General features: G+C 64.5%; 55 protein-coding genes and 1 pseudogene (1 of these 56 cut by a window edge). 29 read left to right on the forward strand and 27 right to left on the reverse strand.

What is annotated here, in order from left to right; genetic code table 11:
- Positions 1-233: 233 nt before the first annotated feature.
- The 6 genes from ACN0SE_RS11585 to tig all read left to right on the forward strand — a co-directional run bounded on the left by ACN0SE_RS11585 (position 234) and on the right by tig (position 5,320).
- Positions 234-566 carry a cupin domain-containing protein gene (locus ACN0SE_RS11585; protein WP_417524684.1) on the forward strand — a complete coding sequence of 111 codons (333 nt, stop codon included), beginning with the start codon at positions 234-236 and terminating at the stop codon, positions 564-566.
- A 39-nt stretch (positions 567-605) separates the two neighbouring features.
- Entirely contained in the window at positions 606-1,487 is an 882-nt protein-coding gene (locus ACN0SE_RS11590; RefSeq protein WP_417524685.1) for an NAD(P)-dependent oxidoreductase, read from the forward strand.
- A 489-nt stretch (positions 1,488-1,976) separates the two neighbouring features.
- Positions 1,977-2,657: a GntR family transcriptional regulator gene (locus ACN0SE_RS11595; RefSeq protein ID WP_417524686.1), complete on the forward strand. Its 681-nt coding sequence runs from the start codon at positions 1,977-1,979 to the stop codon at positions 2,655-2,657.
- 189 nt (positions 2,658-2,846) lie between these two features.
- Positions 2,847-3,296 carry a twin-arginine translocation pathway signal gene (locus ACN0SE_RS11600; RefSeq protein ID WP_417524687.1) on the forward strand — a complete coding sequence of 150 codons (450 nt, stop codon included), beginning with the start codon at positions 2,847-2,849 and terminating at the stop codon, positions 3,294-3,296.
- Positions 3,293-3,889 (forward strand): ferric reductase-like transmembrane domain-containing protein, encoded by a 597-nt coding sequence (locus ACN0SE_RS11605; RefSeq protein WP_417524688.1) that lies wholly within the window; start codon positions 3,293-3,295, stop codon positions 3,887-3,889. The genes ACN0SE_RS11600 and ACN0SE_RS11605 overlap by 4 nt, the downstream gene beginning before the upstream one ends.
- A 99-nt stretch (positions 3,890-3,988) precedes the next feature.
- Positions 3,989-5,320 (forward strand): trigger factor, encoded by a 1,332-nt coding sequence (tig, locus tag ACN0SE_RS11610; protein WP_417524806.1) that lies wholly within the window; start codon positions 3,989-3,991, stop codon positions 5,318-5,320.
- Between the two features lie 246 nt (positions 5,321-5,566).
- Here tig and ACN0SE_RS11615 read toward each other — a convergent pair whose 3' ends face one another.
- From ACN0SE_RS11615 to rpsF, 5 genes are all read right to left on the reverse strand, one after another.
- On the reverse strand, positions 5,567-5,959 hold the full coding sequence (locus ACN0SE_RS11615; protein WP_417524689.1) for a DUF1801 domain-containing protein: 393 nt from the start codon (positions 5,957-5,959) through the stop codon (positions 5,567-5,569).
- A gap of 104 nt (positions 5,960-6,063) precedes the next feature.
- Complete coding sequence (locus tag ACN0SE_RS11620; RefSeq protein WP_417524690.1) at positions 6,064-6,297, reverse strand: hypothetical protein; 234 nt, start codon at positions 6,295-6,297, stop codon at positions 6,064-6,066.
- A gap of 252 nt (positions 6,298-6,549) precedes the next feature.
- Positions 6,550-7,185, reverse strand: a complete 636-nt coding sequence (rplI, locus tag ACN0SE_RS11625; protein WP_417524691.1) for a 50S ribosomal protein L9 — start codon at positions 7,183-7,185, stop codon at positions 6,550-6,552.
- A 12-nt stretch (positions 7,186-7,197) separates the two neighbouring features.
- A complete protein-coding gene (rpsR, locus tag ACN0SE_RS11630) occupies positions 7,198-7,425 on the reverse strand; it encodes a 30S ribosomal protein S18 (protein WP_005982441.1) in 228 nt (75 codons plus the stop codon).
- 19 nt (positions 7,426-7,444) lie between these two features.
- Positions 7,445-7,801, reverse strand: coding sequence for a 30S ribosomal protein S6 (rpsF, locus tag ACN0SE_RS11635; protein WP_417524692.1), 357 nt, complete (start codon positions 7,799-7,801; stop codon positions 7,445-7,447).
- Positions 7,802-8,108: 307 nt separating this feature from the next.
- On the opposite strand from rpsF, the gene ACN0SE_RS11640 reads away from it, so the two are divergent.
- The 10 genes and pseudogenes from ACN0SE_RS11640 to cysE all read left to right on the forward strand — a co-directional run bounded on the left by ACN0SE_RS11640 (position 8,109) and on the right by cysE (position 17,273).
- Complete coding sequence (locus tag ACN0SE_RS11640) at positions 8,109-8,366, forward strand: hypothetical protein (protein WP_417524693.1); 258 nt, start codon at positions 8,109-8,111, stop codon at positions 8,364-8,366.
- Between the two features lie 166 nt (positions 8,367-8,532).
- Positions 8,533-9,471 (forward strand): ACP S-malonyltransferase, encoded by a 939-nt coding sequence (gene fabD / locus ACN0SE_RS11645; protein ID WP_417524694.1) that lies wholly within the window; start codon positions 8,533-8,535, stop codon positions 9,469-9,471.
- Positions 9,472-9,509: 38 nt separating this feature from the next.
- Positions 9,510-10,247, forward strand: coding sequence for a 3-oxoacyl-[acyl-carrier-protein] reductase (gene fabG, locus ACN0SE_RS11650; protein WP_417524695.1), 738 nt, complete (start codon positions 9,510-9,512; stop codon positions 10,245-10,247).
- A 217-nt stretch (positions 10,248-10,464) separates the two neighbouring features.
- Entirely contained in the window at positions 10,465-10,704 is a 240-nt protein-coding gene (locus ACN0SE_RS11655; protein WP_417524696.1) for an acyl carrier protein, read from the forward strand.
- Positions 10,705-10,951: 247 nt separating this feature from the next.
- Positions 10,952-12,208: a beta-ketoacyl-ACP synthase II gene (gene fabF, locus ACN0SE_RS11660; protein ID WP_417524697.1), complete on the forward strand. Its 1,257-nt coding sequence runs from the start codon at positions 10,952-10,954 to the stop codon at positions 12,206-12,208.
- A gap of 5 nt (positions 12,209-12,213) precedes the next feature.
- The gene (mltG, locus tag ACN0SE_RS11665; RefSeq protein WP_417524698.1) at positions 12,214-13,368 is read left to right on the forward strand and encodes an endolytic transglycosylase MltG; all 1,155 of its coding nucleotides are present in this window, start codon (positions 12,214-12,216) and stop codon (positions 13,366-13,368) included.
- Between the two features lie 452 nt (positions 13,369-13,820).
- Positions 13,821-14,162: a hypothetical protein gene (locus ACN0SE_RS11670; protein WP_417524699.1), complete on the forward strand. Its 342-nt coding sequence runs from the start codon at positions 13,821-13,823 to the stop codon at positions 14,160-14,162.
- Positions 14,062-15,360: pseudogene (locus ACN0SE_RS11675) on the forward strand (DNA-packaging protein); the annotation flags it as partial. The gene ACN0SE_RS11670 and the pseudogene ACN0SE_RS11675, both read left to right, overlap by 101 nt.
- 643 nt (positions 15,361-16,003) lie before the next feature.
- Positions 16,004-16,306 carry a hypothetical protein gene (locus tag ACN0SE_RS11680; RefSeq protein ID WP_417524700.1) on the forward strand — a complete coding sequence of 101 codons (303 nt, stop codon included), beginning with the start codon at positions 16,004-16,006 and terminating at the stop codon, positions 16,304-16,306.
- Positions 16,307-16,463: 157 nt separating this feature from the next.
- Positions 16,464-17,273, forward strand: a complete 810-nt coding sequence (gene cysE / locus ACN0SE_RS11685; RefSeq protein ID WP_417524701.1) for a serine O-acetyltransferase — start codon at positions 16,464-16,466, stop codon at positions 17,271-17,273.
- 125 nt (positions 17,274-17,398) lie between these two features.
- On the opposite strand, the gene ACN0SE_RS11690 is transcribed toward cysE, so the two are convergent.
- The 9 genes from ACN0SE_RS11690 to ACN0SE_RS11730 form a co-directional block, all read right to left on the reverse strand.
- Positions 17,399-19,309, reverse strand: a complete 1,911-nt coding sequence (locus tag ACN0SE_RS11690) for a beta-galactosidase (RefSeq protein WP_417524702.1) — start codon at positions 19,307-19,309, stop codon at positions 17,399-17,401.
- The gene (locus ACN0SE_RS11695) at positions 19,306-19,914 is read right to left on the reverse strand and encodes a 2-dehydro-3-deoxy-6-phosphogalactonate aldolase (RefSeq protein WP_417524703.1); all 609 of its coding nucleotides are present in this window, start codon (positions 19,912-19,914) and stop codon (positions 19,306-19,308) included. The genes ACN0SE_RS11690 and ACN0SE_RS11695 overlap by 4 nt, the downstream gene beginning before the upstream one ends.
- Positions 19,911-20,813: a 2-dehydro-3-deoxygalactonokinase gene (locus tag ACN0SE_RS11700; RefSeq protein WP_417524704.1), complete on the reverse strand. Its 903-nt coding sequence runs from the start codon at positions 20,811-20,813 to the stop codon at positions 19,911-19,913. Before ACN0SE_RS11700 ends, ACN0SE_RS11695 begins: the two co-directional genes overlap by 4 nt.
- A 4-nt stretch (positions 20,814-20,817) precedes the next feature.
- A complete protein-coding gene (locus ACN0SE_RS11705) occupies positions 20,818-21,588 on the reverse strand; it encodes an SDR family NAD(P)-dependent oxidoreductase (RefSeq protein ID WP_417524705.1) in 771 nt (256 codons plus the stop codon).
- The gene (locus ACN0SE_RS11710) at positions 21,588-23,297 is read right to left on the reverse strand and encodes an IlvD/Edd family dehydratase (RefSeq protein WP_417524706.1); all 1,710 of its coding nucleotides are present in this window, start codon (positions 23,295-23,297) and stop codon (positions 21,588-21,590) included. The genes ACN0SE_RS11705 and ACN0SE_RS11710 overlap by 1 nt, the downstream gene beginning before the upstream one ends.
- Positions 23,294-25,378, reverse strand: coding sequence for an alpha-galactosidase (locus ACN0SE_RS11715; RefSeq protein ID WP_417524707.1), 2,085 nt, complete (start codon positions 25,376-25,378; stop codon positions 23,294-23,296). The genes ACN0SE_RS11710 and ACN0SE_RS11715 overlap by 4 nt, the downstream gene beginning before the upstream one ends.
- Positions 25,375-26,223, reverse strand: a complete 849-nt coding sequence (locus ACN0SE_RS11720; RefSeq protein ID WP_417524708.1) for a carbohydrate ABC transporter permease — start codon at positions 26,221-26,223, stop codon at positions 25,375-25,377. Before ACN0SE_RS11720 ends, ACN0SE_RS11715 begins: the two co-directional genes overlap by 4 nt.
- Before the next feature lies 1 nt (position 26,224).
- On the reverse strand, positions 26,225-27,151 hold the full coding sequence (locus ACN0SE_RS11725) for a carbohydrate ABC transporter permease (protein ID WP_417524709.1): 927 nt from the start codon (positions 27,149-27,151) through the stop codon (positions 26,225-26,227).
- Between the two features lie 163 nt (positions 27,152-27,314).
- Positions 27,315-28,553: an ABC transporter substrate-binding protein gene (locus ACN0SE_RS11730; protein WP_417524710.1), complete on the reverse strand. Its 1,239-nt coding sequence runs from the start codon at positions 28,551-28,553 to the stop codon at positions 27,315-27,317.
- A gap of 143 nt (positions 28,554-28,696) precedes the next feature.
- On the opposite strand from ACN0SE_RS11730, the gene ACN0SE_RS11735 reads away from it, so the two are divergent.
- The 3 genes from ACN0SE_RS11735 to glpK all read left to right on the forward strand — a co-directional run bounded on the left by ACN0SE_RS11735 (position 28,697) and on the right by glpK (position 32,254).
- Complete coding sequence (locus ACN0SE_RS11735) at positions 28,697-29,482, forward strand: IclR family transcriptional regulator (RefSeq protein WP_417524711.1); 786 nt, start codon at positions 28,697-28,699, stop codon at positions 29,480-29,482.
- A gap of 33 nt (positions 29,483-29,515) precedes the next feature.
- Entirely contained in the window at positions 29,516-30,577 is a 1,062-nt protein-coding gene (locus ACN0SE_RS11740; RefSeq protein ID WP_417524712.1) for an ABC transporter ATP-binding protein, read from the forward strand.
- A 204-nt stretch (positions 30,578-30,781) separates the two neighbouring features.
- Complete coding sequence (gene glpK / locus ACN0SE_RS11745) at positions 30,782-32,254, forward strand: glycerol kinase GlpK (RefSeq protein ID WP_417524713.1); 1,473 nt, start codon at positions 30,782-30,784, stop codon at positions 32,252-32,254.
- On the opposite strand, the gene ACN0SE_RS11750 is transcribed toward glpK, so the two are convergent.
- The 7 genes from ACN0SE_RS11750 to ACN0SE_RS11780 all read right to left on the reverse strand — a co-directional run bounded on the left by ACN0SE_RS11750 (position 32,203) and on the right by ACN0SE_RS11780 (position 37,514).
- The gene (locus tag ACN0SE_RS11750; protein WP_417524714.1) at positions 32,203-32,571 is read right to left on the reverse strand and encodes a CBU_0592 family membrane protein; all 369 of its coding nucleotides are present in this window, start codon (positions 32,569-32,571) and stop codon (positions 32,203-32,205) included. The genes glpK and ACN0SE_RS11750 overlap by 52 nt on opposite strands.
- Positions 32,572-32,752: 181 nt before the next feature.
- Entirely contained in the window at positions 32,753-34,039 is a 1,287-nt protein-coding gene (locus tag ACN0SE_RS11755) for a pyruvate dehydrogenase complex dihydrolipoamide acetyltransferase (RefSeq protein ID WP_417524715.1), read from the reverse strand.
- 83 nt (positions 34,040-34,122) lie between these two features.
- On the reverse strand, positions 34,123-34,380 hold the full coding sequence (locus ACN0SE_RS11760) for a hypothetical protein (protein ID WP_417524716.1): 258 nt from the start codon (positions 34,378-34,380) through the stop codon (positions 34,123-34,125).
- Positions 34,380-35,762 carry a pyruvate dehydrogenase complex E1 component subunit beta gene (locus ACN0SE_RS11765; protein ID WP_417524717.1) on the reverse strand — a complete coding sequence of 461 codons (1,383 nt, stop codon included), beginning with the start codon at positions 35,760-35,762 and terminating at the stop codon, positions 34,380-34,382. The genes ACN0SE_RS11760 and ACN0SE_RS11765 overlap by 1 nt, the downstream gene beginning before the upstream one ends.
- On the reverse strand, positions 35,762-36,148 hold the full coding sequence (locus ACN0SE_RS11770) for a VOC family protein (protein ID WP_417524718.1): 387 nt from the start codon (positions 36,146-36,148) through the stop codon (positions 35,762-35,764). The genes ACN0SE_RS11765 and ACN0SE_RS11770 overlap by 1 nt, the downstream gene beginning before the upstream one ends.
- Complete coding sequence (gene pdhA, locus ACN0SE_RS11775; RefSeq protein ID WP_417524719.1) at positions 36,148-37,146, reverse strand: pyruvate dehydrogenase (acetyl-transferring) E1 component subunit alpha; 999 nt, start codon at positions 37,144-37,146, stop codon at positions 36,148-36,150. Before pdhA ends, ACN0SE_RS11770 begins: the two co-directional genes overlap by 1 nt.
- A 116-nt stretch (positions 37,147-37,262) precedes the next feature.
- Positions 37,263-37,514: an FtsB family cell division protein gene (locus ACN0SE_RS11780; protein WP_417524720.1), complete on the reverse strand. Its 252-nt coding sequence runs from the start codon at positions 37,512-37,514 to the stop codon at positions 37,263-37,265.
- 213 nt (positions 37,515-37,727) lie between these two features.
- Between ACN0SE_RS11780 and ACN0SE_RS11785 the strand changes: the two genes are divergently transcribed.
- Positions 37,728-38,714, forward strand: a complete 987-nt coding sequence (locus ACN0SE_RS11785; protein WP_417524721.1) for an alpha/beta hydrolase — start codon at positions 37,728-37,730, stop codon at positions 38,712-38,714.
- A gap of 229 nt (positions 38,715-38,943) precedes the next feature.
- Here the strand turns inward: ACN0SE_RS11785 and ACN0SE_RS11790 are convergent, their stop codons facing one another.
- Together ACN0SE_RS11790 and ACN0SE_RS11795 are read right to left on the reverse strand one after the other, a co-directional pair.
- Positions 38,944-39,837: a fructose bisphosphate aldolase gene (locus tag ACN0SE_RS11790; protein ID WP_417524722.1), complete on the reverse strand. Its 894-nt coding sequence runs from the start codon at positions 39,835-39,837 to the stop codon at positions 38,944-38,946.
- A gap of 241 nt (positions 39,838-40,078) precedes the next feature.
- Positions 40,079-41,254, reverse strand: coding sequence for a phosphoglycerate kinase (locus tag ACN0SE_RS11795; RefSeq protein ID WP_417524723.1), 1,176 nt, complete (start codon positions 41,252-41,254; stop codon positions 40,079-40,081).
- A 131-nt stretch (positions 41,255-41,385) separates the two neighbouring features.
- On the opposite strand from ACN0SE_RS11795, the gene ACN0SE_RS11800 reads away from it, so the two are divergent.
- From ACN0SE_RS11800 to ACN0SE_RS11815, 4 genes are all read left to right on the forward strand, one after another.
- Positions 41,386-41,892: a peptidylprolyl isomerase gene (locus tag ACN0SE_RS11800; protein ID WP_417524724.1), complete on the forward strand. Its 507-nt coding sequence runs from the start codon at positions 41,386-41,388 to the stop codon at positions 41,890-41,892.
- On the forward strand, positions 41,885-42,439 hold the full coding sequence (locus ACN0SE_RS11805) for a peptidylprolyl isomerase (RefSeq protein WP_417524725.1): 555 nt from the start codon (positions 41,885-41,887) through the stop codon (positions 42,437-42,439). Before ACN0SE_RS11800 ends, ACN0SE_RS11805 begins: the two co-directional genes overlap by 8 nt.
- A 552-nt stretch (positions 42,440-42,991) precedes the next feature.
- The gene (locus ACN0SE_RS11810) at positions 42,992-43,963 is read left to right on the forward strand and encodes a DUF3179 domain-containing protein (RefSeq protein WP_417524726.1); all 972 of its coding nucleotides are present in this window, start codon (positions 42,992-42,994) and stop codon (positions 43,961-43,963) included.
- 164 nt (positions 43,964-44,127) lie between these two features.
- A complete protein-coding gene (locus ACN0SE_RS11815; protein WP_417524727.1) occupies positions 44,128-44,565 on the forward strand; it encodes a PACE efflux transporter in 438 nt (145 codons plus the stop codon).
- Between the two features lie 22 nt (positions 44,566-44,587).
- On the opposite strand, the gene ACN0SE_RS11820 is transcribed toward ACN0SE_RS11815, so the two are convergent.
- Positions 44,588-45,541: a radical SAM protein gene (locus ACN0SE_RS11820; RefSeq protein ID WP_417524728.1), complete on the reverse strand. Its 954-nt coding sequence runs from the start codon at positions 45,539-45,541 to the stop codon at positions 44,588-44,590.
- A 225-nt stretch (positions 45,542-45,766) separates the two neighbouring features.
- Between ACN0SE_RS11820 and zwf the strand changes: the two genes are divergently transcribed.
- The 3 genes from zwf to pgi are packed head-to-tail and all read left to right on the forward strand — an operon-like array spanning position 45,767 to position 49,566.
- The gene (zwf, locus tag ACN0SE_RS11825; RefSeq protein ID WP_417524729.1) at positions 45,767-47,221 is read left to right on the forward strand and encodes a glucose-6-phosphate dehydrogenase; all 1,455 of its coding nucleotides are present in this window, start codon (positions 45,767-45,769) and stop codon (positions 47,219-47,221) included.
- A 36-nt stretch (positions 47,222-47,257) separates the two neighbouring features.
- Positions 47,258-47,929, forward strand: a complete 672-nt coding sequence (gene pgl, locus ACN0SE_RS11830; protein ID WP_417524730.1) for a 6-phosphogluconolactonase — start codon at positions 47,258-47,260, stop codon at positions 47,927-47,929.
- Positions 47,930-47,964: 35 nt separating this feature from the next.
- Positions 47,965-49,566, forward strand: coding sequence for a glucose-6-phosphate isomerase (pgi, locus tag ACN0SE_RS11835; protein WP_417524731.1), 1,602 nt, complete (start codon positions 47,965-47,967; stop codon positions 49,564-49,566).
- Positions 49,567-50,385: 819 nt separating this feature from the next.
- On the opposite strand, the gene ACN0SE_RS11840 is transcribed toward pgi, so the two are convergent.
- Positions 50,386-50,799, reverse strand: a complete 414-nt coding sequence (locus ACN0SE_RS11840; RefSeq protein WP_417524732.1) for a hypothetical protein — start codon at positions 50,797-50,799, stop codon at positions 50,386-50,388.
- Positions 50,800-51,294: 495 nt separating this feature from the next.
- Between ACN0SE_RS11840 and ACN0SE_RS11845 the strand changes: the two genes are divergently transcribed.
- Positions 51,295-51,567: a glycine zipper 2TM domain-containing protein gene (locus ACN0SE_RS11845; RefSeq protein ID WP_417524733.1), complete on the forward strand. Its 273-nt coding sequence runs from the start codon at positions 51,295-51,297 to the stop codon at positions 51,565-51,567.
- A gap of 391 nt (positions 51,568-51,958) precedes the next feature.
- Here ACN0SE_RS11845 and eno read toward each other — a convergent pair whose 3' ends face one another.
- On the reverse strand, positions 51,959-53,236 hold the full coding sequence (eno, locus tag ACN0SE_RS11850) for a phosphopyruvate hydratase (RefSeq protein WP_417524734.1): 1,278 nt from the start codon (positions 53,234-53,236) through the stop codon (positions 51,959-51,961).
- Between the two features lie 244 nt (positions 53,237-53,480).
- Between eno and ACN0SE_RS11855 the strand changes: the two genes are divergently transcribed.
- Entirely contained in the window at positions 53,481-54,200 is a 720-nt protein-coding gene (locus ACN0SE_RS11855) for a hypothetical protein (RefSeq protein ID WP_417524735.1), read from the forward strand.
- Between the two features lie 53 nt (positions 54,201-54,253).
- Here the strand turns inward: ACN0SE_RS11855 and ACN0SE_RS11860 are convergent, their stop codons facing one another.
- A protein-coding gene (locus tag ACN0SE_RS11860; RefSeq protein WP_417524736.1) for a DMT family transporter crosses the window boundary here: on the reverse strand, positions 54,254-54,757 show its 3' portion. 366 nt of this gene lie beyond the right edge of the window; only the last 504 of its 870 coding nucleotides appear in the window; its start codon lies beyond the right edge, outside the window — the gene reads right to left on this strand; its stop codon occupies positions 54,254-54,256.

Raw genomic sequence — 54,757 nt, forward strand, 5'->3', positions numbered from 1 at the left:
GCCAAACGCCACCGCATCGCAACCCTGCTGGTGCCCTACAAGCTCGAAGAGCCCAAGCGCATCTTCAACTTCATGGACGACCAGGGCTACGACGCAGACCTCTACTTCACCGACGCCGACGAAAATACCTTCAAGGTCGTCATCAAGAAACTCGCCAAAACCTGACGCCGGCACCGTGGTCGCAGCCCCCAAGGGGGCCGCGGCACGGGCCCTGACACGATCCGGAGACCCCCATGACCACCAAGAACTACTTTCCCGCCAGCGAAGCCCAGCGGTTCGATGCCGGCGGCGGGCTGAGCCGCAAGGTCGGTGCCTACAATGACAACGTGATGTGCGTCGAAGTGCATTTCGAGACCGGCACCGTGGCGGCCCGGCACCATCACCCGCACGAGCAGATCACCTATGTGATCTCGGGCAAGTTCGAGTTCACCGTGGGCGACGACACCTATGTCGTGACCGCCGGTGACTCGCTCTACAAGCAGCCCAACATCGAACACGGCGCGACCTGCCTCGAGAAGGGCACGCTGCTCGATATCTTCACCCCGCACCGTGAAGATTTCCTCTGATCCTGAGAACTTGAACGAATAACTTAAGGGAGAAATGGCATGTCCAAACCTGTCATCGGTTTCATCGGCCTCGGCCTCATGGGCGGCAACATGGTGGAGAACCTTCAGAAGAAGGGCTACGACCTTGTTGTCATGGACCTCAACAAGGACGCGGTCAAAGCGGTCACCGACCGTGGCAATGCCCGCGAGGCGGCCTCGGCCAGGGAACTGGCCGAAGCCAGCGACATCGTGATGCTCTGCCTGACCAAGTCGGAAGTGGTCGAGAAGGTCATCTATGCCGAGGACGGCATCCTCGCCGGCATCCGCGAAGGCAGCACGCTGATCGATTTCGGCACTTCGATCCCGGCCTCGACCCGCAAGATCGGCGCCGATCTGGCGAAAAAGGGCGTCGGCATGCTGGACGCGCCGCTGGGCCGCACCCCGGCGCATGCCAAGGACGGTCTGCTCAACATCATGGTCGGCGGCGACAAGGCGACCTTCGAGAAGGTCAAACCGGTGCTCGACGAGCAGGGCGAGAACGTCTTCTACCTGGGCGAGCTGGGCGCAGGGCACACCACCAAGCTGATCAACAACTTCATGGGCATGACCACCGTCTGCACCATGAGCCAGGCCTTTGCCGTGGCCGATCGTGCCGGTGTCGACCGCAAGCAACTTTATGACATCATGTCGACCGGGCCGTCGAATTCGCCCTTCATGGGGTTCTGCAAGAACTACGCGGTGGACGGGGTCAGCGACCTTGGCTTCTCGATCAACAACGCCAACAAGGACCTGGGCTATTTCCTGAAGATGGCGGAAGATCTGGGCACCCGGGCGGAGATTGCCGAGGGCACCTCGAACAACCTGCAGGCGGCAGTTGAAGCGGGGCTGGGCGATGGCAATGTACCGGAGATCTACGATTACTTCCGGAGCCTTGACCGCTAGAAGTTTCGCAAGAGGGCTGCGGTCGGGCTGGCGGCTGCCGTGGCGACAGCGGGGGGCTTTGCCCCCCGGACCCCCCAGCGGTATTTGGAAAGAGAAGAAGCACCGGCGGGGCGCGTTTGTGGCTCTTGTGGCGACAGTGGGGCTTGGCCTCCCGGGTTCCCCCCGGCGGTATTTGAGAAAGAGACGAAGCACTTGGAGGCGGTTTTTGCCGCTTTGAGGTTTCAGCAGTTGGCGTCGCGGGGCGTGGCCCTGGCTGGTGTGGAGGGCATCTCTGCCAGTCAAGCAAGGCGAAGGTGGCGGACGGGCGCCGGGCACCTTTGAATTGATTATTCCGTCCGAATGACTATTTAACCCCGTGACACGGCGGATCCTGCTATCATGGGCGTGCGCTTGCCTGTGTCCGGCAAGGGCCGCAGGCAAGGGCGCCGGCCTGGGTGGGAGGCGCGTTTGCAGGGGATTGGGACAAATGGGCGGACGGGGACGATTGGCATGCTGAAACTTGTGGACACTCCGGTGGCACGGACATCGACCGACGTGGTCTTCAACACGCTGTACGAGGAGATTTCCTCGCTGAAGCTGCTGCCGGGGACCAAGATGTCGGAGGCCGAGGTGGCGAGCCGCATGGGCGTGTCGCGGCAGCCGGTGCGCGATGCCTTCAACCGGTTGGGCAACATGGGGCTGCTCTTGATCCGGCCGCAGCGCGCCACCGAGGTGCGGGGCTTTTCGCTGGACGAGATCCAGAATTCGCGCTTTGTGCGCCTCGCGGTGGAGCTCGAGGTGGTCAAGGACGCCTGCACGGTCTGGGACGACGACAAGTCCGCCGCGCTCGAGGCGCATCTGGTCGAGCAGCAGGCGGTGGTGGATGCCGGTCAGAACGACCGCTTTCACGAGATGGACTATGGATTTCACCGGATGATCTGCGAGCTGGGCGGGCGGCCGCTGGCCTTTGACACCATCGAGCGCTGCAAGCAGACGGTGGACCGGCTCTGCGTGCTGAGCCTGGGCCATGAGCGCGGGCTGAGCGATGTGATCACCGATCACTACGATATCGCCAAGGCGCTGAAGGCGCGCGACGAGCAGGGGGTGCGCGACGTCATGCGGCGGCACCTGCGGCGGCTGGATGACACCATCGAGCAGATCCATTCGGCGCATGCCGAGTATTTCGAGTGATCCGCCGGCGCTCACGCAAATGTGGGCGCTGGTGTGCGGCTGAGGGGCCGTGGCTGCTTGGGATCGGGCGGCAAAACCGGTAAGCTCCGGGTGTGAGTTTACCGTTCCTGACGGGCCCGGCGTGGCCCTGTCTGACAGGAGAGTGCCATGCCCCGGTTTCAATCTCGTTTTTCCCTTTCCCGTCGCCAGATGATTGGCGCCACAGGTGCAGCCTTGGGTCTGGGGCTAGTCTCGCCGGTGCAGGCGCAGGCCGTGGCGCCCACACGGACGATGCGGGGCGGAGCCAACAACTATCGCCCCGGTGCGCCGATCGTCGAGCGGATCGGCGGTGGCGGGTTCTGGATGACCGGCACCGTCAGGCGGGCGGGCGATGGTGCGCCGCTGGCCGGGCAGCGCATTCAGATCTGGGCGCATACCACCCAAGGGCATGAACGCGATCCCCACAGCCATGGTGCGACCCTGACCGACGCGGACGGCGTCTTCCGGCTGGAGATGCCGCAGATCGTGCCGGCCTTTGGCCAGCCGCATGGGCATCTGGCCTATGACAGCGGTGACTTCGAGACGGTCTTTCTGCGCCCGGTCATGCGGAGCGCGCGGGAGACCAGCCTGGAGGCGCATTTCGTCCTGCAACCGGCTTGAGCCGGCGCGTGCGGGCGGCGCTGATCTGGGGCGGGCTGGGGCTTGTCCTCTTTCTTCCCTTGTTCGCGGCGCTGGACAGCCCGCTGCTGGCCTATCGCCGGCCGGTCTATATCGCGGCCGGGGTTGCGGGCGTGCTGGGGCTGATGGTGCTGGCGGTGCAGCCGCTGCTGGCGCGGGGCGTGCTGCCGGGGATGTCGCTGTTGCAGAGCCGGCGGGTGCATCGCTGGGCCGGCGGGGCGCTGGTGCTGGCGGTGGTGGCGCATGTGGTCGGGCTCTGGATCACCAGCCCGCCGGATGTCATCGACGTGCTGCTGCTGCGCTCGCCGACGCCGTTTTCGATCTGGGGTGTCGCGGCGATGTGGGCGCTCTTTGCCAGCGCGCTGCTGGCGGCGTTCCGCCGGAGGCTGGGGCTGCGGCTCTGGCGGCAGATCCATCGCGGGCTGGCGCTGGTGGTGACCGGCGGGACGGTGATCCATGCGCTGCAGATCGAGGGCACGATGGCGCCGCTCAGCAAGGCTGCGCTGTGCTTTTTCGCCGTCGCGGCACTGCTCTGGGCGGTGACGGCACGAAACTCTGCGCAGAGGCCCCGATGACATGCAGATCCGCCTTGCACGCTTGGACGCGGGCGCATAGAAGACCCCAGATTTGAACTAGGCGGGCTGGGACTCGCCCTTGAACTTATGGGGAATGGGATGCAGGTCACCGAGACTCTGAACGAAGGTCTGAAGCGCGGATACGCGATCACCGTCAGCGCCGCCGAACTCGAGGAAAAGGTCAACGAGAAGCTGGCCGAGGCACAGCCGGACATCGAGATGAAGGGCTTTCGCAAAGGCAAGGTCCCGATGCCGCTGCTGAAGAAGCAGTTCGGCCAGCGTCTGCTTGGCGAAGCGATGCAGGAAACCATCGACGGCGCAATGAACAAGCATTTCGAAGACAGCGGCGACAAGCCGGCGCTTCAGCCCGAGGTCAAGATGACCAACGAGGACTGGAAAGAGGGCGACGACGTCAACGTCGAGATGTCCTACGAAAAGCTGCCCGAGATCCCCGAGGTCGACCTCAAGAGCATCTCGCTCGAGAAGATGGTCGCCAAGGCCGGTGACGACGAAGTCGACGAAGCTCTGAAGAACCTCGCCGAGACCGCGCAGGACTTCAAAGCGCGCGACGAAGGTGCGGCGGCCGAGGATGGCGACCAGGTGGTGTTCGATTTCGTCGGCAAGGTCGACGGCGAAGCATTCGACGGCGGTTCGGCCGAGGATTACCCGCTGGTGCTGGGCTCCGGCTCGTTCATCCCGGGCTTCGAAGAGCAGCTGGTCGGTGTGAAAGCCGGCGAGGAAAAGGACGTGACCGTCACCTTCCCCGAGGAATATCAGGCCGAGCATCTGGCCGGCAAGGAAGCGGTCTTCTCCTGCACGATCAAGGAAGTCAAAGCGCCGGTTGCGGCAGAGCTCGACGATGAGCTGGCCAAGAAATTCGGTGCCGAGTCGCTGGACGCTCTGAAAGAGCAGATCCGTGAGCGTCTGGAAGCCGAGTACAATGGCGCGGCACGTCAGGTGACCAAGCGGGCGCTGCTCGACGCGCTGGACGAGAAGGTGAAATTCGACCTGCCGCCGACTCTGGTCGAGGCCGAAGCCAAGCAGATCGCGCACCAGCTGTGGCACGAGGAAAACCCAGAAGTTCAGGGCCACGACCACGACACCATCGAGCCGACCGAAGAGCACAACAAGCTGGCCGAACGCCGCGTGCGTCTTGGCCTGTTGCTGGCCGAGCTGGGCCAGAAGGCCGAAGTGCAGGTCTCCGATGCCGAGATGACCCAGGCGATCATGAACCAGGCACGTCAGTACCCGGGCCAGGAGCGTCAATTCTTTGAGTTCGTGCAGCAGAACCAGCAGATGCAGCAGCAGATGCGCGCGCCGATCTTTGAAGACAAGGTCGTCGACTTCATCCTGGAGCAGGCCGAGGTGACCGAGAAAGAGGTCTCCAAGGAAGAGCTGCAAAAGGCCGTCGAGGCGCTGGACGACGAATAAGCCTTCCTCAGGGAAGGGTGAGAGGCCGCCCCTTCGGGGGCGGCCTTTTTTCGTGCGGTGAGGTTTGGGGAGGGGTCATCCTCGGGCTCGACCCGAGGATCTTTTGGGGGAGTGGGCGGATGGCTGAGTCAGGTGCTTGTGCAGGGAGGTCCTCGGGGCAAGCCCGAGGATGACGAGAGGGCGCTTGTGTGGGGAGGTCTTCGGGGCGAGCCCGAGGATGACGGGGCATATTTCACACCGTCCGCATCACCCCAGCCGTTCCAGCCGGCCCTTGCGTTTGACGATGTTCTTGTAATCCCACTGGACCTCGCGTGCCTCGGCGAGCCAGAGGGCGAGGGCGGTGGGGTCGACTTCCTCCGCGGTCGTGTAGCGTTTCTCGGCGGCCTTGAAGGTGCCGGTGGGCGCGAGGCCGGGGGCCGAGAAGGACTGGCCGGACCAGAACATCAGGCGGATGCAGGACTTGAGCTGGCCGTAGCCGACGATCGGGTTGTCTGCGAGAAACCAGACCGGGTGGGCGTGCCAGATGCGGGCCTCGGCGTCGGGCAAGCCGCGGTCGATCTCTTGCTGCAACAGCTCGCAGATCCGGCGGTCGGGCTCGGAGCGGGCGGCGTTGTAATCGGCGATGGTGGCGGGTTTCATGAGCGCAGTGTAGCGCGGCCCCCTGCCGGGGCAATTGCGAAAAGGCCGCCTCGGGAGGAGAGGCGACCTTTCCGTTGGCCGGAAGCCTCCGGGGACAAGGAATTTTACCGGCCGTCGTGTCCGAACCTCTCCCGCATCAGCGCGATCACTTCGGCGATGCGGCGGGTTCTGGTGATCTCTTCCAGCGCGGTGTCGCGCGCGGTGATGATGTCTGAGTGGCTCCGCTCTGCGGCGCTCAGTGGCGCGCCGATGAGACGGAGAACACGGGCCGATGCCAACGAATAGAAGACCGCGTCCTGCGCGCGGTCTTGCAGCGTGATGCGTCGGGTCTGAACCATTTCTGTTACCTTACCTGATCGTTACTGACGGCGACAAAATTCGTTAACCTACACTGCCGTCTTGCATTTTCCGGCGCTCACTACCATTCGAGCATCGGCCCTGTCGTGTTCATCGGTGTTGTACTGCGAACCGGTGAGACCGAGCAAAGCTGCGGGCGGATAAGGTGGCTATCCTTTCAGGTGGGCGAGATAGCACAAGGCCGCGCGTCGGGGGACGCGCGGCCTTCTTTAGGATAGCGATGGGCCGAAAAATCAGCCGCGGTCTTCTTCCGGTTGGTCGTCGGAGCCGGACTCGTCCTGGACAACGTTCGACAGATCGTCGTCGTCGTCGGCAGCGGCACCGATATCGTCGAAGAGTTCGGCGATCTCGAATTCAGCTGCGGCTTCTTCTTCCGCGGCCAGTTCCTGGATCGACTTGCCCGAGGCCTGCAGTTCGGCCTCTTCGGGCGAACGTGCGACGTTGAGGTTGATGGTGGCCATCACCTCGGGGTGCAGGTGCACCTCGACTTCGTGCAGACCCAGTTCCTTGATCGGCTGACGGATCAGGACCTGTTTGCGGTCGATCGAGAAGCCTTCCTCGGTGGCGACGGTGGCCGCGTCACGGGTGGTGACCGAGCCGTAGAGCGCGCCGCCGTCGGAGGCCTGGCGAATCACGACGAACTGCTGTCCGTCGAGACGGGACGCCATGTCCTCGGCTTCTTTCTTGGTTTCCAGGTTGCGGGCTTCGAGCTGGGCTTTCTGCTCTTCGAAGGCTTCGATGTTGGCCTTCGACGCGGTCAGCGCCTTGCCCTGCAGCAGCAGGTAGTTGCGGGCGAAGCCGGGCTTGACGTCGACGACATCGCCCATCTGGCCGAGCTTGGCCACGCGTTCGAGAAGGATGACTTGCATGTGCTTTACTCCTTACTTCACGGCGTAGGGCAGAAGCGCGAGGAAGCGGGCGCGTTTGATCGCGCGGGCCAGTTCACGTTGCTTCTTGGCCGAGACGGCGGTGATGCGGGACGGCACGATCTTGCCACGCTCGGAAATGTAGCGCTGCAGGAGACGGGTGTCCTTGTAGTCGATCTTGGGTGCATTGTCGCCCGAGAAGGGGCAGACCTTGCGGCGGCGGAAAAACGGTTTTGCGGCCATGGGTTAGCTCTCCTTCGACTTAGCGGCGTTCACGACGGCGGTCTTCGCGCTCGTCACGTTTCTGCATCTGGACCGAGGGGCCTTCGACATGTTCGTCGACCTTGATGGTCAGGACGCGCATCACGTCGTCATGCAGGCGCATCAGGCGTTCCATTTCCTGCACGGCTTCCGACGGGGCGTCGGAGCGGATGTAGGCGTAGTGGCCTTTGCGGTTCTTGTTGATCTTGTAGGCCATGGTCTTGACACCCCAGTACTCGGTGTCGACGACCTTGCCGCCATTGTCGGTCAGGACCGTGCCGAAATGCTCGACGAGGCTTTCGGCCTGCGCGCCGGAGAGATCCTGGCGCGAGATGAATACATGCTCGTAAAGGGGCATGTGCACTCCATTTATATCAAGGCGCATTTCAAAGGGCGGGGCCATGTCCTTTCGCCCCCGACCCACGAGAGACTGCGCGGTTCATACGTCTTGCGAAAGGATGGCCCGATATACAGGCTTGAGCCCGGATGGCAAGGGGGCAGGGGCGGGATGCGACGCCTTGGCTGTTCCAGTCCGGTTCCCGGGCGGTCCCGTCCTGTCCCGGACCCGACAAAGCCTGCTTCATTCCGCGGCTTTACCCTGATTGTGCCCCAATCCCGCCTCTTTTGAAATCAAGTATCAGGGAAACACAAACTGGAGAAGCCCGATGACTGCCACCAACCACTTCATCACCGCCGACCGCACCTCTGGCACCGAAATCTCCGTCGGCACGATGGTTCGGTGGTTCACCCGGTTGGTTGGTCTGTCGCTTGTCATGGCCCCCTTCGGCATGTGGGTCGCCCCCAATGCCACGGCGCTGCCCGAGCTGATGCTGATGAAGCTCTGTGCCTCGTTCTTCTTTGCCCTGACCGGCGCGCATCTGCTGTATTCGGCACGCACGCCGCGGGACACCGCCGGGTACTGAACCCGCGCCACGCACGACACTTCCCCCAGGAGTGACCGGCTGTCCACCCGAGCGGTGCAGCCGGTTTTCTTTTGCTTTTCTCCGCACTGCGGCGTGGCATTGAGATTGCAGTCGGGTTTCGGGCCGCGTATCCATGGATAAAACGACGTTGCAACAGAGGGATGGTATGAGCCGCGCATTTGTATTTCCGGGACAGGGGGCGCAAACGATCGGTATGGGCAAGGCCCTCGCTGATGCCTATCCGGCGGCGCAGGCCGTCTTTGACGAGGTCGACGAAGCCCTTGGCGAGAAGCTCTCGCAGCTGATCTGGGAAGGCGATGCCGCCGATCTGACCCTGACAGAGAATGCCCAGCCGGCGCTGATGGCGACCTCGCTGGCGGTGATGCGCGCGCTCGAGGCCGAGGGCATCGATGTGACCTCGGCCGCTTATGTCGCGGGCCATTCGCTGGGCGAATATTCCGCGCTGGCGGCGGCCGGGTCGTTGAGCATCGGCGATTGCGCGCGGTTGCTGCGCACCCGTGGCAGGGCGATGCAGGCGGCGGTGCCGGTGGGCGAGGGGGCCATGGCGGCGCTTCTGGGCCTCGATCTGGCCGGGGCGCGCAAGGTCGCGGCCGAGGCGGCGCAGGGCCAGGTCTGTGCCGCAGCCAATGACAATGATCCCGGACAGGTGGTCGTCTCCGGCCACAAGGCGGCGGTGGAACGCGCGGTCGAATTGGCCAAGGCAGCCGGCGCACGGCGCGCGGTGCTGCTGCCGGTGAGCGCACCGTTCCATTGCAAGCTGATGGAGCCGGCCTCGCATGTCATGGCCGATGCGCTGGACGATGTGGTGATTCAAGAACCCAAGGTGCCGCTGGTGGCCAATGTGGTGGCCGAGGCGGTGAATGATCCTGCAACCATTCGTTCCCTGCTGGTCAACCAGATAACCGGCGCAGTGCGCTGGCGCGAGAGCGTCGAATGGATGGCGCGGCACGGTGTCACCGAGATCTGGGAGATCGGCGCAGGCAAGGCGCTGATCGGCATGGTGCGCCGGATCGACCGCGACATCGCCACGCGCAGCATCGGCACCCCCGAGGACGTGACGGCGGCAAAGGACTCGCTGGCGTGAGCGCCGGCGCTTGAGACAAGAACAAGAAGGAAGAGCGGATGTTTGATCTGAGCGGGAAATCTGCACTGGTGACCGGCGCCTCGGGCGGCATTGGCGGCGAGATTGCCAGGGCGCTGCACGGCGCCGGTGCCACCGTCGGTCTGAGCGGCACGCGCGAGGCGCCCCTGCAGGAACTGGCCGCCGAGCTGGGCGAGCGCGCGCATGTGCTGCCCTGCAACCTGAGCGACATGGCCGCGGTCGAAGCGCTGCCGAAACAGGCGATCGAGGCGATGGGCGCGGTAGATATCCTGGTCAACAACGCCGGCATCACCCGTGACAATCTGTTCATGCGGATGTCGGATGACGAATGGGACTCGGTCCTGTCGGTCAATCTCACCGCCTCGATGAAGCTCTGCAAGGGCGTGATGCGCGGCATGATGAAGGCGCGCTGGGGGCGGATCGTGAATATCTCGTCGATCGTCGGCGCCACCGGCAACCCCGGTCAGGCCAACTACGCTGCCTCGAAGGCAGGCATGATCGGCATGGGCAAATCGCTGGCCTACGAGGTCGCCAGTCGCGGCATCACCGTCAATGCCATCGCGCCCGGCTTCATCGCCACGGCGATGACCGACAAGCTGACCGACGAGCAAAAGGACAAGATCAACGTGCAGATTCCCGCGGCGCGCATGGGCACGCCCGAGGAAATCGCCGCCGCGGTTGTCTATCTGGCAAGCCCGGAAGCCGGCTATATGACCGGGGCGACGCTGCATGTGAACGGCGGAATGGCCATGATCTGACGGCATCACCGGTTCCCCCGGAAAGCGTTTGCCAATCGCTGCTCTTATGCTATAGGCGCGTGGAAATCCGGGGGGGCAGGTGCTGGCCTGGATGACCTGCTTATGCGGGGAACAGGCCAAAGGCCACTCGCCGCCTCGGGAGGGGCAAGTAAAGTTCGAACCCCTCGGGGCACGGGCAAAACAGGGCCGAAGGCCCAAGACGATGAGGATAGAAAATATGAGCGACGTCGCAGATCGCGTGAAGAAAATCGTGGTGGAACACCTCGGTGTCGAAGAGAGCAAAGTTGTCGAGAGCGCGTCGTTCATCGACGATCTCGGCGCTGACAGCCTCGACACCGTGGAACTGGTGATGGCCTTCGAAGAAGAGTTCGGCATCGAGATCCCCGATGACGCCGCCGAGAACATCCAGACCTTCGGTGACGCGGTCAAATTCATCAACGACGCGAAAGAAGCGTAAGACCGCTTTGATCCGTCGGGATTTTTCCGGAAACGGCGTGCCTGCGAAGGTGCGCCGTTTTCATTTGTTACCTTCCCGTCGGGGCAGACCCCGACGCGGCAGTGACGGGGCTTGTCATTTGCCGTTTTGCCACGCCGTGGCATAGGGTTCCGATACGCGGGGGCTTGCCCATCGGGCATTGCTTTCCCTTGCCCCTCTTCCCCCTGTCGGGGTATGAGCGTGCAACTTGTTTCAAAGGGGCAACACCATGCGCAGAGTAGTTGTGACAGGGCTTGGTCTGGTGACACCGCTGGCTTGCGGCGTCGAGGAAAGCTGGAAGGCGATTCTGGAAGGCAAATCGGGCGCGGGCACCATCACCCGGTTCGACGCCAGCCATCTGGCCACCACCTATGCCTGCGAAGTTCCGCTGGGCGACGGCACCGACGGCACCTTCAATGCCGATGACTGGATGGCGCCGAAAGAGCGCCGCAAGGTCGACGATTTCATTCTTTACGGCATCGCCGCCGCCGAGCAGGCGGTCAGGGATGCCGGCTGGACGCCTGAGGACAAGGAAAGCCTCGAGGCGACCGGCGTTCTGATCGGATCGGGCATCGGCGGGCTGAACTCGATTGCCGAGACCGCCGTTCTGATCAAGGAACGCGGCCCCCGGCGGGTGTCGCCCTTCTTCATTCCGGGCGCGCTGATCAACCTGATCTCGGGCCAGGTGAGCATTCGCTACGGTTTCAAGGGGCCGAACCATTCGGTGGTGACCGCCTGTTCGACCGGTGCCCATGCGATCGGCGATGCTGCACGGATCATCAAGGACGGCGACGCCGAGGTGATGATTGCCGGTGGCGCAGAGGCCGCGATCTCCGAGATCGGCATTGCCGGGTTCAACGCCTGCAAGGCGCTGTCGACCAAGCGTGGTGACGAGCCCGAGAAGGCCAGCCGGCCCTACGACGCGGACCGCGACGGTTTTGTCATGGGTGAGGGCGCCGGCGTTGTTGTGCTGGAAGAATACGAGCACGCCAAGGCACGCGGCGCGAAAATCTATGCCGAGGTCGTGGGTTATGGCATGTCGGGTGACGCCTATCACATCACCGCCCCGTCCGAGAACGGCGAAGGTGCAGAGCGCTGCATGAAGATGGCGCTCAAGAAGGCCGGCGTCGGTCCGTCGATGATCGATTACATCAACGCGCATGGCACTTCGACCATGGCCGACACCATCGAGCTGGGCGCGGTCGAGCGGCTGATGGGCGATGCGGCCTCGAAGGTCACCATGTCCTCGACCAAATCGGCCACCGGGCACCTGCTGGGGGCGGCCGGCGCGATCGAGGCGATCTTTTCGATCCTCGCGATCCGCGATCAGGTGGCGCCGCCGACCATCAACCTCGACAATCCGGCGGTGGAGACCAAGGTCGACCTGGCGCCGAACGCCAAGCGTGAGCGCGAGATCAACTACGCGCTGTCGAACTCCTTTGGCTTCGGCGGCACCAACGCTTCGGTCATCTTCAAGAAGGTCTGAATTTCATGTGGCGAAGCATCGCCTCGAATGCCCTGAGCTTCTTTGTCGTGGCCATTTTCCTGGCTGGCGGCGCGTTGCTCTGGGCTCAGGGGGAATACACGGCCGAGGGGCCGCTCGACGCGCCGATCTGTCTCAAGGTCGAGCGCGGATCGAGCTTTTCGCGGGTCTCGCGGCAACTGGCCGAGCAGGGCGCGATCAAGAGCGGGTTCCTGTTTCGCGTGGGCGCCGATTATGCCGACAAGACCAATGATCTGAAGGCGGGGTCCTTTCTCGTGCCAGAGGGCGCGAGCATGGCCGAGATCGTTGACACGGTCACCCGTGGCGGCGCCAGCACCTGTGGCACCGAGATCGTCTATCGGATCGGTGTGAACCGGGCGACCGCCGAGGTGCGCGAGCTCGACCCCGAGACGCAACGCTTTGTCGAACTGGCGAAATTCACGCCCGGTGAGGACGAGGTGCCGGAGGATTACACCCGCGTGCGCAATGCCGGCGACACCCGCTACCGGCTTGCCCTGGCCGAGGGGGTGACCAGTTGGCAGGTGGTCGAGGAGATGAAGGCGCTGGATGTGCTCGAGGGCGAGGTTGCCGCGCTGCCGCCGGAGGGCTCGCTGGCGCCTGACAGCTACGAGCTGAGGGTGGGGCAGACCCGTGCCTCGATCATCGAGGAGATGCAGCGGCGTCAGAAGGCGATCATTGCCGAGGCCTGGGCCAACCGGTCCGACGGGTTGCCGCTGAAGACGCCGGAGGAGATGCTGACCCTTGCCTCGATCATCGAGAAGGAGACCGGCGTGGCCGGCGAACGGCGGATGGTGGCGAGTGTCTTCGTCAACCGTCTGAACGAAGGCATGCGGCTGCAGACCGACCCGACGGTGATCTATGGCATCACCGAGGGCAAGGGCGTGCTGGGCCGGGGCCTGCGGCAGAGCGAGCTGCGCCGTGAGACGCCCTACAACACCTATGTCATCAACGGCTTGCCGCCGGGACCGATTGCCAACCCGGGCGCGGCGGCGATCGAAGCGGCGGTGAACCCGGAGGACACGAACTTTCTGTTCTTCGTGGCGGACGGGACCGGGGGCCATGCCTTTGCCGAGACATTGGCCGAGCATAACCGGAACGTTGCCAAATGGCGGCAGATCGAGGCCGAGCGCAGCGGGAACTGATTGCTGGTTTCGATGGAGTTGAGAGGCAGGCCTTCGGGCCTGCCTTTTGCGTTTGAGGTGAGTGCGAGCCGTGCATTGGCGGTGCGCGCGGTGGCGATCAGACGGGGGTTCTCGGGCGCTTTATTGTGGACGTGTTCGGACGAACGATGAGCGGCGCGACTACGTCGGCCAAATCGCCGCCGCGTGGGGGCGCGACATGCCAGAGGCATGCCTCTGGCATGACTATGCGCGGCGGCCTGTGGCCTTGATCCCGCGCGGGGCGGTACGCAACGGTTTCGGAAAACGATTAGGTAACAAAGCGTTAACCCGGTTTTCCTTGACTTCTGGGACGGTCTCTCCTATAAGTTGTGACATGCTGGAAGACATGGGCAAGCGGCCCCCGGGGACACCCGGGCGGCCGCTTTTTCGTGTCGCTCGTGCGGAGGCAATCCCAGCATGGAAGGTCAGTAGCAATGACACTCATCACCCCGAAACAGGACATCGACCGGCTCGAAGGCAGATTTCTGGTGGTTCGGGAAAGCCTCGAAGAGTTCGAGGCTGCGCTGAGAGACCTGAAGCAACAGGTCCGCAGCGGGGAGGTCACGGCATTGAAGGACGCCGGCAAGACACTCGCGGAGATCCGCGGCTGGATGAAGCTGGCAATGGAAACGGAGGCGCAACTTGCTGAATATGCACGAAAAGAAGCTGCCATTGATGGCGCATACGGACTCGACCTCGACAAGGCCCGATCTGAGATCGGGTGCCGTCTTGCTAAGTTGCGCAAGTGCTGCGGTGCAGGACGCGTTTCTGGATAGCCTTGGTGAGGGAGAGCTTCTGGCTCTCCCTTTCCTGTTCGAGTTCTGGGCGCATCCGCACCAGCTTCCGCCTGAGGGCGATTGGCGGTCTTGGGTGGTGCTGGGCGGGCGCGGTGCCGGCAAGACGCGGGCCGGGGCCGAATGGGTGCGCGACATGGTCGAAGGCGCGCGGCCGCGCGATCCGGGCCGGTCGCAGAGGGTGGCGCTGGTGGGCGAAACCTATGACCAGGTGCGTGACGTGATGATCTTTGGCGACAGCGGAATCCTGGCCTGTTCGCCGCCGGACCGCACGCCGAAGTGGGAAGCCAGCAAGCGGCGGCTGGTCTGGCCCAATGGCGCGGAGGCCAAGACGTTTTCGGCCAATGACCCCGAGGCGCTGCGCGGGCCGCAGTTTGACGCGGCCTGGGTCGATGAATTGGCGAAATGGCCTAATGGTGAAGAGACCTGGGACATGCTGCAGTTTGCCTTGCGGCTGGGCGAGGACCCGAGGGTCTGTGTGACGACGACGCCGCGCAATGCCGAGGCGCTGAAAAAGCTGCTGGTCTCGCCCTCGACGGTGGTGACGCGGGCACCGACCGAGGCCAACCGGGCGCATCTGGCCGAGAGCTTCTTGACCGAGGTGCGGGCGCGCTACAAGAATCCGCGGCTGGCACGACAGGAGCTGGACGGCGAGATTCTGACCGACGTCGAGGGTGCGCTCTGGACGCATGAGCTGTTGGACAGCTGCCGGGGCGGCAAGGTGCCGGAGCTCGACCGGATTGTCGTGGCGGTCGATCCGCCGGTGAGCGGGCACGCGGGCTCGGACGCCTGCGGCATCATCGTTGCGGGGGTCAGGATGCAGGGGCCAGTGCAGGAGTGGCAGGTCCATGTGCTGGAGGATGCCAGCGTCGAAGCGGCCAGCCCCAAGACCTGGGCCGAGCGGGTGGTCCGGGCCTATCACGAGCATCAGGCCGACAGGATCGTGGCCGAGGTCAACCAGGGCGGGGCGCTGGTCGAGAGCGTGATCCGGCAGGAGGATGGCGCTGTGGCCTATGCGTTGGTGCATGCCAGCCGGGGCAAGGTGGCACGCGCCGAGCCGGTGGCAGCGCTGTACGAGCAGGGTCGGGTCTTTCATGCCGAGGGCATGGCCGCGCTTGAGGAGCAGATGTGCCTGATGGCACTGAGGGGCTTTCAGGGGAAGGGCAGCCCCGAGCAGCTGCTCTCCGGCGCCAACCTCTGCGCCATCGGTGACGGCACACCGGACGGCTGGGAGCTGTTCCAGTTCCGCGATGCGCAGCTGATCGACAGCGACACCTGGCTGCTCAGCCGCCGGCTGCGCGGCCAGCTGGGCACCGATGCGCTGATGCCGCAGACCTGGCCCGCGGGGTCTTACGTGGTGCTGCTTGACGGCGCGCCGCAACAGATCAGCCTGGCCTCGTCGCTGCGACGGGTGGCGCGGCACTACCGCATCGGCCCGGCACGGCGTCCGGTCAGCGACCCGTCTTACGTGCACGAGGTGCAGGCCTTCGACGGCAACGGCCTGCGCCCCTACAGCCCGGCGCATCTGCGCGGCACCTGGTCCGGCGGCGACCTGTCGCTGATCTGGATCCGCCGCACGCGGGTCGATGGCGACAGCTGGGACCTGACCGACGTGCCGCTGGCCGAGGCGCGAGAGGAGTATCTGGTGCGGGTGCTGGACGCGACCGGCGTGCTGCGCGAGGCGCAGGTCAGCACGCCGGCCTTTACCTAATCCGCCGCGATGCAGGCGGCTGACGGGGCGGGCGCCGGGCTGGCGGTCGAGGTTGCGCAGGTGTCGGACATCTACGGCCCGGGCCTTTTCACGCGCTGGGCGGGCTGAGCCGATGCGGCCGATCCTGCATGGCGACGTGACAGCAGCGGCTCGGGCGCTGCTGCTGGTGCCCGAAAACGCCCGGGAGGCGCTCTGCCGGCGGATGATCGAAGAGGCGGACTTCGCCGACCGCTATGCCAAGCGGCTGGGCCGGCCGCATCACCTCTGGGGAAATGGCACGCTGATGGCCGCGGCGCGCGCGCGGCCGCTGGCGGAGGAACCGGCGCTGGGCGAGGAGCGCTACTGCCGCTGTCTCGAGATGGTTTTCGGACAGTTGCTGGCCTGGCGGGCGGCACGGCGGCGCCCCGCGTCGTGACATCGTGGCCCCTGCGCCGTGCCGCGCATCCCTCTGCAACTCCACAGGATTTTTCAGCCGTTCACGTCTCGAAATGACCGCCATCACAGGTTTGCGTTTGGCCTCGGCGTGCAGCGTGTTATATCTAGCCCAAGGACTACCGCAGACGAGGATGGCCATGGCCCGGACACAAACGCAGTTAGCAGAGGTCGACCCGGTCTGGGCGCGGATCCTCGACGAGGCCGAGAAAGCCGTGGCCGACGAACCGCTGCTGGGCGGGCTGGTGCACCAGAGCGTGCTGCACCACAAAACGCTGGAACGCGCGCTGAGCTATCGGATTTCGCTGAAGCTGGCCTCTGGCGAAATGTCGGAACAGATCCTGCGCGAGATCTGCGACGAGGCCTATGCCTCGGACCCCGGGATCGGCCGCTCGGCGCGGGCCGATATCGCCGCCGTCTTCGACCGCGACCCGGCCTGCCACCGCTTCCTGCAACCCTTGTTGTTTTTCAAGGGCTTCCAGGCGGTGCAATCCTATCGCATCGGTCATTGGCTCTGGCACCAGGGCCGGCGCGACATGGCCTATTACATCCAGATGCGGGTGTCCGAGGTATTCGGCATCGACATTCACCCGGCCGCGCGGATCGGCAAGGGCATCATGATCGACCACGCCCATTCCATCGTCATCGGCGAGACGGCGGTGGTGGGCGACAACGTGTCCATGCTGCACTCGGTGACCCTTGGCGGCACCGGCAAGGAAGAGCAGGACCGCCACCCCAAGATCGGTGATGGCGTGCTGATTGGCGCCGGTGCCAAGGTGCTGGGCAACATTCGTGTCGGCAATTGCTCGCGGATCGCGGCCGGTTCGGTGGTGCTGTCGGAAGTGCCGCCCTGCAAGACCGTGGCCGGCGTACCGGCGCGCATCGTGGGCGAGGCGGGCTGTGCGCAACCGGCGATGTCGATGGACCAGATCCTTAAGTCCGGGGCTTGAAGAAAGCCTCGGAAGTCATTGCATCGCATGAATTACCAAGATGGGCGGCGGACTTTGGTCCGCCGCTTCTTTCGTTGGGGAAAGATGGGCATCCGGTGCCTGAGAAACGCCCCGGAAGCCCTTGATTACACGCGGGTTACCGAGATCGGTGGCAGGCTTCGCCCCGCTACCTCGGCCGCCGTTTCGCTGTAGTTGAACCAGAAGGTCTCCGCCCCGGTCTCGCGCCGGCGCACGCCTTCGGGCATCTCGCAGATCTCCAGCCCGGCCTTGTCGCAGGCCCAGGTCAACACCCGCGCCAAAGCCTTGGCGTCAAGCCAGCCGGTGACATAGGCCAGGGTGCCCTCGGCGATCAGCACAGGTTCGCCGTCGACGCTTTCCTCGATGACCTCGGCCGAGGTCTCAACAAACTCGCGGTAGAGCGTCACCGCGCCGGCGGATTTGAGCGCCACCGGCATGTCGGGCCGCAGGCTCTCGACCCGCGAGACAACTGCGTCGAGCCCCGGCAGCGCAGGCGGCAGCGGCAGCGGGATCGCCATGCTCTCGGTCCGGGCGCCGGTGCGGGGGCCAAGCAGGACCACGGCACCGCTCTCGGCCAGCGCCGCCTTCATCTCGTCAGGCAGATACATCATCCCCGGCGCGGCGATCAGGCGATAGCCCGACACATCGCCGCCGGGCCGCAGGATGTCGATCGACAGCCCCAGCTTGCGCAAGCCCTGATAGGTCTCGAACACCAGGTCGAAATAGCTCAACCCCCGGCCATGCGGCTGGATTTGCCAGGCCCAGTCCGCCTCGTAATCGAAGACCAGGCCCACCGGGGCCTGCTGGACCGCCACGTCGGGCGCCGCTGCCAGTTCCGCCGCCACCGCGCGCGCCTCCACGATCGCCGGGGCGTCCACGCTGTCGGGCCGCAGCAGGCCGGCGTGCATCAGCTCCTGCGCCATCGGCGCCTGGCGCCAGCGGAAGTAACAGACCGCCTCGGCACCATGGGCAAAGGCCTCCCAGGTCCAGAGCCGCACCATGCCGGGCAGGGGCGCCGGGTTGTAGGGGGCCCAGTTCACCGGGCCGGGCTGCTGCTCCATCACCCACCAGCGACCGCGGCCGACGGCGCGGTAGAGGTCGTGGTGAAAGGCCTGAAAATCCGGATCGCCCTGACGGGCATAGGTGCGGCGGTGATCGTCGCTCGCGGTCACCCGGTCCTCGAGAAAGCCCAGGGGATAGCTGTCCCACGAGGCGATATCGAGGTCGTCGCCAACCTTGTAGTGATCGAAATCGGTGATCTTTCCCATGTAGTTATGGGCAATCGGCGCGTCGGAATGCTTGCGGATGATCTCGGCCTGCAGCCGGTTGAAGCTCACCACCTCGTCAGAGGCAAAGCGACGGAAATCCAGGACGTGCGAGGGGTTCGGCTCGGTCACCGTCAGGTTCGGCAGGTCGACCTGCTCGAAACTGTCATACTCCATCGACCAGAAGACATTGCCCCAGGCGGTGTTCAGCGCCTCGATGTCGCCGTCGTTGCCCTGTCCCGGATAGCGCGCGCGCAGCCAGCGGCGAAAGCCCTGCCGCGCGGCCTCGGAATAGGACAGCACGGTGTCGTGGCAGGCATATTCGTTGTCTGTCTGCCAGGCGGCGACATGCGGGTTCCGGCCGTAACGTTTCGCCAATTTTTCAACGATTACAGAACATTCCCGGCGATAGCCTTCGTGACTGAAGCAGTAATGCCGGCGCGAGCCGAACTTGCGGGGCCGGCCCTCGGCATCGACGGCCAGCATGTCGGGATGTCGGTCGACCATCCAGCGCGGCGGCGTGGCGGTGGGCGTGCCCAGCACCACCTTCAGCCCGGCCGCCCCCAGCACCGCGATCGCGTCATCGAGCCAGGCGAAGTCATACTGCCCCGGCTGCGGCTCGAGCCGCGACCAGGCGAATTCGCCGATCCGGACCCATGTCAGCCCGGCCTCGGCCATGCGCCGCGCGTCCTCTTCCCAGATCGCGCGCGGCCAGTGTTCTGGGTAGTAGCAGGTGCCGAGCGTGCGTTTCATGCAGGCTTGCCGGCGTCATAAGCCGCAACGATGGCGCGGGCCTTTTCGCCCACCTCGGCCGCGGTCATGCCGGGCTTGTAAAGCGCCGAGCCGATGCCGAAGCCGGTCACGCCGGCGTCGAACCAGTCGCCGAAGTTCTCGGGGCCGGCACCGCCGACGGCATAGGTTTTCGTGCCCTTGGGCAGCACGGCGGAAATCGCGGCAAGGCCCTTGGCGCCGACCAGAAAGCCGGGGAAGAACTTCAGCCCGTCAGCGCCATGGCGCAGCGCGGTGAAGCATTCGCTGGGGGTGGCGACACCGGGAAAGGACAGCATGCCCAATGCCTTGGTGCGGTCGATGACGGCCGGGTTGCAGTCGGGCGAGACCACCAGCGTGCCGCCGACGGATTTCAGCTCGTCCACCTGCGCTGGCTCCAGAACGGTGCCGGCGCCGACGGTGGCGCGGCCCTTCAGCGCCTCGGCGAGGATGCCGATCGACTTGAAGGGCTCTGGCGAATTCAGCGGCACCTCGATCCGGTCGATGCCGGCCTCCAGAAGGGTTTCGCCGATCTCGAGCACTTCGTCAGGGGTCACACCCCGCAGGATGGCAATGATTTCGCGGCTCATGTGTTGCTCTCCTCATATGCGGCTTTCAGGCCCGCCAGAACGATTTCCGCGCCGTCGGTCTCGCTGACCGAAGCGCCCTGCGGCGCCAGCGCCGCCTTGTACAATTGATTGAGCTTGGGTGCGCCGATCAGAACGATCTCGCGGCCCAGCCAGTATTCCTTGGCCCCGGCGATCTCCAGCCCCATCAGAAGGCCCGAGAGCCGCGCCCGCGAGGTGGCAGCAGAGGTGCCGTCGAGCAGTGACCCGGCGCGCAGCGAGAACAGCCGCGCGGTGAACTTCTGCGGCGCGGACATGGCGTCGCTTACCGCCTCGTCAAAGGCCGCCTGATCCCAGCCGTCGCCCGAGACCGAGTGCCGCAGCACCGATTGGCCCGACAGCAGGGCAAAGATCTCGCCGGTCATGAAGGTGCGGAAGGACACGATCTCCTTCGCGCTGATATGCACCCACTTGGTGTGGGTGCCGGGCAGGCAGAGCACGCCGTCGAAGTCCGGGTTGGCCGCGAGATAACCGGCGATCTGGGTCTCTTCGCCGCGCATCACGTCGGGCGGGCTGGCCTGAGAGACGCCCGGCAGGATCGAGACTTTGAGCCGCGGATCGCTGACCTCCGGCGTGATCGCCTGTGCCACGCCCGGCGCGGTGCAGGGGGTGGTGACATAAGGCGCCTCGGCCCAGCCCTGACGCGCGCCTAGCATGCCGCAGGCGATGACCGGCACCTGGCCGGTCTCTGGCAGGTAGGCCCCCACCAGCCGCAGCAGTTCCGGCTCGAAGCCGTCCCGCTCCAGCGCGCCCATGCCCTTGTCAGACGACACCATCTTGATGACGCCCGTCGCGCCCATCACCCAGGCCCGCAGGTTCGACGTTCCCCAGTCGACCGCGATCCAGCTTGCAAGTTCTGTCATATTCTCAGCCCGTTACAACAACTCCGCCATCCACGACCATGGCCTGGCCGGTCATCATCCGGCTGGTGTCAGACGCCAGAAACAGCACCGCATCGACGATGTCCTGGGGCGCCAGATGATCCTTGAGGCACTGCCGTGAGAGATGTTCGGCCAGCGCCTCCGGCGTGGCCCACATGTCGAGCTGTTTTTCGGTCAGAACCCAGCCGGGGGCAAGGGCGTTTACCCGGATTTTGTCGGGCCCGAACTCGCGCGCGAGCGATCGGGTCATGCCGTTGATGCCGGAATTGGCGGTGGTGTAGCTGACGTAACCGGCATTGCCCATCATGTAGCTGATTGAGGTGAAGTTGATGATCGAGCCGCCGCCGGCCTCGCGCATCCCCGGCATCACCGCCTGACAGGCAAAGAAATAGGCCTTGAGGTTGATCGCCTGCGACCAGTCCCAGAAGTCCTCGGTCACCTCTTCGGCACTGTGGCGCTTGTCATTGGCGGCGTTGTTGATCAGCGCCGTCACCGGACCATGCGCCTCGGACGCCTCGGAGATGCAGGATTTCAGCCGCTCGATATCGGTGATGTCGCACTGCATGTAGAGCGGCCGGCGGCCGTGCTTGGCCTCCATCTCGTCGCAGAAACCGGTGGCGTCCGACCGCTGGACAAAGGCCACCTGCGCGCCCTGGGCCATGAAGCCATCGGTGATCGAGGCACCGATCCCGGCGCCGCCGCCGGTAATGAAGATGCTCTTGCCGTCGAGATCGTGAAAGGTCGCAGTCTGGGTCATCAATGGCTCTCTCGTGTCACGGGGCGGGTGTCCTTGCCCACCAGAAAATCAAGGTCGGCGCCCTGGTCGGCCTGCAGCACGTGGTCGACATACATCTTGGCATATCCGCGGGTGTAGCGCGGCGGATCGGGCTGCCAGTTGGCGCGGCGCTCTGCCAGTTCCTCGTCGGACACCAGCAAATCGAGCGCGCCCTTGCTGGCCGACACGCGGATGCGGTCGCCGGTTTTGACCAGCGCCAGCGTGCCGCCTTCGTTGGCCTCTGGCGAAACATGCAGGATCACGGTGCCAAAGGCGGTGCCGGACATCCGCGCATCGGAAATCCGCACCATGTCGCGCACGCCCTGTTTCACCAGTTTCGACGGGATCGGCATGTTGCCGACCTCGGCCATGCCGGGATAGCCCTTGGGGCCGCAGCCCTTGAGCACCAGGATGCTGTCCTTGGTCACCGGCAGATCGTCGGAATTGATCGTGGCCTTCAGCTCTTCGATGTTCTCGAAGACATAGGCTTCGCCCTCGTGCTCCAGCAGCTCATCGGTGGCCGCCGAGGGCTTCACGATGGCGCCGCGCGGCGCCAGGTTGCCCTTGAGCACGCGCAGCCCGGCGGCAGGTTTCAGCGGTTCGTCAAAGCTGCGGATCACGTCGCGGTTCCAGCATTCGGCACCGTCGGCATAGACGCTGATATCGCAGTCCAGCACGGTCTTCGCCGGGCGCAGCAGGTGCGCCAGTTCCTTGAGGATCACCGGCATGCCGCCGGCGTAGCAGAAATCCTCCATCAGGTACTTGCCCGAGGGCATGCAGTTGACGAGCAGGGGGATCTCGCTGCCGATCTCGAAATCATCGAGCGTCAGGTCGACACCGACCCGGCCGGCCATCGCCAGCAGGTGCACCACCGCGTTGGTCGAGCCGCCGACAGCAGCATTGGCAAGGATGCCGTTTTCAAAGGCTTCGCGGGTCATGATGTCCGACAGCTTCAGCCCTTCCTCGACCATGCCGACGATGCGCTTGCCGGTCATATGTGCCAGCGCCATGCGGCGGGCGTCGACGGCGGGCAGGGCGGCGTTGGTGGGCAGGCTCATGCCCATCGCCTCGACGACGCTGGCCATGGTCGACGCGGTGCCCATGGTCATGCAGACGCCTTTCGACCGGCTCATGCCCGACTCGGCGGCCATGAAATCGGCCAGCGTCATATCGCCGGCACGCACCGCTTCGGAAAACTTCCAGACGTCGGTGCCCGATCCGATGTCCTTGCCTTGCCACTTGCCGTTCAGCATCGGACCGGAAGAGACAACGATTGTCGGCAGATCGACCGAGGCCGCGCCCATCAGCTGGCCCGGCGTGGTCTTGTCGCAGCCGCCCAGCAGCACGACGCCGTCGATGCCATAGGCGCGGATCGATTCCTCGACATCCATCGCCAGCAGGTTGCGAAACAGCATGGCGGTGGGCTTCATCTGGGTCTCGCCCAGGCTCATCACCGGGAATTCCACCGGGAAACCGCCGGCTTCCCAGACCCCGCGCTTGACCCCCTCGGCCAGCTCGCGCAGGCCCGAGTTGCAGGGTGTGAGCTCCGACCAGGTGTTGCAGATGCCGATGATCGGCCGTCCATCAAAGGCGTGGTCGGGGAAACCCTGGTTCTTCATCCAGGAGCGGTGAATGAACCCGTCCTTGTCCAACTTGCCATACCAGGCGCGGTTGCGGCGTTCGTCGCTCATACCAGCGTTCCTTTCACGACCCACATGGTTTCGGGAAAGCTCCAGGGCAGGGTCAGCCCGTGGCTCATCAGATAGGCGCCGCTCAGGGTCAGCGGCTCGGTCTTGATCGCCTGATCGCCGCGCGACAGGCCCGGCGCGTCACCGCGATTGAGCAGTTCGATGCGGTAGTGGCGATCCGGCGACAGCCGGGTCAGGCGCAGCGGGCGCGGGGCGATCTGCGCCGAGGTCTCGGCCTTGCCGGCAAAGACCACGAACTGCCCGCCGCCCTGTTCCAGCTGCTGCTCGGCGATCACCGCCGGGTCGGAACTGTCGAGCCGCAGGATATCGGCGCCGGCCATCCAGTGGCGGTTGTCCTTCCACCAGGCGGTGACCTCGGTCAGCACCTGCGCCTCGTCCTCGGTCAGTTCGCGCGGGTCCATCTCGAAGCCCATGTGCCGTTGCGCCGCCACCCAGGCGCGCATGCGGATGTCGATGGTGCGGCCCGAGGTGTGGCAGGTGCGCGGCCCGACGTGCGAGCCGGTGACCACCATCGGCAGGAAGAGCGCGGCGTTGTGCTGCATCCTCAGCCGTTCGATGGCGTCGTTGCTGTCGGACAGCCAGACCCGGTGGGTGCGCTTGAGGATGCCGAAATCGATCCGCCCGCCGCCAGAGGCGCAGCTCTCGATCTCGACTTTCGGAAAGGCTTCGCGCAGCCGGTCGATCAGCGCATAGGACCCACGGGTCTGCGCCGCATCGGGCATCGGCAGGACGCGGTTGTGATCCCATTTGACATAGTCGATGTCGTTGTCGGCCAGCACCTTGCCGATGCGGTCGAACAGGAAATCGCGCACCTCGGGCAGCGCCATGTTCAGCGCCATCTGCTGCCGGCCGAGGATCTGGTCCTCGCCGCCAAGCGCCCAGTCGGGATGGGCGCGGAAGACGTTGGAGTTTTCGTTGATCATCTCCGGTTCGAACCAGATGCCGAAGCTCATGCCGAGCCCGTGCACATGGTCGATCAGCGGTGTCAGACCCTCGGGGTACTTGCGCGGATCGACTTCCCAGTCCGAGAGCGAGCTGGTGTCGTCATCGCGATCACCGAACCAGCCGTCATCCAGCACGAAACGCTCGGCCCCCAGCGCTGCGGCGCGGTCGGCGATTTCTTTCAACTCTGGCAGGTTGTGGTCGAAATAGACCGCTTCCCAGCAATTGTAATGCACCGGCCGGGCGCGGTCGGGATCGGGAAACTCGACGATCCGGTCGCGCAGGTGGCGCTGGAACGCCACGGCGCAGCCATTGAGACCGTCGTCGGAGAACATCGCGTAAAGCGGCGCGGTGGCGAATTTCGTCGCCGGCGCGGTCTCGATCTGAGTGGCGTGGCCGAATTGCACCTGGCGGCGGCCGTCTGGCAGCTCTTCGGCGGCCATGCGGTGCCCGCCGGACCAGCCGTAGTGAAAGCCATAGGCATGGCCGCTGGCATTGGTGGCGCCGCGGCAGGGCACGATGAGCCCGGGGAAATGTTCATGACCGGTGCGGCCGGTGCGGTTCTCGCGGTAGCGGATGCCGGCCGACCAGGCGGTGCGGTTCATCTGGAACTCGCCACACCAGCGGCCGGCGAAATCGATCATTTCGTCGCTGGCCTGCGGTGCCGGAAAGACCGGGGCCGAGAGCCAGTGCAGGTGCATCGGCTCGGTCGCCTCGATCTCGGCCCGGGCCTCGATCACATGAGTCTGCGGGTCGATCGAGAAATGCGCCCGATAGGTCAGCACCCCGGATTGATCGTTGAAGCTCAGGCTCAGGCTGTCCTCGCCCGCCTCGGCGCTGTCGAAACAGAACTTCGGCAGCACCGGCTGGCCGGATGCATCGCGGATCACCAGCCCGGGCTGGCCCGGGAAACTGCGCGTGGCCTCGGGGCAGATCGACAGCTCCGGGTTGGCATCGAGCATGCCGCCGGTGACGTCGATGGCATGGGCCTGCGCCAGGGTCTCGAGGTTTTCGTCGTCAGGCAGGCGCGGCCCCCAGTAGACCACCTCGGCGAGGTGGCCTTTCTGGGAGGCCAGCACCAGCGTTTGACGACTGTCGTCCAAACGCCAGCTTTGGATCATTTCACGGCTCCGAGTGTGAGGCCTGCAATGAAGTGCCTCTGCATGAGAAAGAACATCAGGACCGGCGGCAGCGCCGCGACGATCGACCCGGCCGAGACAAGGTGCCAGGCGGCGACCCACTGACCGTTGAGCGAATAGAGCCCGGCGGTGATCGGCTGTTGATCGGCGCCCTGGGTCAGCACGGTGGCCCAGAAGTAGTCGTTCCAGATGAAGGTGAAGATCAGCACCGAAAGCGCCGCCAGCGCCGGTTTCATCAAGGGCATGACCACGTACCAGAAGATGCGGATCTCCGAGATGCCCTCGACCCGGGCGGCCTCGATCAGCTCGAAGGGCAGGGCCTTGATGAAGTTGCGCATGAAGAGCGTGCAGAACCCGGCCTGAAAGGCGATGTGGAAGAGCGCGAGGCCATACCAGGTGTTGTACATGCCCAGATCCAGCGTCAGGTCGCGCACCGGCACCATCAGGATCTGGAAGGGCACGAAGTTGCCCGCCACGAACATGAAGAAGATCAACAGGTTTCCCTTGAACTTGTAGACCGCCAAGGCGAAGCCGGTGAGGCAGGAGATGGCCACCGCGCCGATCACCGTCGGGATCGTCACCTTGAAGGAGTTCAGGATGTATTTGCCGATCGGCGTCTGCTTGAAGATCGCGGTGTAGTTCTCGATCAGATTGAAGCTGGTGGGCCAGCCCCAGTAGTTGCCGGCGGTGATGTCACCGGCCGAACGGACCGAGGTCAGCGCCACGGCGATGAGCGGCAGCAGCCAGATGATCAGGGCAATCGGCAGAGCGATGCGATAGGCGATCTGGGTGCCGGTCGACGTCTTTTCGATGGGGGTCGGAAACATCTCAGTGACCTCTCTCGTCGCGGTACATTTTGTAAAGGAAACCAGTGATGTAGACCATCATGATCAGGAAGAGCACGACCGCGATCGCAGCGCCGTAGCCCATGCGGAAGCCGTATTCCGAGAAGGCCTGTTCGAACATGTAGAAGGCCAGCACGCGGGACGAGCCCCAGGGTCCGCCATCGGTCATGATCGAGATCAGGTCGAAGGAGCGCAACGCGCCGATCACCGTCACCACCACGGCGATGAAGGTCGCCGGACGCAGCTGCGGCAGGATCACGTACCACAGCATCTTGACGCCCTTGGCATTGTCGAGCCGCGCGGCCTCGATCTGCTCGGGATCGACGGCGTTCAACCCGGTGAGATAGAGGATCATGCAATAGGCGGTCTGCGGCCAGAGGCCGGCGGCGATGATGCCGTAGGTCACGTAATCCTCATCCGCCAGAACCGCGATCGGCTCGATCCCGAACCAGCCCAGCGCGATGTTCATCAGACCGAAGTTGGGGTCGTAGAACCAGGCAAAGACCAGGCCCACGACGACCTGAGAGATCACGAAGGGGAAGAAGAACAGCGACTTGTAGATCCGGATGCCGCGCACCGTCTGGTTGAGGAACAGCGCCACGAAGAGCCCGCCCGGAATGGCCAGCATGTAGAGTACCAGCCAGATGACGTTGTTCTTGAGCGAGGTATAGAAGGCCTCGTCGTCCATCAGCTCGACATAGTTGTCGGTGCCGACCCAGGTGGCCTCGCCCAGACCGTCCCAGTCGTAGAACGAGATGTTCACCGACTGGAAGATCGGGATGATCACATACATCATGAACATGAAGATGCCCGGTGCCAGGAACAGCCACGGCGCAAGCCGTTGCTGGTTCTGCTTCCACCAGGGCTTTTGCACTGGTGGGTGGGTATCGGGAAGGGCGGGGGCGGTCATGGCAGTACCTCCGGACAACAGCGGTCCTGTCCCGGACCAGATCCGGGACCTCTTGCGAAACGTGTGGGGAAAGCCCCGATCCGGCGGATGCGCCGGACCGGGAACCGGGTCGGGTGAGAGGCCCCGGGTCAGGCCCGGGGCAGGCGGTCACCCTGTGGCGGCGTTACTTGTAGACCCGCGCGCGGACCTTCTCGAGCCGCTCGAGGATCGCGTCCAGCCGCTCGGGCTTGACCATGAACTCCTGGAAACCTTCCATGCCCGCCTTGGCCATCTCGGCCGGGTAGTCGCGGTCAAAGAACTGCGCGATGCCGCCTTCGGTCGAGCTCAGCATCTCGTAGCCAGCCTGCAGGAACTTGTCGTCGCCCACTTCCGAGTTCTTGTTGATCGGCAACTGACCGAGGGTCTTGTTGATCTCGGTCTGCACCTCGGCGCGCGCCAGGTAGGCCAGGAATTTCTTGGCGTCTTCCTTGTTCTTGGCATTGGCCGGGATGTGGATCGTGTCGGTCGGCGCTTCTTCGGCCAGCGGCACGTCGGGGTTGATCACCGGGAACTGGAAGAAGCCGATCTGGTCGTCGGTCAGGCCAGCGTCGCGCAGCGGAGCCACGGCAAAGTTGCCCATCACGTACATCGCCGCATCGCCCTGAACCATCGGAGCCAGCGCTTCCTGCCAGGAATAGGCCGCGTGGTTGTCGATGAAGAAACCGGCGTCGAGCAGCTCTTTCCAGTTGGCAAATGTCGCCTTCACCCGGTCGTCGGTCCAGGCCACTTCGCCCTTGCCCAGTGCCATGTGGAAATCATAGCCGTTGGTGCGCAGGTTGAGGTAGTCGAACACGCCGCCAGCGGTCCAGAGGTACTTGGTGCCGATGGTGATCGGGGTGATGCCGGCCTCTTTCAGCTTGGCACCGGCGGCCTTGAACTCGTCCCAGTTGGTGGGAACGGCCACGCCATGCTCTTCAAACAGGTCCTTCCGGTAGTACACGCCCCATTGGTAATAGGTATAGGGCACGCCCCAGATCTTGCCGTCGATGGTCATCGAACCGACCGAGGAGGCAAGCGTCTCCTTCAGGCCGTGCTCTTCCCAGACATCGTCAACCGGCTCGAACAGGCCGGCGTTGACGTAGGGCAGCATGCGGTTGCCGGCGTACCAGTTGGCCAGATCCGGCGAATCGGCGGTCAGGAAGTTGCGGATCGAGGTCTTGTAGCCTTCGTGATCGAACAGGTTCCAGGTGACCTTGACGTCGGGGTTCTCGGCCTCGAAGCCCTTGATCAGTGCCTCGAACGCCGCCTTGGGCGCGGGGTCAGACGTATCGGTGTTGATCACCAGCTCGCCCGCAAGCGCGGCCGAGGAAATCAGCGTGGACGCCGCCAGCGCCGCCGTCAGTTTCAATGTTTTGTAGAGCATATCTCTCCCTTTCTCCTCCACACAGCAAAATTCCCAAATAATGGAACAAATGTTTTGCATGTTGATCTTTTAGTCCCATACTGCTAAAAGAGTCAAGAATTACTTCAAAGGGCTCATCCCGGAGACAGGAGGCGGTCATTCCGATGAACAAGCAAGTCGCATCAGACGGCACCGTCGGCAAAGCCTTGGAATTGCTGGATATGGTCGTGGCCTTTGGCCGCTCGGTCCGGTTCTCCGAGGTGCTGGAGGTCAGCCCGTACCCCAAGGCGACGACTCACCGCCTGCTCCAGACCCTGACGAATCAAGGCATGCTGGCCTTCGATGACGAGCGGCACGTCTATGTCCCCGGCATGCGCCTGGTGCGCATCGCGCGGCACGCCTGGAACCAGTCGTCGCTGGCGCCCTTGGCGCTGCCCTTCATCCAGACGCTGGCGGCCGACGTGAACGAGACGGTGCACCTGGCGCAGATGGAGAACGGCCGCGTGGTCTTTATCGAAAAGACCACGCCCGAGACCGGCTTCAAGACCATGGCCACCCCGGGCCGCCGCTCGCCGGCGCATTGCACCGGGGTCGGCAAGGTGATGCTGGCCTTCATGGACCCGGACCGTCAGGCCGCGGCGCTGGCCTGTCAGAGCTACGAGAAGTTCACGCCCAACACCCACACCGGCCCCGAGACGCTGCTGCCCGAGTTGGCGCAGATCCGCGAGGACGGCGTGGCTTTTGACCGCGAGGAACACGAAGAGGGCATCATCTCGATCGCAGCCCCCATTCTGGGCGGCTCGAACCGGGTGATCGGATCGCTGTCCGTGGTGACATCGACATTTCGCATGTCACTGGAAGACATAGAGAAATTCCGGCCGGCCTTGCAAAGGACGGCGGCACAGATCGGGGGAGAGGCGGCCGTCTGGCCGTATCCGATCGCACAGTAACCACCAGCCAATTCCCGAGGGAGAGGAACCAGAATGTCAGGTGTCGCACTCAACAGTGCCGTCAAGCGGTATGGAGAGGTCCAGGTGATCCACGGTGTGGATTTGCAGATCGAGGATGGCGAGTTCTGCGTCTTCGTCGGCCCCTCGGGCTGTGGCAAGTCAACCCTGCTGCGGATGATCGCCGGGCTCGAGGAAACCTCCGACGGCCATATTTCCATCGGTGGCCGCGACGTGACCAAGGCCGACCCGGCCGAGCGGGGCGTCGCCATGGTGTTCCAGACCTACGCGCTTTATCCGCATATGTCGGTCGAGGAAAACATGGGCTTCGGCCTCAAGATGAACGGCGTCGACAAGGCGACGATCAAGTCCAAGGTCTCCGAGGCCAGCCGCATCCTCAAGCTTGACGATTACCTTGATCGCAAGCCCAAGGCCCTGTCCGGCGGTCAGCGCCAGAGGGTTGCCATCGGCCGTGCCATCGTGCGCGGCCCCGAGGTCTTTCTTTTCGACGAGCCGCTGTCGAACCTCGACGCCGAGCTGCGCGTCGACATGCGGGTCGAGATCGCGCGCCTGCACAAGGAAATCGGCGCCACGATGATCTATGTCACCCACGACCAGGTCGAAGCGATGACGCTGGCCGACAAGATCGTCGTGCTGCGCGCCGGCCATATCGAGCAGGTCGGCAGCCCGATGGACCTCTACCAGAACCCCGACAACAAGTTCGTCGCCGGCTTCATCGGCTCGCCCAGCATGAACTTCCTCTCGGCGCGGGTGACCGGGCAGGGGGTCGTGGTGCCGGGCCTCGACAACATGGCGGTGCCGGCCACGGTGGCCCTGCCGCCGGAGGGCAGCGAAGTGATCATCGGCGTGCGCCCGCAGCACCTCAAGGTGCGCGAAGCCGACAGCCCGGTGCGCATCGACATCCGCGAACGGCTGGGCGGGGTGGCCTATGACTACCTGATCTCGGCCAGCGGCGAGCGCATCATCGTCGAGACCCGCGGCGACGAGGCGATCCCCGAAGGCACCGGCGTCGCGGTCGAGTTCGACCCGGCGGATGCGATGTACTTCGACGCAAAGACCGAAGCGCGCCTGCGCTGACCGTCACAAGACCCGCAGGAAATGACGGCGCGCCCCACCGGGCGCGCCATTTTTGCTGGCCTGACGCGCGCGGATGTGCTGAAACCGAAACAGCGCAAACGGCGCGCAACGCCAAATCGACGGCGTTTCGAAAAGAACCGCGCGCAGACGGCCGATAAAACGAACTCAGCTCACGCAGAAGCGCGCCAATAGGGAGGCAGCCGAATGACCCATATCCTTGCCATCGATCAGGGCACCACATCGACCCGCGCCATGGTCTTTGATCAGGCGCTGGAGATCGTGGCCTCGGCGCAGGAAGAGTTCACCCAGCATTTCCCGCAGAGCGGCTGGGTCGAACATGACCCCGCCGATCTGTGGGAGACCACGCTGTCGACCTGTCGCAAGGCGATCGATCAGGCCGGCGAGATCGCCGCCATCGGCATCACCAACCAGCGCGAGACCACCGTGGTCTGGGACCGCGAGACCGGCAAGCCGGTCTACAACGCCATCGTCTGGCAGGACCGGCGCACCGCCGGGATGTGCAAGACGCTCAAGGCCGACGGCTTCGAAGACGTGTTGACCGCGCGCACCGGCCTGCTGCTTGATCCGTATTTCTCGGGCACCAAGCTCGCCTGGATCCTCGACAACGTCGAAGGTGCCCGCGACCGGGCCGAGGCCGGCGGGCTGCTTTTCGGCACCGTCGACAGCTGGCTGGTCTGGAACCTGACCGGCGGGCGCGCCCATGTGACCGATGCCACCAATGCCGCGCGCACCATGCTCTATGACATCCACAAGGGCCGCTGGTCGCAGACCATCTGCGACAAGCTGAACATCCCCGCCGCGATGCTGCCAGAGGTCAGGGATTGCGCCGCCGAGTTCGGCGAGACCGATCTGCTGGGCGGGACGATCCCGATCCTGGGCATTGCCGGCGACCAGCAGGCGGCGACGGTGGGCCAGGCCTGTTTCAAGCCCGGCATGATGAAATCCACCTATGGCACCGGCTGCTTTGCGCTGCTCAATACCGGCGAGACGCCGGTGACATCGAACAACCGGCTGCTGACGACGATTGCCTACCAGCTCGACGGCAAGCCGACCTATGCGCTCGAAGGCTCGATCTTCATCGCCGGCGCGGTGGTGCAATGGCTGCGCGACGGGCTGAAGATCATCGAGAGCGCCGGCGAGACGCAAGCGCTGGCCGAGGCCGCCGATCCCGGGCAGGAGCTGACCCTGGTGCCGGCCTTCACCGGGCTGGGCGCGCCCTACTGGAAGCCCGACTGCCGCGGCGCGATTTTCGGGCTGACCCGCGGCTCCGGCCCGGCGGAATTTGCCCGCGCGGCGCTGGAAAGCGTGGGATTCCAGACCCGCGACCTGCTCGAGGCGATGACCGCCGATTGGGACGGCGCCGACGACACCGCGCTGCGGGTCGACGGCGGGATGAGCGCCTCGCCCTTTGCCATGCAGTTCCTCTCGGACATCCTCGGCGCGCCGGTGGAACGGCCCAAGGTGCTGGAAACCACCGCCATGGGCGCCGCCTGGCTGGCCGGCCACAAGGCGGGCCTGCTGCCGGGCATGGAAGAGTTTGCGGCCTCTTGGGAATGCGACGCGCGGTTCGACCCGGCAATGGCCGAGGAAACCCGCGCGGCCCGCTACGACACCTGGCGCAAGGCGGTCACGGCCACCATCGGCATGGTGTCCTGAGACCGGGGCGGCGTCTGCACCGGCGGGGCCGGGCGCCGACCCCGCCGCAGAAGCCGCCAGCGCATCAGCACGCCGCCCAGCGACATGACGATGTAGAACGACTGGATCAGGGCGGCGCTCAGGTTGAAATCCACCGCCAGGCTGCAGAGCACGCAGCTGGCGGCGGTCAGGACCAGGCCGAAATAGGCCGGGCTGCGGCTGTCGAGCGCCCCGGTGCAGAGGCAGAAGAAGCCGCCGACATAAAGCAGGACCCCGATCAGGCCGATGGTGCGGAATATCGTCTCGTAATCGCCGAATGTGTCAATGTAAGTAACCATGATACCCTCAAGTGGCCCTGAAAATGCTAGCCATGTCTGAAATGGGTGGACTCACCGGGCCAATAGCCGGATGCGCCACTTTATGAGGGCAGGCGGCCGCAACGGGTGAGCCAAAACACATCCGGCGCCATTTTCACTGCGGATTGACGATATTTTACCTGTGGCGGGCGGGCGGCGCGGCTCAGGCCAGCAGCGCCAGCGGCGCTTCCAGCCCGTCCTTGATCGCGGCCAGAAGCTGCGCCCCGAGCGCGCCGTCGATCACCCGGTGATCGACCGAGAGCGTCACCGACATCACGGTCGCCACGCCCAGCGAGCCATCCTCGGTGACCACCGGTTTCTTGAGGCCGGCACCGACCGCGAGGATGGCGCCATGCGGCGGGTTGATCACCGCATCGAAATTCTCGATGCCGAACATCCCGAGGTTGGAGATGGCAAAGCTGCCGCCCTGGTATTCCTGCGGGCTGAGCTTGCGGTCGCGGGCGCGGGCGGCGAGGTCCTTCATCTCGGTCGAGAGCGCCGAGAGCGATTTCTGATGGGCATCACGCAGCACCGGGGTGAAAAGCCCGCCTTCGATGGCGACCGCCACTGCGACATCCGAGGGCGTGAGGCGCAGGATGCGGTCGCCGGCCCAGACCGCATTGGCGTCGGGCACCTGCTGCAGGGCGGCGGCGCAGGCCTTGATGATGAAGTCGTTGACCGAGAGCTTGATGCCGCGCGGCTCGAGCTGGCGGTTGATGTCGGCGCGCAGGGCCAGCAGTGCATCGAGGTGGATGTCGCGGCGCAGGTAGAAATGCGGGATCTGCTGCTTGGCCTCGGTGAGCCGTGCGGCAATGGTCTTGCGCATGCCGTCGAGCGGCACTTCCTGGTATTCGCGGTCGCCATAAAGCGCCGCGACCTGATCGGCGCTGGCGGATTTGGCTTGGGGTCTGGCCTCTGTCGGGGCCTCTTCCGCCCTTGCGGGCGTCTTCGGCGCGGTGGTTGTCGCTGTCGCGCCTTCGACATCGGCCTTGACGATGCGGCCACGCGGGCCGGAGCCCTTGATCTGCGCCAGGTCGAGCCCCTTGTCGGCGGCAATGCGGCGGGCCAGCGGCGAGGCGAAGATGCGGTCGCCTTTGGGCGTTTGGCTCTGCGTCGGGGCGGGTGTTTCGGCGGCTTTTTCGGGCTCAGGTTCAGCCTTGGCGGGCGGGGCCTCCGGTGTCGCGGCCTCGATGTCCTCGGCGCTTTCGCCTTCGTCCAGCAGCACGGCAATGGGGGTGTTGACCTTGACGCCCTGGGTGCCGTCGGCGACCAGCAGCTTGCCGATCACGCCCTCATCGACCGCCTCGAATTCCATCGTCGCCTTGTCGGTCTCGATCTCGGCCAGCAGGTCGCCCGAGGCCACGCTGTCGCCTTCCTTGACCAGCCATTTCGCCAGCGTGCCTTCTTCCATCGTCGGGCTGAGGGCGGGCATCAGGATCTCGGTGGGCATGGTGTCGTCTCCGGACATGGCACTGGGCGCTGGGGGCCAGGGGCGGAGCGAGGGGCCAGCCCCTCGCGCTCCCCGCGGTATTTTCAAACAGAAGAAGGGATCAGGGTGATGGTGTCAAAGGGCGGTTTCGGTCTCTGGCCGCGGGCGAGCTGGGTGATGGCGGTCTCGATCTTTTGCTTGTGGCCGGCCATCCAGACATAGGCGTCCTGGTGGCTGGGGCGGCCGACGATGCGGGTATCAGCGGCAAGTCTCTCGGGGACCAGGGCCGCGACCTCCTGGCCGTCGACCAGGTGGGTGACCCGGTAGCACTCCGTCTCGATATCGCGGCCGTGGACCTCCATCAGCGGTATGTCACCTTTTTCACCGCCTCGATCACCTCTGCGGTCGAGGTCAGCGCGTGTTTTTCCAGGTTGGCGGCATAGGGCATGGGCACGTCCTTGCCGGTGCAATTGATCACCGGGGCGTCGAGCCAGTCGAAGGCCTGTTCCATCAAGAGCGCCGAGATCTGGTTGCCGATCGAGCCGCGCGGGAAACCCTCTTCGACGGTGACGCAGCGGTTGGTCTTCTTGACGCTGTCGAGGATCGCCTCGGTGTCCAGAGGGCGCAGGGTGCGCAGATCGAGCACCTCGGCGTCGATCCCCTCTTTGGCAAGTTTGTCAGCGGCTTCCAGGGCGTAGCTCATGCCGATGCCGAAGCTGACGATGGTGACGTCTGAGCCCTCGCGCCAGGTGCGGGCCTTGCCGAAGGGGACGGTGAAGTCCTCCATCACCGGGACATCGAAGCTCTTGCCGTAGAGGATCTCGTTTTCGAGGAAGATCACCGGGTTGGGGTCGCGTATCGCGGATTTGAGCAGGCCTTTGGCGTCGCTCGCCGAATAGGGCATCGCCACTTTCAGCCCGGGGATATGGGCGAACCAGGCGGCAAAGTCCTGGCTGTGCTGGGCGGCAACGCGGGCGGCGGCGCCGTTGGGGCCGCGGAAGACCATCGGCGCGCCCATCTGGCCGCCGGACATGTAGAGCGTCTTGGCGGCCGAATTGACGATCTGGTCCATCGCCTGCATGGCGAAGTTGAAGGTCATGAACTCGACGATGGGTTTGAGCCCGCCAAAGGCTGCGCCGACGGCAAGGCCGGTGAAGCCGTGTTCGGTGATCGGGGTGTCGATGATGCGCTTGGGGCCGAACTCGTCGAGCAGGCCCTGGCTGATCTTGTAGGCGCCCTGGTATTCGCCGACCTCTTCGCCCATCAGGAAGACATCACCATCGGCGCGCATTTCCTCGGCCATGGCGTCGCGCAGCGCCTCTCGGACGGTCTGTTGCCGGACCTCGGTGCCGTCCGGCCAGTCGGGGTCGCGGTTCGGACGTGATCCGGGAGGGGCTCCCCGGTCCTCGTCTTCACTGCGGGCCTGGGCGGGAGGCCCCGGCTCGGGGGCCGGGGCGGCGTCGGACTTGGGCGCCTCGGTCTCGATGTCTTCGGCGCTTTCACCGTCTTCGACCAGCACGGCGATCGGCGTGTTGACCTTGACGCCCGAGGTGCCCTCGGCGACCAGCAGCTTGCCCACCGTGCCTTCGTCGACGGCTTCGAATTCCATCGTCGCCTTGTCGGTCTCGATCTCGGCGATGATGTCACCAGAGGCGACGGTGTCGCCCTCCTTGACCAGCCATTTCGCCAGGGTGCCTTCCTCCATGGTGGGGGACAGCGCGGGCATGAGAATCTCTGTCGCCATCATGCACCCCCATCGGCGGCTGGGGTGAGGAAACCCACGATATTGCCCTGGCCGTCCTCGACATAGGCGGCGCGACCGACGCCGGGGAAATCGGTGGGCGGCAGCGCCTCGGCGCCACCGTTTTCCAGCGCCCAGCCGTAGCGCTCGTCGCAATCCGCGACCTCGAAGGTCAGGGTGCATCCGCGCACCGGCGCGCCGGCCTCCGGCGTATCGCCCATGCGCTTCATCAGACCGCCGGTCAGGGGACTTTCGATGCCGGGGCCGGAGATCAGGAAATATTCCATCTCCTCGAATCCCGGCATGGCGTCGAAGCTCCAGCCGAAGAGGCCGGAGTAGAACTCTCTTGCGGCCGCGGTATCGCTGGCATGTATCTCGAAATGCGGCATCATTCGGCCTCCGCGTAGATGTCAGTCCAAAGCTCGTCGAGCGCCGGTTCGGGGCTTTCGCGGGCAAACTCGGCGGATTCGTTGACCACCTTCTTGATCTCCTTGTCGATCGCCTTGAGGTCTTCTTCGCTGGCGTGCTTGCCATCGAGCAGCAGGGCGCGGACATGTTCGATCGGGTCGCGCTCTTCGCGCATCTTCTGCACCTCTTCGCGGGTGCGGTACTTGGCCGGGTCCGACATCGAGTGGCCGCGGTAGCGGTAGGTCTTGACCTCGAGGATATAGGGCCCCTTGCCGGCGCGGCAGTGGCCCACGGCCTTTTCGCCGGCCTCCTTGACCGCCAGAACATCCATGCCGTCGACCACCTCTCCGGGGATGCCGAAGGCCTCGCCGCGGGTGTGCAGATCGGGGGTCGAGGTCGAGCGTTGCTGCGCGGTGCCCATGGCGTACTGGTTGTTTTCAATGACAAAGATCACCGGCAGCGCCCAGAGCGCGGCCATGTTGAAGGTCTCGTAGACCTGGCCCTGGTTGGCGGCGCCATCGCCGAAATAGGTGAAGGTGACCCGGCCGTTTTCCTTGTAGCGGTCGGCAAAGGCGAGACCGGCGCCGATCGGCACCTGGGCGCCGACGATGCCGTGGCCACCGTAGAAATGCTTCTCTTTCGAGAACATGTGCATCGAGCCGCCCTTGCCCTTGGAATAGCCGCCCTCGCGTCCCGTCAGTTCGGCCATGACGCCGTTCGGGTCCATGCCGCAGGCCAGCATGTGGCCATGGTCGCGGTAGGAGGTGATCCGCTTGTCACCTTCCTCGGCTGCGGCTTCGAGGCCGACAACCACCGCTTCCTGGCCGATGTAGAGGTGGCAGAAGCCGCCGATCAGCCCCATGCCGTAGAGCTGTCCGGCCTTTTCCTCGAACCGCCGGATCAGCAGCATGTCGCGGTAGTACCGGGTCAATTCGTCCTTGGAAATGTTGGGTTTTTTCGTCGCTCTGCGCGCGGCCATACGGCGCCCTCCCGGTGGCGGATGGTTTAGTGTTAAACTATAGCCTAACCATGCGAGGCGGGGGTGAAAAGGGGGCATCCTCGCTGCAGTTGCAAAGGCGCTGCGCGGCAGAGGGATCAGCGGATGACGATTTCGTCGCTGCGGATCAGGCCCAGAACCTCGCGCGCCTGCTGGTCGAGCAGGTCCAGATCGAGGTATTCGTCGGACAACCGCCGGGTGAGGTTTTCCATCTCGGCCAGCTCGGCGCGCAGGCTGTCGCGCTCGGCCTCGAGCCGGGCGGCATTGTCGAGTATTTCCGCCCGCCGGAACAAGCCGTAATCCCCTTGCACGGCGGCAAAGGTGAAATAGGCCCCCAGCGTGAACGCCATGGCGAAAACGCTTAACGGGACGATGTTCCGGCGGGTCGGATTGCTGCTCATGGTCTGCCTCAATGCATCTCTGACGGATGCTGTGCAGGGACTATGGCACAGGTGATTCGCCATGTGAATCCCATTTGCGAAGTCTACCGTGAATTCTGTGATGTTTTGGCCGAGGGCATCGGAATGATTTGCCAGATGCAACTTCTGCGGTATCACTGCTCCATGGGTTTTCGCGTGTTTCTCCTGCTGGCCGTGCTGGCGCTTGCGGCTTGTGGTCCGCGGGGTGTGCTGCAGCTGGTGCGCGGTACGGATGTGGGCGTGGTGCAGCCGATCTTCGTCGCCTCGAACCGGGCGCTGCGGCACGAGGGCGGGGTACAATTCTCCGGCCGGCGGGGCGATGCGCTGCATTTCGCGCGGCTCGACGTCTCGGTGCCGCCGGCGCATCGCGATGGCAAGGTCGAACGCGCGGCGCCCGGTGTCGCGCCCGATCCGGGGCGGCATTTCGTGCTGTCGGGCGCCTATGCCTATCCGACGCTCGGCGCGTTTGTCCGCGGTGTGGCACAGGCGCCGGCGGTGCGCGACGAGGTCTTTGTCTACGTCCACGGCTACAACACCAACAATGCCGAGGCCGCCTATCGGCTGGCGCAGATGGCGCATGATTTCGATGCCGACGTGCCGGTGATCTCGTTTTCCTGGCCTTCGGGGGCCGATCCGCGCGGCTATGTCTATGACCGTGACAGCGTGATCCATTCGCGCGATGCGCTGGAAGAGTTGCTGGCGGCGCTGACCCGGGAGACGCAGGTCTATCTGGTGGCGCATTCCATGGGGTCGCAGCTGGTGATGGAGACCCTGCGGCAGATCTCGATTGCCGGGAACATGCGGGTGCTGCGGCGGGTGAGCGGGGTGACGCTGATTTCGCCGGATATCGATCCGGATGTCTTTGCCGCACAGGCGCGGCGGATCAGGCCGTTTCCGCAGCCCTTCATCCTGATGACCTCGACCCGGGACACGATCCTCGATCTGGCCGCCTGGGTCGCCGGGCGGCCGCGGCGGCTGGGCGAGATCACCTCGGCGGATGATCTGGACGGGCTGCCGGTGATCGTGGTGGACCTGAGCGATTACGCCGAGACCGGGGCGACGGGGCATGACACGGCGTTCACGGCGCCGCGGGCGATCGAGTTCTTCCGGACGTTTCACGGGGTGCGGTGAAGGCGCGGAACAAGGCCGCAGGCCGCCGCGCCATCGCCGGGCCGCACCTATGGCCCGGCGATTGGGTGACGTGAGCGCGTCGCTCGTTTAAAGCGCGCCAGTGGCTGGGATAAAGCGCGCCGAACGAGTGTTGCATCGCCGTGCCGCGGCCCGTCGACGGCGCGGCTTGGTGCTTGAATGACAAAGGGCGGCCCGGAAGGACCGCCCTGTCTCACGCAATGGCCAAGCTTCAGCCGGCTTTCGACGCCTGGTAGATCGAGTCGATCGCGTCGCCGAGCATGGCGTTGAATTCCTCGTCGCTCTGCTGCGCCGAGAGGCCCTCGGTCAACCCGCGCGAGAAGCTGGCGATCAGACCCTCGTTGCGCGCCAGAAGCGCGTTGGCCTCGTCACGGGAATACCCGCCGGACAGCGCCACGACCCGCATCACCTTGGGATGGTCGATCAGCGGCTTGAAGAAATTGTCCTCGCTGGGCAGCGACAGCTTGAGCATCACCTGCTCGCCCTCGGGCAGGGCGTCGAGATGCTTGAGGATCTGCTCGCGCAGGATGGCCTCGGCCTCGGCCTTGTCGTCGATGGTAATCGTCACTTCCGGCTCGAGGATCGGCATCAGGCCCGCGGCCTTGATCTGCCGGCCGACCTCGAACTGCTGCGCCACGATGGCGTCGATGCCGGCGGCATTGGCCGCGTCGATCACCGAGCGCATCTTGGTGCCGTAGATGCCCTTGCCCTTGGCCCGCGCGCAGAGCGCGTCGAGACCCGGGATCGCCTTCATCAGCTTGACGCCGTCGGAGGGTTCGCAAAGACCTTTGTCGACCTTCAGGAACGGCACGACGCTGCATGTCTCCCAAAGGTATTCGGCCGTCGGGGTGCCGTCGATATCGGCGTCCATGGTGCGTTCGAACAGGATTGCGCCGATCACCTTGTCACCGGAAAACGCCGGCGACTTGATGATCCGGGCACGCATCTCGTGAATCAGGCCGTACATCTCCTCGTCGCCGGAATAGGCGTCTTCCTCGATGCCGTAGAGACGCAGCGCCTTGGGGGTCGAGCCGCCCGACTGGTCGAGTGCTGCGATAAAGCCGTCTTTGTTGGCCATCTGCTTGGCCATAGCGTCGTTGCTCATGGAAATGTCCGTCCCGAAAGTTGTTCACCGGGGCGTGAACGCCCCATGTATCGCAGTGGTAAGCGAGGGGGCGGAGGCTTGCAACGTGAAGGGCGTCTTGATGGCGCTAACATACCAGTTTCTTGCCGATATCGGCGGAGTGGCCTGTCCTGCCGGGGGGCGGGGCGGGGATTTTGTCAGGGCCCCGGAAGCTGCGGAAGACCCGGGCCGGGGCCCGGATCTTCGCGATGTGTCGATCAGCTCAGCCGAGAGCCGCGACGCCGGGCAGGGTCTTGCCTTCCATCCATTCGAGAAAGGCACCGCCGGCGGTTGAGATATAGGTGAAATCCTCTGCCGCCCCTGCCTTGTTGAGCGCCGCCACCGTGTCGCCGCCACCGGCGACCGAGATCAGCTTGCCGGCCTTGGACAGTTCGGCCGCCTGTTTCGCGGCGGCATTGGTGGCGCGGTCGAAAGGCTCGATCTCGAAGGCACCCATCGGGCCGTTCCAGATCAGCGTCTTGGCGCCTTCCAGCACCTCGGCCACCTTCTTGACCGTCTCGGGGCCGGCGTCGAGGATCATCGCGTCGGCGGGGCAGGCGTCGGCGGATACGGTCTCGTTGGCGGCACCGGCCTTGAACTCGCGCGCCACCACCACGTCGACCGGCAGCAGGATCTGGCATCCGGCGGCCTCGGCCTTTTTCAGGATCTCGCGGGCGGTGTCGGTCATGTCATGTTCGGCCAGCGATTTGCCGACATCGATGCCCTGGGCGGCGAGGAAAGTATTGGCCATGCCGCCGCCGATCACCAGGTGATCGACCTTGCTGACCAGGTTGCCCAGAAGGTCGAGCTTGCTGGAGACCTTGGCACCGCCGACCACGGCCACGACCGGGCGTTCGGGATTGCCCAGCGCCTTTTCCAGCGCCGAAAGCTCGGCCTCCATCAGCCGGCCGGCACAGGCTGGCAGCAGCCGCGCGACTCCCTCGGTCGAGGCATGCGCCCGGTGCGCGGCCGAAAAGGCGTCGTTGCAATAGACATCGCCAAGCGAGGCGAGGAATTGCGCCATCTTGGGGTCGTTCTTTTCCTCCATCTCGGAAAAGCGGGTGTTTTCCACCAGCACCACCGACCCGGCCTCGAGGCTGTCGAGCGCCTCGCGCGAGGGGCGTTCGATGAAGATCACGTTGCGGCCCAAGGCGCTTTCCAGCGCCGGAACCACCTGGCTCAGGCTCATTTCGGGGACGTGTTTGCCCTTGGGCCGGCCGAAATGCGCCAGCATCACCGGGGTGCCGCCCTTGGCGAGGATGTCCCGGATCGTCGGGACGATGCGTTGAATGCGGGTGTCGTCGGACACTTTGCCGTTATCCATCGGCACGTTGATGTCGACGCGCGTCAGCACGATCTTGCCATCAAGGTCCATGTCATCGAGTGTTTTCCAGCCCATGTCGCCGTTCCTTGCCTAGGGTTCAGGTTGCGCACTGTTTGGCCGCTAACGGCGCGGGGGTCAATCGCGTGCTTGCCGAGGGGGCCGTGGCAAATTAGGTATCGTGCCAATTGTATTGAGAGGAGGCCCCCATGGCCGAGATCAAGGATCCCGAAAACACCATCCTGATGGAGCTCAAGGGTGGCACCGTCACCATCGAGCTGCTGCCCGACGTGGCACCGAAACATGCCGAGCGCATGAAGGAACTGGCGCGCGAAGGCCAGTACGACAATGTTGCCTTTCACCGGGTGATCGACGGTTTCATGGCGCAGACCGGCGACGTGCAGCACGGCGACATGGAAGACGGCTTCAACATCCGCATGGCGGGCACCGGCAGCTCCGACAAGCCCGACCTGCCGGCCGAATTCTCCAAGCTGCCGCATGACCGCGGCACCCTGGGCGCCGCGCGTTCGCAGAACCCGAATTCCGCCAATTCGCAGTTCTTCATCAACTTCAAGGACAACCACTTCCTCAATGGTCAGTACACGGTCTATGGCCGGGTGATCTCGGGGATGGAACATGTCGATGCCATCACCCGCGGCGAGCCGCCTGCGGAGCCCGATCGGATGATCTCGGTCAAGGTGGCCGCCGATGCATAAGCTGGCCCTTGCCTTTACCGTGATGGCCGGGCCTGCGCTGGCGACCGGTCTCGAGATCGAGGTTTCCGGCACCGCCAATGGCACCGTGACCATCGACCTCTTCGAGGAGATCGCGCCGAAACACGTGGCACAGATCACCGAACTGGCCGAGGCCGGCGCCTATGACGGCGTGGTCTTTCACCGGGTGATCGACGGCTTCATGGCGCAGACCGGCGACGTGCAGTTCGGCAACATGCAGAGCGACGGCTTCTCGATGCAGATGGCCGGGCGCGGTGGATCGGACAAGCCGGACCTGCCGGCCGAGTTCTCCGACAAGGCCTTCGAGCGCGGTGTCGTCGGCATGGCGCGGTCGCAGAACCCGAACTCCGCCAACTCGCAGTTCTTCATCATGTTCGAGCCCGGGTATTTCTTGAACGGGCAATACACCGTTGTCGGTGAAGTGACCGGCGGCATGGACGTCGTCGACGCCATCAAGCGCGGCACCGGCCCGAACGGCGCGGTGGTCGGCGAGGCTGACGTGATGAAAACGGTGACCGTGACCGAGTGATAATGTGCCGAGGCCCCGGGGGTGGTCCGGGGCCTTGCGCTCTGACATATTGCGCTTGCGCGACGCCGTCCCGGACTTGATCCGGGACCTCCACGCTGGCCAATTGCGCCACGCCGTCCCGGACCTGATCCGGGACCTCCACATTCGGCAAAAGCACGCTGACCATGAGGTCCCGGATCAAGTCCAAGAAGCGAGACGCTGACGTCGGCGTTATGCAAGAGGTCCCGGATCAAGTCCGGGACGCGAGGCACTGACGTCGGCGTTACGCAAGAGGTCCCGGACCAAGTCCGGGACGCGAGGCGCTGACATCGACGTTGCGCAGGAGGTCCCGGATCAAGTCCGGGAGGCGAGGCGCTGACATCGACGTTGCGCAAGAGGTCCCGGATCAAGTCCGGGACGTGGGGCGCTGACATCGACGTTGCGCAGGTGGTCCCGGATCAAGTCCGGGACGGCGGAGCCCACAATACTCCACGCACGCCCGATCAAACCCGCGTGCACAGGGCTAGGCAACGGCCCCCTACACGGCGCATCCTGTGGAAAAGGGGAGGCATCATGACACTCAGAACCACCTTGCTGGCCGTGATGGTCGCGGCTACCGCCACTCTGGCCGGCGCCGACCCGCGCAGCTGGTCGCATGAATGGCCCGACACCGACTTCACCAAGACCAGCGTCACGAACTGGGGCGAGATTCTCTCCGGTGGCCCGCCCAAGGACGGTATTCCGGCGCTCGACGGCCCGGGCTTCATTCCCGCTGCCCGCGAAACCCGCATCGGCGCGCGCGAGCCTGTCATTACCGTCGAGATCAAGGGCACCAAGCCCAGGGCCTATCCGATCCGCTATCTCACATGGCATGAGATCGTGAACGACACCGTGGCCGGCGTGCCGATCGCCGTCACCTTCTGCCCGCTCTGCAATTCCGGCATCACCTTCGACCGGCGCACGCGCCACGGCGTGCTCAGTTTCGGCGTCTCGGGCAAGCTGCGCAATTCCGACATGGTGATGTACGACCGCCAGACCGAGAGCTGGTGGCAGCAGGCGCTGGGAGAGGCGATTGTCGGCGATCTGACCGGCACCACGCTCAAGACACTGCCGACCTGGATGGAGAGCTGGGCGCAGTTCAAGGCGCGCAACCCCGACGGGCTGGTGATGGACCAGCCGGCCTGGTCGCGCAGCTACGGCAGCAATCCTTACCGCAATTACGACAGCTCGAAGCGGCCGTTCCTCTATTCGGGCGAAATGCCGCCGCATGGCGTGCCGCCCCTGATGCGCGTGGTGCGGGTCGGCGACCGGGCCTGGCCGCTGTCACGCTTCGAGGGCCAGCGCGAGATCACCGAGGCCGGCGTCACTCTGACCTGGAGCGAAGGTCAGGCCTCGGCGCTTGATACCGGCAACATCAACCAGGGCCGTGAGGTCGGCAATATCCGGGTGCGTGATGGCAACGGCCGGGACGTGGCGCATGATCTGATGTTTGCCTTTGCCTTCCATGCCTTCTGGCCTGACGGTCGCTGGATGCTGGGGCGCTGACCAGCGGGGGAAAGCCGGCCTGAATGGCCCCCGAGCAAAGGCCTGCCAATGCGCCAACCCAGGGTTGAAATGTGCCCCGTCCGATGGCATATCACCGGGCGAGGGGACGACCCCTCGATTTCGGATCACAGCCGGGACGGCCCGGCACCCTCCATGAGGTTGCCATGCGCTCTCCGCTTGACCGTCTGCGCCACGCGCTCAGCTTTGAAATCATCGCCCTTCTGATCGTCGTCCCGCTGGGGGCGCTGATCTTCGGCTTTCCTCTCCACGATATCGGCGTGGTGGGCGTGGTCGGTGCCACCATCGCCACGCTGTGGAACATGGCCTACAACTGGCTTTTCGACCTGGTGCTGAAGCGCCGCTGCGGCACCACGCTCAAGACCCCGCGCCAGCGGGTGTTTCACGCGGTGCTTTTCGAGGCCGGGCTGCTGCTGATGCTGCTGCCCTTCATCGCCTGGTACCTCGGCATCTCGCTCTGGGCAGCACTGGTGATGGATATCTCTTTTGCCGGCTTCTACCTGGTCTATGCGCTGGTCTTCAACTGGCTCTACGACTGGGTGTTTCCGCTGCCGGAATGGGCGCAGCAGCAAGCTACCGAGTGACCGCCGGGGCAGGGCGCCGGGCTCAGCCCGAGCAGCTTGCCCCGCCCAGTACGCAGAACTTGGCGCAATGGGGGTGGTTCAGTGCCACCGGGCGCTCGGCCTCGGCCAGGGTTTCGCCCAGCTCGAACTCGGGGTCATAGGGCAGCAGCGTGCAGGCCAGCACCGCAAGACGCCCGGCGCCCTTGCGTTTCACCACCATGCGGGACGAGGCGCACATGACATCCTCGGGCCGCTTGCCGAGGATGTCCCAGCAGGCGGTGGTGATTTCCGGCACTTCGACCTTCACGTCCATCTCGGGGAACAGCACGGTCTCGGCCGGGTTGTCCGCGTCGATGGCAAAGCCTTCCTCGGCGAAGAGCCGGCCAAAGCCCTCACGCGCCTCGGCCTCGTTCTCGGCCCAGATGATCCGGCCGGCCACCGCCATACGCACGCCGGCGTCGCGCAGCCAGCGCATGCCGTCGAGCGTTACCGCATGGCTGCCTTCACCGCGCTCGGCGTCGTGATGCACCCGGCTCCAGTGATCTAGCGAGACCCGGAAGGTCAGCTTGTCGCCATATTCCTTCTGCAGCTCGACGATTCCGGCCTGCACCCGCTTGCGCATCATCGGCCGCATGGCATTGGTCAGGATCAGCACCTCGTAGCCCCGCTCCAGCGCCGCGCGGGTCATGCCGATCATTTCAGGGTTCATGAAGGGCTCGCCGCCGGTAAAGCCGATCTCGCGCACGCCCCAGCGCCGCGCCTCCAGCTCGTCGAGATAGCGCACCACCTCGGCCTCGGTGATATAGACCAGCGCATCGTTGCTGGGCGAACTGGCGATATAACAATTCGCGCATTCGATGTTGCAGAGCGTCCCGGTGTTGAACCACAGCGTCTGCGGATCGCTGAGTGCGACGGTTGCGCGCGGCTCGCCCTTGGCGGTGAGCTTGGGGTCGATGAACTTGCCCGCATTGGCATCGGAAAGCGTTTGATCTTTCATGAGCTTGTCGCATATCTCCGGTTTCTCTTCCGGGGTAACCGCCGGGCGAAACGTTGCCAATGGTCAACACCGGGCCTGACGCCATTGTGAAGCCTGAAATGCGTGTTAGACTTTTGCCGAGCAACCGGGTAGTGAGGCACCGAGGTCGTTAAGTTAGCGCTAACGGCGCAACGGCGAATTGTGATGCTGGCTCTGAAAGAGCCAAAGAAAGCAAAAGGATAGCCTATGGTTTCACGAGTCATCCCAGTGGACCCGTTTGATCTGGTTGTGTTCGGCGGCACCGGCGATCTTGCCCGCCGCAAGATTCTCCCCGGGCTGTTTCGCAGGTTCTGCGCCGGCCAGATGCCCGCCGAGGCCCAGATCATCGCCGCCGCCCGGTCGGAGATGGACGCCGAGGGCTATCGCAAGATGGTGCGCGACGCGATCAACGAGTTCGACGGCCAACGCCCCGACGAATGCCCTGAGCTCGAGAATTTTCTGAGCCGGCTGAACTATGTCCAGGTCGATGCCCAGGGCGACGGCGGCTGGCAGGAACTGAAAGAGATGCTGCGCAAGGACACCGTCAAGGCGTTCTACTTCTCGGTCGCGCCGTCGCTCTTTGGTGACATCGCCGAACGGCTCAAGAACAAGGGCCTGGCCAAGCGTGACGCACGCATCGTGGTGGAAAAACCCTTCGGTCGTGACCTTGCCTCGGCGCAGGCGCTCAACAAGTCGCTGGCGGCCTATTTCAACGAGGATCAGATCTACCGGATCGACCATTATCTGGGCAAGGAAACCGTCCAGAACCTGATGGCGGTGCGCTTCGGCAACATGCTGTTCGAGCCGCTGTGGAACAGCCAGTACATCGATCACATCCAGATCACCGTGGCCGAGACCGTCGGCGTCGGAGGCCGTGGCGGCTATTATGACAAGTCGGGCGCGATGCGCGACATGGTGCAGAACCACCTGATGCAGCTGCTCTGCCTGATCGCCATGGAGCCGCCCTCGCGCTTCGAGCCGGGTGCCGTGCGCGACGAAAAGCTCAAGGTCATCCGTGCCCTCGAGCCGGTCGAGCCGCATCACATCGCCCGCGGCCAGTATGACGCCGGCGCCGGTGAGGCCGGGTACCGCGAGCACGCCGAAGACCCGCGCTCGCGCACCGAGAGCTTCATCGCGCTCAAGTGCCATATCTCGAACTGGCGCTGGGCCGGCACGCCGATCTATCTGCGCACCGGCAAGCGGCTGAAGGCGCGCACCAGCGAAATCGCCGTGGTGTTCAAGGAAACCCCGCATTCGATCTTTGACGAGGACGCCGGCCGTCACCGCAACATCCTGACCATCCGCCTGCAGCCGAACGAAGGCATGGAACTGGGCGTGACGATCAAGGAACCGGGGCCGGGGGGCATGCGTCTTGTCGATGTGCCGCTCGACATGTCCTTCTCCGATGCGCTGGGTCCCGACGCCGACGAGGTGCCGGATGCCTATGAACGCCTGATCATGGATGTGATCCGTGGCAACCAGACGCTCTTCATGCGCGGTGACGAGGTCGAGGCCGCCTGGGCCTGGACCGATCCGATCATCCAGGGCTGGGAAACCCGCAACGAGGTGCCCAAGCTCTATGACCCGATGTCCTCGGGGCCCGAGGATGCGCTGATGCTGATGCACCGCGACGGCCGCAAATGGCGGGAAATCAAGGCCTGACTTCCCGCGGCTTCCCTCAATCAAAAAGGTCACGTCATGGAATTCATCGACTATCCTGACCGCGAAATGTTGGTGATCGATGTCGCCAACAAGCTGGCCGGCGAATTGCGCGCCGCGCTGGAGCACGAGGACCGCGTGCTGATGGCGGTGCCCGGTGGCACCACGCCCGGCCCGATCTTCGACGATCTCTGTGCTGCCGATCTCGACTGGAGCCGGGTCGACGTCATGCTCTCGGACGAGCGCTGGGTGCCGGAGGACAGCGAGCGGTCGAACACCCGCCTGCTGCGCGAGCGGCTGCTGGTCGAGCGGGCTGCGGCGGCGCGGCTTGTGCCGCTCTATCTGCCGGGCAAGACCCCCGAGGACCGTCTGGCCGAGCTCGAGGCCGACATTGCCCCGCGGCTGCCGATCCAGGTGCTTCTGCTGGGCATGGGCGCCGACATGCACACCGCCTCGCTCTTTCCCGGTGCCGACCAGCTGGCCGAGGCGCTCGATCCCAGAGCGCCGGCGCTGATGGCAATGCGCGCCCCCGGCGCGCCCGAGCCGCGGATTACCCTGACCGCGCAGGCGCTGGACGGCGCGATGTCCAAGCACATCGTCATCTTCGGCGAGGACAAGCGCGAGGCGCTGGAACGCGCCCGTCATCTCAAGCCCGCCGAGGCGCCTGTGGCCGCCGTGCTGTCGCAGGCCATGGTGCACTGGGCGCCCTGATCCCATCAACCGGCCTTATGAAGGACATGGAAAACATGTGGACCAAGTTGCAATCTCTGGCGCAGGACGTCGAGACCCGTAAAATCGTCGATTTGTTCGAAAACCCCAAGCGGGCGGCGGAGTTCTCCACCAGTTTCGACCAGACATTGTTCGATTTCTCCAAGACCAACATCGACGCGGACATTCTCTCGGCGCTGCTGGAACTGGCCGAGAACGCCGGTGTCGCCGCCAAGCGCGACGCGATGTTCGCCGGTGAGAAGATCAACGAAACCGAAGGCCGCGCGGTGCTGCATACCGCGCTGCGCAACCTCGACGGCGGTGCCGTCATGGTCGACGGCAAGGATGTCATGCCCGGCGTTCTCGAGACGCTCGACCGGATGGACGCCTTTGCCCGCGACGTGCGCGACGGCAAGTTCACGGGGCAGGGCGGGGCGATCACCGATGTGATCAACATCGGCATCGGCGGTTCCGATCTCGGGCCGGTGATGGCCTACAAGGCGCTGTCACCTTATGCCGATGGCCCGCGTGTACATTACGTCTCGAACGTCGACGGCGCCGATATTGCCGACACGCTGCAGGGACTGGACCCGGAAACCACGCTGGTGATCGTCGCCTCCAAGACCTTCACCACCATCGAGACCATGACCAACGCCCGCACCGCGCGGGCCTGGATGTCGGACAAGGTCTCCGACCCTGCGGCGCAGTTTGCCGCGCTCTCTTCGGCCACCGACAAGACCGCCGATTTCGGCATCGATCCCTCGCGGGTCTTCGGCTTCGAGGATTGGGTCGGCGGGCGCTATTCCGTCTGGGGCCCGATCGGGCTGTCGCTGATGCTGGGCATCGGCCCCGAGGCCTTCCGTGCCTTTCTGCGCGGCGGGCAGGCGATGGACCGGCACTTCCAGCAGGCGGAGTTCGCCGAGAACATGCCGGTGCTGCTGGCGCTGGTCGGCATCTGGCACAACCAGGTTCTGGGCCACGCGACCCGCGCCGTGCTGCCCTATGACAACCGCCTGGTGCGGCTGCCGGCCTATCTGCAGCAGCTGGAGATGGAATCGAACGGCAAGAGCGTGGCCATCGATGGCTCTGACCTGACGCACAATTCCGGCCCGGTGGTCTGGGGTGAGCCCGGCACCAACGGCCAGCACGCCTTCTATCAGCTGATCCACCAGGGCACGCGGGTCGTGCCCTGCGAATTCCTCGTCGCCGCCGAAGGCCATGAGCCCGAGCTGGCGCATCATCACCAGCTGCTGGTCGCCAATTGCCTGGCGCAATCCGAAGCGCTGATGCGCGGCCGGACGCTGGACGAGGCGCGCGAGAAGGTTGCCGGCAGCTTCGAGGGCGATGAGCTGGAGCGCCAGGCGCGCCACCGGGTGTTCCCCGGCAACCGTCCCTCGACGACGCTGGTCTATCCAAAGCTGACGCCGGAGATCCTCGGCCAGATCGTGGCGCTTTACGAGCACCGGGTGTTCGTCGAAGGGGTGATCCTCGACATCAACTCGTACGATCAATGGGGTGTCGAGCTGGGCAAGGAACTGGCCACCGCGCTGGGCCCGATCGTCGCCGGCGAAGAGAGCGCCGAAGGCAAGGACGGCTCGACCCGGCAACTGGTCGACTACATTCTGAAGCATCGCGGCTGATGCCGCGGCACCTGGCCGGGGGAGCCCCTGGCCAGGCGCTGACGTCGCCCCGGGCCTGTTCCGGGGCCTCTTCTTCCGACGCCTGTCTATCTCAAAAGCGCGTTAACAGCGGCCAGAGGCCGCCGCGCATCGCCGGGCCGCCCCTTGGCACGGCGATTTGGCTGACGCAAGCGCGTCGCTCTGACCTCTTCCGGACTTGGCTGTGATAAAGCGCTGCCGAACTGCGCGGGGATCGCCGCACCGCGGCCCTTGCGATGCGCTGACGCAGCCTCGGACGTGATCCGGGGCCTCTTGTTTCCGACGTCTGTCTATCTCAAAAGCGCGTTAACAGCGGCCAGAGGCCACCGCGCATCGCCGGGCCGCCCCACGGCACGGCGATTTGGTTGGCACATGCGCGCCGGTCTGATCTCTTCCGGATTCCGCAAAGATAAAGCGCTGCCGAACTGCGCGGGGTTCGCCGCACCGCGGCCCTTGCGATGCGCTGACGCAGCCCCGGACGTGATCCGGGGCCTCTTGTTTCCGACGTCTGTCTATCTCAAAAGCGCGTTAACAGCGGCCAAAGGCCGCCGCGCATCGCCGGGCCGCCCGCCGGCGCGGCGATTTGGCTGATACAAGCGCGTCGCTCTGATCTCCTGCGGAGTTGTCGAAGATAAAGCGCTGCCGAACTCGGCGAGGATCGCCGCACCGCGGCCCGGCGATGCGCGGCTCTCGCTGGGGGCAGGAGAGCCCGAAACACCCCCAAAAAACGAAAAATGGACGGGAGAAACTCCCGTCCAAGTTAGTAGAGCTGGTGGTAGAACAGTTCCGGCCGGGGACGGCCTAGAACAGGCCTTGCCAACCACCACGGACAAGGGCCGTCTCTCCGCCACCCTGAATTGTCAGCACCAGCAGGGCGAAGAGGAAACCTGTGGCGTGCAGGAATTCCCAGACGGCTGCGGGGCCGTAGACGGCATAGGGGGCGGTAAAATCGAAAAGGATCAGCACCGTGATCAGCACCATCGATGAAAACGCGATGATCCGGGTGCGGATGCCGAGCATCAGCCACAGGGCGAAGATCAGCATCAGGATGAGCAGGGGGATGGTCATGAACTGGAACTGAGACACGTAGTCAAAGTTCATCCACGAATGCGCAAAGGGGCCATGGTAGGCGCCTGCGGTGGTCAAAGCGCACAGCATAAGCGTGTACCCGCAGAACAGGCGCACCAGGAGTGTCATGTAGCGTTCGTATTTCATCACTGCCTCGATAGGATCGGTTTTTCTTTTGGTTGAGTTCATCATATTTAACAAAATTAGCAATTCAACCCTAAAGATGCATGTAAGATGCCATTTAATCTGTGGAGTGCCTTTGAGATTTCGTTATACCATTGATTTTATTGGTGAAATTACAGTTTCGCGCCATGAAATCCGAGTGGCATTCCGGCCAAGGGTATATAAGTCAGGCTGATTTAGTAAACCCACAGGTTGTATGTTTACGTGGGCGGCGGCTGGGTAATTTGTAAGTAAGTTTGAATTACCAATATAGGCTCTGCCTATGGATGTTGACGCAGGCGGAATTGCGCGTCAGGCTTCGGGCCAGGTTTGCCCCGAAATTCACGCCGGTTCGGCGGGCTTTCGCCGACCTGACGGCCGGGCATCCGCAGAAAGGCGCTTGGTTGCAGAATTCGGCTGGCCGCGGCGAAATGTGGCGCTAGGTTCGCGACCATAGACACTTGGAACTAGGAGACACCCATGAAACTCCCGAGCATTGCGGCCGCAGCCTTTGCCATGACCGGCCTCGCAGCTTGTGACTCGCTGACCCCTGATCAACGTTCTGTCGTTGGCGTTACAGGCGGTGCAGCAGCGGGCCTGATCGCCGCTTCGGCGCTCGAGGCGGACGACAACTGGCGCCTGATCGCGGCGCTTGCAGGCGCGGCAGCCGGCACCGTGGTGGCGCAGAACACCGCCACCGGCAACTGTGCCTACGCGCGTGGCGACGGCACCTACTACAAGGCGCCCTGCTAAAACGCCCTTTGCGACACGGCGGTGCCCCATCGGGGCGCCGCCACTAGGCTCTGGTATGGTTTTTGAGCCCCAGAGTCCTACAAGCGCTTTGATCCGGCAGGTCCGGATCGTGCGTTTGCCCCAGACCCCCTTACATTCCCGGCAGACCATACTTCGACGCATATAGCCTCAGTCTATGCGCTGCGGGGCAGGGTGCTGCCGAGCTCTGCCAAGGCACGCGCATGAACGGGCGAGCGTCGGCCATATCATTCAGCTGTCAGGTGATTCGTGTTCTGCCGAGAATCTGCCGGCAGACGACTCACTTGAACGCCTTTCAACCGCCGGGAAAACGAAAAGGGCCCCTCCGAATCCGGAGAGGCCCGTCAGCACCGTCACCCCTGGGGGCGTGGGCTTACTTCTTCAGGATCGAACGCCCGGCATACTCCGCCGTCTCGCCGAGGATCTCCTCGATACGGATCAGCTGGTTGTACTTGGCCAGCCGGTCGGAGCGCGCCAGCGAGCCGGTCTTGATCTGACCGCAGTTGGTCGCCACCGCGAGATCGGCGATGGTCGCATCCTCGGTCTCGCCCGAGCGGTGCGACATCACGTTGGTGTAGCGCGCCCGGTGGGCCATATCGACGGCCTTGAGCGTCTCGGTGAGCGAGCCGATCTGGTTGACCTTCACCAGCATCGAGTTGGCCACACCACGTTCGATGCCATCCGCCAGGCGAACCGGGTTGGTGACAAAGAGATCATCACCCACCAGTTGGATCTTGTCGCCCAGCTTGTCGGTCAGGATCTTCCAGCCGTCCCAGTCGTCTTCGCTCATGCCGTCCTCGATCGAGATGATCGGATAATCGTCACACAGCGCGGCCAGGTAGTCGGCGTTTTCCTCGGATGTCAGCGATTTGCCCTCGCCCTTCATCTCGTACTTGCCGTCTTTATAGTATTCGGTCGCGGCGCAATCCATGGCAAGGTAGATGTCCTCGCCCGGCTTGTAGCCGGCTTTCTCGATCGACTTGAGGATGAAGTCGAGCGCCTCGCGGGTCGAACCGAGCTCGGGCGCGAAACCGCCTTCGTCGCCCAGACCGGTGGACATGCCGGCGGCCGAGAGCTCTTTCTTCAGGGTGTGGAAGACTTCCGAGCCCATGCGCACGGCGTCGCGGATGTTTTCCGCGCTGACCGGCATGATCATGAATTCCTGGATGTCGATCGGGTTGTCGGCGTGCTCGCCGCCGTTGATGATGTTCATCATCGGCACCGGCAGAAGACGAGCCGAGGTGCCGCCGACATAGCGGAAGAGGGGCTGGCCGGTGTATTCCGCCGCCGCCTTGGCCACCGCGAGCGAAACGCCGAGGATGGCGTTGGCGCCCAGACGGCCCTTATTGTCGGTGCCGTCAAGCTCGCACATCGCCATGTCGATCGAGACCTGCTCGGTCGCGTCCATGCCGACGATTTCGTCGGCGATCTCGCCGTTGACCGCGGCCACGGCTTCGAGAACGCCCTTGCCCATGTAGCGCGCCTTGTCGCCGTCACGCTTTTCCACGGCTTCATAAGCGCCGGTCGAGGCACCCGAGGGCACGGCGGCGCGGCCGACGGTGCCGTCTTCCAGCGTGACGTCGACCTCGACGGTCGGGTTGCCGCGGCTGTCCAGAATTTCGCGGGCGAAAATGTCGATAATAGTGCTCATGGGCTGTCCCTCATGACGATGAATTTGTCGCCTCTTTATCAGAGGCCCGAGGCTTTGGGAACTGGCTTGGTTAGCGCTAACTGTTCGATTTTTCCGGGCTGCGGCGACATGAAGCGGTGGCTTGTTTTCTGCCGTGGTGTGCCGTGGTCCCAGAAAAACGGAGTGGCAGAGGGTTACCGTGCTAGGGTGTTCGCACGTCTCGCAGTGTCTTCGAATAAATAATTAAAGAAAGAGAAAAAATAATATGCCAGACACAGTTGCCAAGCCAAAAACGAAAGTGCCTTTGGACCAGACGTCCCGGTTTGACTTCAAAGACCCGCATGGGGTGAAGGACACCAAGACCGGCCTTACCTGGGACATCGCTGCCAAGAGAGCATCCCGCTGGTCGACGGGCGAACATGATACCGATGTGCCCGATGGCGATTTGTTCACCAAGGTGCTGGCGGAGAAGAACGCTGGCTCAGGGCGCGTGGTCCTGCCGCCGCAGGAGCTCACGCACAGCGAGACCGGAGCGCACACCGATCAATACGCCGTAGGCGCGATCGTGCTGAAACCAGCTGTGGAAGGTGCCTATTCGGACTGGCGTGTGCCGGACGTCCGGGAATTGACTGAATTGTTCAACCATTGGGGGCTGTTGCAGCATATATCGCTTGCGCAGAACAAGGGAAACCAGACGTTGAACGACTCCGCCTCGTATTTCACCAGCACTTTGGTGAGAGTTGATAAGGCGGAAACGCCGACGGAATGTTACATCATCAGCGGATTTCTCGAACAGGAGGACGATAAAGAGGGTAAGCCGATCCTCGGCATAACGGGCTATTCCGGTGACCGGCAATACCCCCTCAAGTTCGCGCGCTCCAAGAAGATGTTGACCACAGACAGGGACACAGCATCCCTTGTCATGTTGGTACGCGGTACCGAAAGCTATGATCCCGACACCGAAGAGAATGCAAAGAAAGCCTAGCTGCGGCCTGTCGCCCTAGTGTGGGCCGGGTTGGCCGCGTCAACCCGGCTTCATCAAACCGGTGCCAGCGCCAACTGCCGTTCGCGGTAGAAGGTATAAAGACCCGACGCCAAAATGATCGCCGCGCCCACCAGCGTCAGCGTATCGGGCCGGTCGCCCAGCACGATCACGCCAAGCCCCATGGTAAATACCAGCCGGCTGTAGCGGAAGGGCGAGACGATGGCTGCCGGCGCCAGCCGCATCGCCGCGGTGACGAGGTAATAACCGGTGGTCGTCACCAGCACCGCCAGGAAGATATGGCCGAAGCCGCCGCCGCCGGTGCTCCAGTCCGGCCCCATCAGCAGCATCAGCACCAGCCCAGCAGGCACCGTCGCGCCGAAGCCCCAGGTCGAGAGCGTCAGCGAGTCGATCCGGTCGGGCACCTGCCGCGTCAGCAGATCGCGTGCCGCCAGCCCGCAGGCCCCCATCGCCACCAGAAGTGCCGCCGGCTCGAAGCCCTCCATGCCCGGGCGGATCACCAGCAGCATGCCGATCAACCCCGCCAGAATGGCCAGCCA

Origin of the sequence: Marinovum sp., from assembly GCF_048263515.1 — a bacterium.
Classification (GTDB): domain Bacteria; phylum Pseudomonadota; class Alphaproteobacteria; order Rhodobacterales; family Rhodobacteraceae; genus Marinovum.

Excerpts from the sequence above, each read along its gene's own strand:
- ACN0SE_RS11585 (WP_417524684.1), top strand. The coding sequence starts at position 234 with ATGACCACCAAGAACTACTTTCCCGCCAGCGAAGCCCAGCGGTTCGAT.
- ACN0SE_RS11590 (WP_417524685.1), top strand. The coding sequence starts at position 606 with ATGTCCAAACCTGTCATCGGTTTCATCGGCCTCGGCCTCATGGGCGGC.
- ACN0SE_RS11595 (WP_417524686.1), top strand. The coding sequence starts at position 1,977 with ATGCTGAAACTTGTGGACACTCCGGTGGCACGGACATCGACCGACGTG.
- ACN0SE_RS11600 (WP_417524687.1), top strand. The coding sequence starts at position 2,847 with ATGATTGGCGCCACAGGTGCAGCCTTGGGTCTGGGGCTAGTCTCGCCG.
- tig (WP_417524806.1), top strand. The coding sequence starts at position 3,989 with ATGCAGGTCACCGAGACTCTGAACGAAGGTCTGAAGCGCGGATACGCG.
- ACN0SE_RS11615 (WP_417524689.1), bottom strand. The coding sequence starts at position 5,959 with ATGAAACCCGCCACCATCGCCGATTACAACGCCGCCCGCTCCGAGCCC.
- ACN0SE_RS11620 (WP_417524690.1), bottom strand. The coding sequence starts at position 6,297 with ATGGTTCAGACCCGACGCATCACGCTGCAAGACCGCGCGCAGGACGCG.
- rplI (WP_417524691.1), bottom strand. The coding sequence starts at position 7,185 with ATGCAAGTCATCCTTCTCGAACGCGTGGCCAAGCTCGGCCAGATGGGC.
- rpsR (WP_005982441.1), bottom strand. The coding sequence starts at position 7,425 with ATGGCCGCAAAACCGTTTTTCCGCCGCCGCAAGGTCTGCCCCTTCTCG.
- rpsF (WP_417524692.1), bottom strand. The coding sequence starts at position 7,801 with ATGCCCCTTTACGAGCATGTATTCATCTCGCGCCAGGATCTCTCCGGC.
- ACN0SE_RS11640 (WP_417524693.1), top strand. The coding sequence starts at position 8,109 with ATGACTGCCACCAACCACTTCATCACCGCCGACCGCACCTCTGGCACC.
- fabD (WP_417524694.1), top strand. The coding sequence starts at position 8,533 with ATGAGCCGCGCATTTGTATTTCCGGGACAGGGGGCGCAAACGATCGGT.
- fabG (WP_417524695.1), top strand. The coding sequence starts at position 9,510 with ATGTTTGATCTGAGCGGGAAATCTGCACTGGTGACCGGCGCCTCGGGC.
- ACN0SE_RS11655 (WP_417524696.1), top strand. The coding sequence starts at position 10,465 with ATGAGCGACGTCGCAGATCGCGTGAAGAAAATCGTGGTGGAACACCTC.
- fabF (WP_417524697.1), top strand. The coding sequence starts at position 10,952 with ATGCGCAGAGTAGTTGTGACAGGGCTTGGTCTGGTGACACCGCTGGCT.
- mltG (WP_417524698.1), top strand. The coding sequence starts at position 12,214 with ATGTGGCGAAGCATCGCCTCGAATGCCCTGAGCTTCTTTGTCGTGGCC.
- ACN0SE_RS11670 (WP_417524699.1), top strand. The coding sequence starts at position 13,821 with ATGACACTCATCACCCCGAAACAGGACATCGACCGGCTCGAAGGCAGA.
- ACN0SE_RS11680 (WP_417524700.1), top strand. The coding sequence starts at position 16,004 with ATGCGGCCGATCCTGCATGGCGACGTGACAGCAGCGGCTCGGGCGCTG.
- cysE (WP_417524701.1), top strand. The coding sequence starts at position 16,464 with ATGGCCCGGACACAAACGCAGTTAGCAGAGGTCGACCCGGTCTGGGCG.
- ACN0SE_RS11690 (WP_417524702.1), bottom strand. The coding sequence starts at position 19,309 with ATGAAACGCACGCTCGGCACCTGCTACTACCCAGAACACTGGCCGCGC.
- ACN0SE_RS11695 (WP_417524703.1), bottom strand. The coding sequence starts at position 19,914 with ATGAGCCGCGAAATCATTGCCATCCTGCGGGGTGTGACCCCTGACGAA.
- ACN0SE_RS11700 (WP_417524704.1), bottom strand. The coding sequence starts at position 20,813 with ATGACAGAACTTGCAAGCTGGATCGCGGTCGACTGGGGAACGTCGAAC.
- ACN0SE_RS11705 (WP_417524705.1), bottom strand. The coding sequence starts at position 21,588 with ATGACCCAGACTGCGACCTTTCACGATCTCGACGGCAAGAGCATCTTC.
- ACN0SE_RS11710 (WP_417524706.1), bottom strand. The coding sequence starts at position 23,297 with ATGAGCGACGAACGCCGCAACCGCGCCTGGTATGGCAAGTTGGACAAG.
- ACN0SE_RS11715 (WP_417524707.1), bottom strand. The coding sequence starts at position 25,378 with ATGATCCAAAGCTGGCGTTTGGACGACAGTCGTCAAACGCTGGTGCTG.
- ACN0SE_RS11720 (WP_417524708.1), bottom strand. The coding sequence starts at position 26,223 with ATGTTTCCGACCCCCATCGAAAAGACGTCGACCGGCACCCAGATCGCC.
- ACN0SE_RS11725 (WP_417524709.1), bottom strand. The coding sequence starts at position 27,151 with ATGACCGCCCCCGCCCTTCCCGATACCCACCCACCAGTGCAAAAGCCC.
- ACN0SE_RS11730 (WP_417524710.1), bottom strand. The coding sequence starts at position 28,553 with ATGCTCTACAAAACATTGAAACTGACGGCGGCGCTGGCGGCGTCCACG.
- ACN0SE_RS11735 (WP_417524711.1), top strand. The coding sequence starts at position 28,697 with ATGAACAAGCAAGTCGCATCAGACGGCACCGTCGGCAAAGCCTTGGAA.
- ACN0SE_RS11740 (WP_417524712.1), top strand. The coding sequence starts at position 29,516 with ATGTCAGGTGTCGCACTCAACAGTGCCGTCAAGCGGTATGGAGAGGTC.
- glpK (WP_417524713.1), top strand. The coding sequence starts at position 30,782 with ATGACCCATATCCTTGCCATCGATCAGGGCACCACATCGACCCGCGCC.
- ACN0SE_RS11750 (WP_417524714.1), bottom strand. The coding sequence starts at position 32,571 with ATGGTTACTTACATTGACACATTCGGCGATTACGAGACGATATTCCGC.
- ACN0SE_RS11755 (WP_417524715.1), bottom strand. The coding sequence starts at position 34,039 with ATGCCCACCGAGATCCTGATGCCCGCCCTCAGCCCGACGATGGAAGAA.
- ACN0SE_RS11760 (WP_417524716.1), bottom strand. The coding sequence starts at position 34,380 with ATGGAGGTCCACGGCCGCGATATCGAGACGGAGTGCTACCGGGTCACC.
- ACN0SE_RS11765 (WP_417524717.1), bottom strand. The coding sequence starts at position 35,762 with ATGGCGACAGAGATTCTCATGCCCGCGCTGTCCCCCACCATGGAGGAA.
- ACN0SE_RS11770 (WP_417524718.1), bottom strand. The coding sequence starts at position 36,148 with ATGCCGCATTTCGAGATACATGCCAGCGATACCGCGGCCGCAAGAGAG.
- pdhA (WP_417524719.1), bottom strand. The coding sequence starts at position 37,146 with ATGGCCGCGCGCAGAGCGACGAAAAAACCCAACATTTCCAAGGACGAA.
- ACN0SE_RS11780 (WP_417524720.1), bottom strand. The coding sequence starts at position 37,514 with ATGGCGTTCACGCTGGGGGCCTATTTCACCTTTGCCGCCGTGCAAGGG.
- ACN0SE_RS11785 (WP_417524721.1), top strand. The coding sequence starts at position 37,728 with ATGGGTTTTCGCGTGTTTCTCCTGCTGGCCGTGCTGGCGCTTGCGGCT.
- ACN0SE_RS11790 (WP_417524722.1), bottom strand. The coding sequence starts at position 39,837 with ATGAGCAACGACGCTATGGCCAAGCAGATGGCCAACAAAGACGGCTTT.
- ACN0SE_RS11795 (WP_417524723.1), bottom strand. The coding sequence starts at position 41,254 with ATGGGCTGGAAAACACTCGATGACATGGACCTTGATGGCAAGATCGTG.
- ACN0SE_RS11800 (WP_417524724.1), top strand. The coding sequence starts at position 41,386 with ATGGCCGAGATCAAGGATCCCGAAAACACCATCCTGATGGAGCTCAAG.
- ACN0SE_RS11805 (WP_417524725.1), top strand. The coding sequence starts at position 41,885 with ATGCATAAGCTGGCCCTTGCCTTTACCGTGATGGCCGGGCCTGCGCTG.
- ACN0SE_RS11810 (WP_417524726.1), top strand. The coding sequence starts at position 42,992 with ATGACACTCAGAACCACCTTGCTGGCCGTGATGGTCGCGGCTACCGCC.
- ACN0SE_RS11815 (WP_417524727.1), top strand. The coding sequence starts at position 44,128 with ATGCGCTCTCCGCTTGACCGTCTGCGCCACGCGCTCAGCTTTGAAATC.
- ACN0SE_RS11820 (WP_417524728.1), bottom strand. The coding sequence starts at position 45,541 with ATGAAAGATCAAACGCTTTCCGATGCCAATGCGGGCAAGTTCATCGAC.
- zwf (WP_417524729.1), top strand. The coding sequence starts at position 45,767 with ATGGTTTCACGAGTCATCCCAGTGGACCCGTTTGATCTGGTTGTGTTC.
- pgl (WP_417524730.1), top strand. The coding sequence starts at position 47,258 with ATGGAATTCATCGACTATCCTGACCGCGAAATGTTGGTGATCGATGTC.
- pgi (WP_417524731.1), top strand. The coding sequence starts at position 47,965 with ATGTGGACCAAGTTGCAATCTCTGGCGCAGGACGTCGAGACCCGTAAA.
- ACN0SE_RS11840 (WP_417524732.1), bottom strand. The coding sequence starts at position 50,799 with ATGAAATACGAACGCTACATGACACTCCTGGTGCGCCTGTTCTGCGGG.
- ACN0SE_RS11845 (WP_417524733.1), top strand. The coding sequence starts at position 51,295 with ATGAAACTCCCGAGCATTGCGGCCGCAGCCTTTGCCATGACCGGCCTC.
- eno (WP_417524734.1), bottom strand. The coding sequence starts at position 53,236 with ATGAGCACTATTATCGACATTTTCGCCCGCGAAATTCTGGACAGCCGC.
- ACN0SE_RS11855 (WP_417524735.1), top strand. The coding sequence starts at position 53,481 with ATGCCAGACACAGTTGCCAAGCCAAAAACGAAAGTGCCTTTGGACCAG.